Source organism: Amycolatopsis sp. NPDC043885 (assembly GCF_056435685.1).
Genome location: NZ_JBWKEA010000001.1, coordinates 1,405,439 through 1,460,306, shown reverse-complemented (window position 1 = coordinate 1,460,306; position 54,868 = coordinate 1,405,439). Strand labels below are relative to the sequence as shown.

The following is a 54,868-nucleotide window of genomic DNA, read 5'->3' as shown; positions in this document are numbered from 1 at the left end:
ACGACGGCGGCGTCGCGCTGGGCGCGCTCAAGCCGATGATGAGCAACGGCAAGGTGCTCGACCTTGAAGAGGCGGACCCGGACGAAGACACCTTCGGCGTCGGCAAGATCGAGGACTTCAGCTGGAAGGGCTGGCTGGACTTCTCCACCTGCACCGAATGCGGCCGCTGCCAGTCGCAGTGTCCCGCGTGGAACACCGGCAAGCCGCTTTCGCCGAAGCTGCTCATCACACAGCTTCGCGACCACGCCTACGCGAAGGCGCCGTACCTGCTCGCGGGCGGCAAGCGCGACATGGCCGGCGACGAGGTCGGCTTGTCCGGCGACAACATGTACGCCGGTATCGACGTCCTCGCGATCGCGGAGTCCCAGAAGGCCCTCATCGGCGACGACGGTGGCGTCATCGACCCCGAGGTGCTGTGGTCCTGCACTTCCTGTGGAGCGTGTGTCGAGCAGTGCCCGGTGGACATCGAGCACGTCGACCACATCGTCGACATGCGCCGCTACCAGGTGATGATCGAGTCCGCGTTCCCCAGCGAGCTCAACGGGATGTTCAAGAACCTGGAGAACAAGGGCAACCCGTGGGGCCAGAACGCCAAGGACCGGCTCGCCTGGACCGAGGACCTGGACTTCGAGGTGCCGGTGTTCGACGGCGACCTCGGCGACACCGAGTACCTCTTCTGGGTCGGCTGCGCCGGCGCGTTCGAGGACCGCGCGAAAAAGACCACGCGCGCCGTCGCGGAGCTGCTGCACATCGCCGGCGTCAAGTACACCGTGCTCGGCTCAGAGGAGTCCTGCACCGGTGACCCGGCCCGCCGCGCGGGCAACGAGTTCCTGTTCCAGATGCTGGCGCAGCAGAACGTCGAGATCCTGAACTCGGTGTTCGAGGGCCGCGAACGCAAGGCGCGCAAGGTGGTCGTCACCTGTGCCCACTGCTTCAACACCCTCGCGAACGAGTACCCGGAGCTGGGCGGCCAGTTCGACGTCGTGCACCACACGCAGCTGCTCAACCGCCTGGTGCGGGAGAAGCACCTGACCCCGGTGGCCCCGGTCGCCGAGGACGTCACCTACCACGACCCGTGCTACCTGGGCCGCCACAACAAGGTCTACGACGCTCCTCGTGAGCTCGTCGGCGCTTCGGGCGCGCAGCTGCGCGAGATGCCGCGGCACGGCGACCGCTCGATGTGCTGTGGTGCCGGTGGCGCGCGGATGTGGATGGAAGAGAAGATCGGCAAGCGGATCAACGTCGAGCGCGTCGACGAAGCGCTCGGCACCGCCCCCTCGAAGATCGCGACCGGTTGCCCGTTCTGCCGCGTGATGCTCACCGACGGCGTCACGGCGCGCCAGAGCGACGGACAGGCTAGCGAGAAGGTCGAGGTCGTCGACGTCGCCCAGTTGCTGCTGACCGCCGTCAAGCGGAAGCCGGAGCCGCAACTGGTCCCGGCGGGAGCGCCCTCTTTGGACGCCGTCTCGGACGCCGAACTCGACGGAAAGGCCGACGTGCCCACCGACGAAACGGCCACCGGAACCCCGCTGCCGGAGGAAGACAAGTAGAACGTCACAACCGGAGGGGGCATTCTCTCGCACATAATGCGAGAGAATGTCCCCTTTTGTTTTATGGCGTACGGACCATTCGGTCCCGTTACCCGTTCGGCGGTACACCGTGGCGATAGGCTGCAACGGATCCGAAAAAAAAGGGGGGCGAGGAAATCGATGGGCAACCGGCACGAACTCCGCTCGATCAAGGAACACCGGCTCGCGATGCCGGGATCGCCGACCGTTCGCCCGCCCGCCCGCGTCCCTTCGTCCGCGGCATTCGCCAGGATAGCCCAGGAAGCGACCATCCCCAGCATCCCGGCCGCCCGGCGGCCGCCGCGGCAGGAACGTCGTCGCACGCGCGTCCGCCCGTACGTCCGCACGGGCGGACGCACCCAGTCCAAACGGAACTTCGCGATCGAAGCGATGATTTCCATCCGGAACGACGCGCCGTGGAACGCGCCGGGGTTCAGCATCGAATTCCATTCCGTGAGATCGCTCTGCCGACGTCCTACTTCGGTCGCCGAAGTAGCCGCGTCACTAAGCGTTCCACTCGGCGTTGCAAAGGTCCTTTTGGGTGATATGGCCGAACTCGGTTTGGTCACCGTTCATGAAACGCAAGCTGAATTCGACGGTCATCCGGCACTCGCCTTGATGGAACGCGTCCTGCAGGGATTGCGTCGCCTGTGAGATCACCGCACTCGCACTACGCTACGCGAGGTGAGTGAAGAATCCGGTGACGAAAGCACCCTGACCGTGGTGCTGGCGGGTGCGGTCAACCTCGCCATCGCCGTGCTGAAACTGATCGCCGGGATCATCACCGGCTCCGGCGCGATGCTGTCGGAAGCCGCGCACTCGGTGGCCGACACGATCACCGAAGTCCTCTTGCTGACCGCGCTGAAACGGTCGGACCGGCCCGCCGACCGCGTCCACCCGTTCGGCTACGGCAAGGAACGGTACTTCTGGTCGCTGCTCGCGGCGGTGTCGATCTTCGCCTCAGGCGCGATGTTCGCGCTCTACGAAGGCTTCTCGACGGTCTTCGGCGAAGCGACCGAGCAGACAGATCCGGTCGTCGGCTACGTCGTCCTCGCGATCGCGTTCGCCCTCGAGTCCGTCTCGTGGTTCCAGGCCGTGCGGCAGGTGCGGCGCGACGCCGCGGAGTCGGGCCAGAAGGTCTCGGTCTATCTGCGGATGATCGACGATCCGGCCCCGAAGACCGTCCTGTTCGAGGACTCGGCCGCGCTGATCGGCTTGCTGCTCGCGTTCGCCGGGATCGGGCTGCACCAGCTCACCGGCTCGCATGTCTGGGACGGCGCGGCGTCGATCGCGATCGGTGTCCTGCTCGCGCTGGTCGCCTACATGCTCGGGCGCACCAACCGCGGCCTGCTGATCGGCAGGCAGGCGAATCCGAGGCTGGTGCGCGGGGTCCGGGATCACCTGATGGGCGCACCCGAGATCGAGGCCGTCGTCGACCTGCAGACCATGCTGATGGGCACCGACCAGGTGCTCGTCTGCGCCCGCGTCGACTTCGACGATTCACTCGGCGCCGCGGAGGTCGAACGCGCCTGCGTCCGGATGGCGGCCGAACTGGCGGAGGCCTTCGGCGACGTCACCGAGGTGTTCATCGAACCCGTCCCGCGCACGGACGCCGAGCTGCGCGCGGCCGTGCTCGCCCGCTACGGCGACTGGGGCAAGGGTCAGTAGCCGAAGTTCTGCGTCCAGTACATGCCCTTGGTGTTGACGCCGACGCCGATCTTCTTCAGCTTGCAATTGAGGATGTTCGCGCGGTGGCCCTCGGAGTTCATCCAGGCGTCCATCACCTTGGCGGCGTTCGATTGGCCCTTGGCGATGTTCTCGGCACCGGGCTTGTCGTACCCGGCGGCACGGATGCGCTGGTCGAACGTGACGCCTTCCGGTGTCGTGTGCGAGAAGTAGTTGCGGGCCGACATGTCGTCGCTGTGGCCCTGCGCGGCGGCGGCGAGATGCGACTCGTTGCCCACCGGCGAGCAGCCGGCGTCGGCGCGCTCGGCGTTGACGAGGTCGATGACCTGCCCGGCGAGCGAGCTGGCCTGCGAACGAGGCGGCTCCTGAGCCTTGCTCGGAGTGGGCTTGGGAGCCTCGGAGGTCTGAGCGGGCGGCTCGGCCGCGGCGGAGGACGAACTCGGCGGCGCGGAGGAAGACGTGGGGGCGGCCGAAGACGACGTCGGGGCAGGCGAGCCGGACGCGGGGCCGCCAGGGGCCGGAGCGGACGTCTGGCCGAAGTAGGCGGGAGGCTTGGCGAGCGCGTCACCGGGCCTGCCCTTGGTGTCGGGCACGCTCAACGAGAGGTTGCTCAGCGCGGTGCCCTGGAACCGATCGGTCACCATCAGGTAGCTCGCACTGGCGATCACCCCGCCCAGCAGGACACTGAGCGTGACAAGCAGTAACCGGCTTCGTGTTCTATTGGGGGACACGGGGCCGAAAACTATCACGAACTGGTTACGGCAATACCCCCGAAAGTAGTAATACCGGTCAGCGGCCGAGACGGCCCGTGGAGTCGCGCGTGATCGCCGCCGCGTCGGCGAGGAACCGGATCACGGTCTCGAGCTCACCGTCCGTGTAGTTCTCGCAGGCCTCACGGACCGACTTCACCAGGTGGTCCCACAGCGGCGCGGCCGAGGCCATCATCGCCCCGTCGATCTCGATGAGGACCTTTCGCCGGTCCTCGGGATGCGGTTTCCGGGTGACGATCCGCTTGCTCTCGAGCCTGTCGATGAGCGCGGTGATCGAGGCCGGCGCGAGCCCCGAGAGTCGCGAAAGCGCCTTCGGCGTCTGGGGCCCGAAGCGGGCGAGGTAGTCGGTCACCTTGCTTTCGACGGCCGAAAGACCGCGCTGCTCGGCTATCGCGGCGTGGAACATGACCGTCTCCGTCGACAGCGCTCGCGCTCCACCGAGGACTCGTTCGATCAGTTCCGCCCGCTCGCTTGACACGTCGGCCAGCCTAGCGGAGTCTTTAGTTCGACAGAACGAATTAGTTTCTAAGATATTCGATGGGGTGAACGACATGGCGATGGTACTGATCGCCGGCGGGGGTATCGCGGGCACGATCACGGCGATCGCACTGCACGAGACGGGCCACGAGCCGGTGATCCACGAGGCGTACGGCCGGACCGCCGAGGGCGTCGGCGCGTTCCTGACCCTCGCGGTGAACGGACTCGACGCGTTGGGCCCACTGGGCTTGAAAGGACTGGTCAAGGGCCTGGGATTCGACACGCCACGGATCAGGATGCGGCTGGGCGACGGCCGCGAACTGGCCGACCTCGCCCTCGGTGGACAGCTCGAGGACGGCACCGTGAGCCAAACCGTGCTGCGCTCCGCCCTGTACATCGGGCTTCGCGACGAAGCCGTCAGACGCGGCATCGAGATCCGCTACGGCAAGCGTCTGGCCGACGCGCGCGAGACCGCTTCGGGTGTACTCGCGACCTTCGAGGACGGCTCGACGGCCGAGGGCGACCTGCTGATCGGCGCGGACGGGCTCCGCTCGCGGGTGCGGACGATCATCGACCCACGGGCGCCGTCACCGCGCTACGTGCCGCTGCTGAACACCGGCGGGGTGGCCGAGAGCCTGCGGCTGGACGACGAACCCGGCGTCATGCACATGACGTTCGGCAAGCGGCTGTTCTTCACCCACATCGTCCACCCGGACGGCGGCGTCTGGTGGTTCGCGAACGTGCCCCGGAAGCATGAGCCGTCTCCGGCCGACCTCGCCGTGCCGACCACCTGGCGAGAGGACCTGATCCGGCAATTGGCGGTGGACCGCACCCCGGCCGTCGAGATCGTGCGCGCGACGCGGGAGATCTACCGGCCGTGGGCGACGTACGACTTCCCGAGCGTGCCGGCCTGGCGGACGGACCGGATGGTCATCCTCGGCGACGCCGCCCACGCGACCTCACCGGCGGCGGGGCAAGGCGCCGCGATGGCCATCGAGGACGCCGTCACGCTGGCGCGATGCCTGCGCGACGTGCCCGCGATCCCGAAGGCGCTCGCCGTCTACGAAGGACTGCGACGCGAGCGCGTCGAAGCGGTCGTCGAGCGCGGCAAGCGCAACGGCGACTCGAAAGCGGCAGGGCCCATCGGACGGGTTATCCGGGACTTCTTCCTCACGCGGGCGTTCAAGAACCTGCCGGAGGAGGATCCGAACGCCTTCATGTGGCGGCATCGGATCGACTGGGAAGCCCCGGTCGCTTAGCGCCAGGTGTCGACGCGGTGGAAGTTCTTGTACGCGCGGCTCGGGGTCGGACCCCGCTGCCCCTGGTAGCGCGAACCGGCCTCGTTCGAGCCGTACGGGAACTCCGCCGCGCTGGACAGGCGGAAGATGCAGAGCTGACCGATCTTCATCCCCGGCCAGAGCGTGATCGGCAGGTTCGCCACGTTAGACAGCTCGAGGGTGATGTGGCCGGAGAAGCCCGGGTCGATGAAGCCCGCGGTGGAATGCGTGAGCAGCCCGAGGCGGCCGAGGGAGGACTTGCCCTCCAGACGGCCGGCGAGGTCGTCGGCGAGCGTGACGGTCTCGTAGGTGGAGCCGAGGACGAACTCGCCGGGGTGGAGGACGAAGGGGTCTTCGCCCTCCTTCTCGACCAGCGAGGTCAGCTCGTCCTGCTGGAGCTGCGGGTCGATATGCGTGTACTTGCTGTTGTCGAACACGCGGAAGTAGCGGTCGAGTCGCACGTCGATGCTCGACGGCTGGACCATCGTCGGGTCGAACGGGTCGACGCCGAGACGGCCGGCGTCGAGCTCTTTACGGAGGTCACGGTCGCTGAGGAGCACGCGGCCAGCGTAGTCAAGCGGCCTTCATGTGCCTGCCGTAGGTCGGGTCGAGCCCGAACACCTTGGTGACCTGCCGGAGATAATGGCGCCGTCCGGCGGCCCCGATCAGCTCCTGGAGCGCCGTCGCGCCCGGCACCACCCGCCGGACCGTCTCGGCGGCGAAGTTGACGCCCGCCACCGCGACCACGGTCGCCTGCGCGAGCGGATCGTCGGGCAGCTCCAGGAAGTCGGCGTTGGTCTTGCCCAGCAGGAGCCTGCTGATCGCCCCGTGCCCGGCGACCGAAACGTGCGAAAGGACCTTGCCGACCGCGCCCCGGCCCTCGCCGATCGCGGCATGGGACTTCATGAGCGCCGCGGCGAGCCGTTTGGAATCGTCGTCGGGGATGAACTCGGTGGTGGCGAGCAGCCACAGCAGACGCCAGGCGTCGTCCTCGCCGGCGGGCAGGAGTTCCTCGTCGACGCCCATCAGCCAGCCGACGTAACGCCAAAGGTGCAGGATGTCGGCGCGCTCGCGGGCGCTGTAGCGGAGCCCGAGTAGTTGCGTGCCGAAGACGTAGACGAGCGAGAAGAGCAGGAGCGTGCCCGCGGTCTGGACCTGGTTGACCGGCTTGTCCCAAGCGGCGTAATCCCAGTCCTTGCGGCGGTTCATGGCCGCGCGGACGTGCGCGTGCACGATCCGCACCCGCAACGCGGACTCGTACCCGCGCCCGCCGGGCACCAGCGCGCCGGGCGTCGTCACGTGGATCCACCACGTCGCCGTCTCGACGAGGCGCCGCGCCGCCTTGTACTCGATCTCGCCGGTGCCGACGAGCGCCTTCGTGGCGCGCGACGCGAGGTAGCCGCCCATCAGCGAAACGTCGCCGAGCGGGAACAGACCGAGCAACCCGGCGCGCGTGATCGCACGGGCTCCGCGATCCAACCGGTCCGAATCGACCCAGTACGGCGTCGCCTCGACGTCGCGGAAGAAGGCTTCGAGCTCCTCCGGCGGACTCTCGACGCTGTCGATGCCTTGCCGCAGCGCCTGTTCGAACTGGCCTTGAGCACCCTCGCGCAACAGCGGCACCAGCACGTCGGCCGCCGGATCCTCCCGCTGCGCGAACCGCCGCAACCGGGCCACCTGGCGCTCGTCGCCCCTGATGTCGCCCTCGATGAACAACCTCGACGCGACCCGGAACCCGCCTTGACGGAACAGTTCGGGATCAGGCAGCCGCTCGCCCATCCGGATCACCTCCGAGGTCGACAACAAGTGTTGTCACTTTCGCGGGCGACGTCAAGGATGGGGTGGGGCTTGGCAAGGGGAGATCCGGACCATGTATGCTGACCACGCACTGCGGATGTAGTTCAATGGTAGAACATCAGCTTCCCAAGCTGAATACGCGGGTTCGATTCCCGTCATCCGCTCTCCCGCGAAAGCCCCAGGTCAGTGGATGTCCACTTTAGACCTGGGGCCTTCGCTTTGGTAGATCATTTTCCGAGCTGGGCCATTAATGGGCCATTAGCCGACCGGAACCGGCTGACCGCTCAGGCCGTCGTCATCGTCGTCCGTGCCGCCAGTACGGTGCTTGTCGACGAGCTTCGACAGCCTGTCGGCGATCCGTTCGTCAGCGTCGCTGGTCGCCCGCTGATAGATGAGCGCCGCCCGCATGTCGTCATGCCCCATCCGCGCCATGAGGTCCTTGGTCGACGTGCCCGCCTTCGACGCCCAGATGTTCCCCGCGTGCCGGAGGTCATGGAAGTGCAGACCCTTGAGCCCCATCTTCGTCACGACCTCCGTCCACTTGGTCCGCTGACTGAAGTTCGGCCGACGCACCGGGTTACCTGCACGCTCACCGGTGAACAGGAACGCATCGTGATCCGGCTTCACGAACGCGTCGAGGTGCTTCACGACGTCCCGCCGGATCGCCGCCGGAACGATCAGCGTCCGCATTCCTGCCCGCGACTTCGGTGGACCGACGATCAGCCCCCGCCCCGGAACCTCGACCAGCGCTCGCGAGATCCGGACCCAGCTCCCATCCTCCGCGACGTCGCAGCGCCGCAGCGCCGACACCTCACCCCAACGGAGCGACGCGAACGCGGCCAGCAGCACGAGCGCCCGGAACCGCTCCGGCATCCGCCCGGCCAGATCGAACACCTGCGGAACGGTCAGGATCGGCCGCTCTGCCGGGTTCTCCTTGTCGGCACCCCGCACGCGGCAAGGATTCCGCTGCAAGATCTTGTCTTCGTCCACCGCCGTAGTCAGGATCGCCCGAAGCAGCCTGTATGCCTTGGCAGTGACCGACTCCGACACTCCGGCCGCCAGCCGATCCGCGCGCCATTGCCGAACGATCGCCGTCGACAACTTGCCCAGCTCGACGCCGCCGAGATCCGCTTCGATGTGCTTCCTCAGAAGCCAGCGGTACAACTCGACCGTACGAGGACGCAAGCCGGGTCGCTGTGTAATCCATTGGTCCGCGTAGTGCCCAAGCGTGATCTTCGCCTTCTCAGGGTCGATCCACTCGCCCTGGATGATCTGCGTTTCCGTCACCGACAACCACTGTTCGGCCGCGCGCTTGCTGGCGAACATGGTGGGAGCGTTCCGCATCTGGCCGTCCGGCCCCGGATAACGCGCCTGCCACTTACCCGACGCGCGCTGCCGGACGTTGCCGAAACCGCGCCGCCCGCGCTTCTTCGCCATGTCAGGCCGCCCTTCCGAGGTCCCGGACCACCGAAGCCCGAGTGATCGGCTCGACCCGACCGGCCTGGATGAACTCCTCAAGATCAGCGACGGCGAACCGCACATGTACGCCGACCTTGTGGAACGCCACGCGCCGCTCAGCGATCAAGCGCCGCACGAACCGGACGCGCGTGTTCAGATACGCCGCCGCTTCTTCGACGGTCAGGTAGTTCTTTTCCACGTTCGCCTCCCCAGTTCCTAGGCCGCCAGCGGAGTTGCCGAAAGATCGGGCGGGCTCTGTGCGGCAAGCAATGCCTTGTCGTACTCGGCTTTCCAGGTGATCCGTTCCGAGATCGCGTGCATCACCAGGTGGTCCCGAGGTGGCACGGACGGGTCGCCGGAGTCGACCTTGCGCCAGACCAGCCGAGCCGGGTCCGGTGCTGGTTTCTCGATCCCGACCGCCGCCAGCGCCTCCAGGACGAACGCCTTCCGGTCCGCCTTGTGGTCGACGAGCGTCTTGCCGGACCACTTCCGCGACACCAGCACTCGCCGCCCCGGCAGGCCGAGCGTGGTCCGCCGATGCGCCCGTCCTTTGCAGTGCCCTGGCGTGGTCTTTCCGTTGGCGCCCTTGGGATTGATCCCGTAGAGCAACCACACCGCGCACCGAGGCGAGCACGGTGTCACCGACAGCTCCGCGTGCAACCGGTCGTGGTGATCCTTCTGCCGCGCGGTGTCAGCTTCGACGACCTCACCCGTGGATTTGGTGAGGTACTTCGTGAGATAGCCGATGTGCCGCCCGGCTTCCTCCGTCCCTCCGAGGATGCCCTTCGAGTGGACCTGTCGCCCGAAGGTGACCACGTGGGCCGGGTCTTCCACGGCTTCTATCGCGTCGTCCCAGTCGGTCAGTGGTGCGCGGGTGTCCGGGTCGACGAACACCCGGCGGTCGCCGTCCCAGAGCGGCATCCGATCGACGTAGACGACATGGTCATGGTTGGGCCACCAGACCTGGTGATAGGTCGCTTCGGTGACTTGGCGGATCACGTCGTGCGGCACTGAACCTCGAATTGCCGCGTGGAGGTGCGGAGCCGCCCGGCGTTGAGGCTCCACGGTCGCGAAGTACTGCGCGTCCCAGCCGACGACCCGCCGGAGGTTCTGCCACCACCGGTCCACCAGCGCGGAGAAGTGCACCGCGTCCCGAGCCGCCCGCCGGTAGTCATAAGTCGACGGATCGACCGGGGAACCGTCCGACCGAACCGGACCGTAGGTGTCGCAGGTGAGCGTGACGAACATCGACGGCCGAAACCGTCCCGCGTACTCCCGGCCCACGGTGGTCTTGGCGACCTTGCGTCGAGGCAGGTTCGGCGCGTCCTGCCGCCGCTTGGTCGAGCGCTTCACCGCCCGCTTCGTCGGCAGGTCGATCGACGGAAGACGGCCCCGCATCCCGAGTTGCCGAAGTTCGTCGTCGACTCCTTGGATCTCCTCCCGCAGCTCATCGGCCTCGGCCTGGTCGCTCACTTCACGGTAGGCCGCCACCAGATCAGCCCGGAACGCCAACAGCTCCGTCTGTGTCTCGGTTGGTTGCTCTGCGGTGAAGTCGGGTTCTTCGGTCATGTGCCAGCCTTCGCGGCACTGGACCTGTCGCAGTGCTTTCGCCTTGCGGGCGCACGGCAGGCAGACCGATTCGATGGTCGAGCCGCAAGGAACGGGGACGTAGCGGAGTTCGCCGGTGTCGGTGTCGCCGACTTCCATCGTGAACGGCCGGACGCACACGCCGTGCTTCTCAGCGGTCGCCTTGACCACGTCGGAGGCGAGGGGTTCGCGCATCCGAGCGGCCCGCGTTTTGGCCGGCATGGTCACCGCGGATTCGGTGGTGCTCATCAGGCGGCCACCTCCCCAGGCGTGCTCCACTGCCGCAGCACGAACACCGGCATCTCCTGCCGTATCCCCGCAGGCAGGTCCGGGAAGGTCACTTCGTCGAACCGGACTCCGCCGTAGACCACGACCGGGATGCCGCAGGGAGTCCGGCCCTGTACTTCCAGGTGCACACGGCCGCCATGGGGAACCCGCCAGATCGAGGCGGTCACGTTCTCTAGCGAATCCGCCCAGAAAACCAGGCCCCGCGCCACGTCCGTCAGACGGTCGGTGTCGAGCTGGACAGACACCGGGTCCGGACCAATCCCAACGCGCACGGACGCAACCGGCGGAAAGGCGTAGGAGTCGAGGTGATCGCGGATCGCATCGAGGAACACCAAAACGCGATTCACGCCGCCACCCCCTCGGGACCGCGACGGGTGGCCAGGTCGACGACATGAGCACCGCCGTTGGTCACGTAGGTCTCCAGTGCCTTGACCGTCTCGTCCGGGACCCAGCCCGCGCGGACCCGCAGCGGTTCGCGGATGCCTTCACCCCAGATGTAGCCGACACCCGCAGCCGACTCCTCGATCCGGTTAGCCCACGCCCCGCGTTCGTAAGCGCCGTCGCCCAGGACCATCCCGACGTGCGTTTTCGAGGTGACGCGCAGGCACACCCGCCGGGGGAACAGCTCTCGAACCGGAACGGTGTCCTTCGTCGGCTCTTGGACGTATCCGCGCACCGTGTAGCCCAGCGCCCGGCCCTGTGTGGTCAGGATCGCGACCCGTTCGACGATGGCTTCGCGGGTCTTGCGGTCGGTGTACTTGGTGAGCGCGCCGATCTCGTCGAACTCCAAGATCTCCAAGGGGTGATCGGTGGAGATCGGGACGTTGCGGGTGTGCCCGGCAAAGTCGCGCTTGCGGGACTCAAGGCCGTCGAGCAGGTCGTCCAGGACCTCGATCGCTTCCTTGCCCGCAACCCCGTAGCGGGCGAAGACTCCACGCCCGTAAGCGAGTTCCATCCCCTTCGGGTCGATCCCCGAGACCCGCACGGTCCCGGCCCGGATCGCCGAGGCGGCCGACACCAGTGGGGACCACATCACGGAGTTCTTCCCGGCTCCTGTCGCCCCGGCGACGAGCATGTGAGCGCCCGGACCGGTCAGCGGTAGCCGCCAGTCCTTCCCGTACTCGGTCCGTCCGGCGAACACCCGCCGCAGATCCACGCCGTCGACTACCGCCAGCTCGGGCAGCTCCGCACAGTCCACAGGTGCTTTGAGCAGGTCACGGCGCTGGAAGTCCAGCGAGACGACCTTGGGTTCCAGCTCGCGCACCTGGCACCGCGTGACCTTGCGAGCCACAGCCAAAGCGCGGGCAGCGTCGTCGAAGTCCTCCGGCTTCTGTCCCGGCACGAGCCGGACACGCACCTCATCCCACGACGGACCCGACTTCACCCCCAGCACCTTCGGCACCTGCACCGCAGCACCAACAGTAGCGCGAGAGACCGCCTTCCGGCGACGGCCGACCAAGTTGACCGTCACTTCCACGGGCACCGTGCCGTCGGAGATGGACAGGCCGCAGGCGTGCAGCCAGCCGGGCAGTTTCCGGGCGTAGGTGAACCAGCGCAGCCACCACGCCCGCAGGAACCGGCCACAGCACCGGTCGAACGACACCACGTCGAGCAGCCGCCACACCACCAGCACCACGCCGACCGAACCGACGGTGATGGCGAGTGAGAGCCAGCCTAGCCACTGCCACCAGGCCACCGCACCGATCACGGCGAGGCTGGTCCTCCAGTGCGTGAAGACCTGCTTTCCCAGCCACACTAACAATTTCACGGCTGGCCACAGGGCGATGAAGACCACCGCTGCGGCGGCGAGGACTTCCGCGATCGTGGCCAAGGCGCGGCCGAGCTTGTGCAGCAGCCACACCACCACACCCAGCACCCCGCCGCCGACCAAGAGAAGACCGACCCCGTTCGCGTTCATCGACGACCACCGCCAGTCAGGTCCAGCGGCAGCATTCCCCGGCAGGGAGCGCATTCCGTCTCGCCGGGCAGGAGCTTGGCGAACCGCTTACAGACTGTGCAGCGCGTTCGGGTGACCCCGTCTAGCGGACGCTTATTGCCATCGTTTAGCGTTGTCATTGTTCACTTCCAGAGGTTGTGGACAGCGCAGAACCGGCGAGGTTCCTAGGCCAGTTACCGGTTCTGCGCCTTACGAGACAAGGGAAGCGTGTGAGGACGTGTTTGTACGCCGCACGTCCCCGCGTGCGTTTTTCGCTCTGTCATTCAGTTTCTAGCTGACTTGCGACTTGCCCTTTTGGATCTGCGCGGCCACCTCCTCGGCCTTCCGCTCCTCATAGCCCACCCAGTAACGAAGTTCGTGGTGATGTCCTCGGTCCACATCAGACACAGCGCGGTACATGCGCGCGTTGGTCTGGTGGAACTTCAGCCACGTCTCCAGGTTCGACCCCGGCTTCGGCCTGCGGGCCGAGGCGACCGCGTGCGCGTCTCGGAGGGTTTGGGGTTCATTCCGGCCGGGTGTCGTCATCGCGCACCGTCGTGTGTTTGCCGAGGAACACGGCCAGTTCGTCCGCGCTGTCGCGGATTTGGCGAAGGAGCCGGATGAACTCCGGCCACGCGGCCGGATCGGACGGCGGCAGGATCGCCAGGCTGTCCGGATCCAGGTAGATCACCAGCGCCGGGTTCGCCGAACCAAACCCCTGCATCCCCGCGACCGCCTGCCGTCCCGGCTTCCACATCGCGTTGAACGCCACGGACCTGCCCTTCCTCGCTGTATGCACGGATCTCCCAGGACCGCGCGTTCTCCTCGAACCCCTCGGCCGCCGCCGACACCGCAGCCAGCACCCACCACGGCAACTGACCCTGAGCCGCCAGCTCCCGCCACGCAGTTGCCACCGCGAAGGAAGCGACGGCCATGTCATGCGCCGCCAAGGCATCCCCACCTTGTGCGGTCCGTTGCGTCATCGCGCTGTAGTGGCGATACGCCGTCTCCCAGCTCTGGACCAGGTGCGGTGGAACCACGGCCACGCCCTGACTGCCAGGCACCCGGCCCGTCATCACGCCGCCTTGGGCGTGGACTCGGCAGTGTTGGAGGCACGGCCCGACTTGGATGCACCACCCGATGCCGCAGCCTTGAAACCGGTCGCGCGGAATACGTAGGACTGGTACTTGAACTCGCCCTGACCAGCCACCTTCGGCTCAGCCGTCAGGCCCTCCAGCTCGATCGGCCGCATACCCGGCAGCACCTCCGACGTGGTCGGCACTGGCTGCACATCGGCCAGGAACGTAACGTCGTAGGACGCGCGCTTGGAGTTGGTCTCGCTCGGGTCGGTGACCGTGGCCTTCCACTGCCGCTTGCCCGTCACTTCGTCGACCCGCTGACGAACAGGTCGGCCTGCGGAGCGGTCTTCCCGCGACTGGTACTCGTTGTCCGGCGCGACCTCTCCGACCATCACCAGCCCCAGCGGGAACGCGGCATCAAAGTCGATCTCGAAACGGTGTCCCTTGGCGATCGCCATGTCGTCTGTCTCCTGTCGTCTCTGGAGCCCTACCGGGCTTGCACCTGTTAGAGGTAGTTCTATTAAGCGCTTCGCCGTGCCAGTTGTCAATAGAACTATCTCTATCGGGCTCCGTAGACCATGATGGGGTGATACCGCTAGCGTTATCGACCGACGAAGGAGGACCAGGTGGGCACTGGCTACCGCGAGCTGGCCGCGATCCTGCGAGACGCGATCCAGCGGGGCGACTACGCCCCGGACACCACGCTGCCCAAGCAAGACGAACTTGCCGACGAGTACGACGTCAACGTCAACACCGTTCGCAAGGCCGTTGGGGTCCTCGAAGCCGAAGGACTGGTCACGCCGATCAGACGACGCGGGACAGTCGTTCGTGCACGCCCGCCCATGAAGCGCCTGGGCAGGGATCGGTACGCGAAGAGCAAGTGGAAGTACGGCGATACCGTCGCCTTCGTCGCAGACCGTGAAGCGTCCGGCCGAGACTGGAAGCCGACCGACCAGACGCAGACCGTCGCCAAGATCGAAGCTGACCGAGAGGTCGCCGACGCCCTCGGTGTCATCGTCGGATCACCCGTCTACGAGCGGGCACGACTGGTCAAGGACGCCGGCCAGCCCACCCACGTACTCACCAGCTACTACCGGCCCGCCGACGTCGAAGGCACCCCCATCGTCGACCCAACCCCCGGCCCAGCCGGACGAGGCGGCGGGTTTCTGGTCCTCACCCTGCAAGGTCTTGAGCCGGACACCATGACCGAGACCTTCTACGCGCGGATGCCGACGCCCGACGAGGCGGAACAGCTCGAACTGCCCGCAGGCGAACCCGTCATGGTCCTGCAACGCCGCACGTACACCGAGGACGGCCGCGTGGTCGAGTTCGCACGAGGCGTGCACGCCGCAAGCCGGTTCTCCTGGACCTACACTTTCAAGATCCCCGACTGACCCGGAGACCCAGATGCCCGAGCGTTCGACCACCCTGCCGGACGACCTCCGCGCCGACGTCCAGACGCTCTGGGACTACCACGACATGCACCACGAACTCCGGCCCGCCGACGTCGGGATCGGACTCGGAAGCCACGATCTCGGGGTCGCGACCTTCACCGCGGAACTGTTCCACGCTGCAATGTTCCCGCTCATCGTCTTCACCGGGGCCAACGCCCCGACCACCGTCGAACGCTTCCCGCGCGGCGAGGCGGTGCACTACCGCGAACATGCGCTTGAGCTGGGCGTACCCGATGACGCCATCCTGGTCGAGCCCGAGGCACGGAACACCGGGGACAACATCACGCTCACTCGCGCCCTACTGGAGTCACGCGACATCGAGGTCAAGTCTGTCGTCCTCATCTCGCGGCCGTACCAGCAGCGACGCGCCTACGCGACCTGCAAGAAGCTCTGGCCCGAAGTGGACGTCATCTGCGCTTCGCGGCCGCTGCCTTTGGACGAATACATCGAGAGCATTGGCGACGTGCACCGCGTCATCAACATGCTGGTCGGCGACACCCAGCGCATCACGGTCTACGCCGAACGCGGCTTCGCAGTCCCACAAGAGATTCCAAGTAAAATCTTGGCCGCATACGATCGCTTAACCCGAGCGGGCTTCATAGAGCGCCTTATATAGCCAAGGTGAACAAGATCCTCCTACCAGCACCCAGGGCCATGGACTAAAATGGAGGTTCATCCGACCGAGGTCGCTCTCGCAATTCGCCAAGAAGCTGGTCTACAACACGGTCAACGCCGACCGCATTCCTTCTAGCCGCGTTATGCAGCGGCCCCAGCAGTAGATTGAGCCTGCGTTCCTCAGCTGTCGCCTTAAACTGATCAATTATTTCACCGGTCGACGCAAAGATAGTCAGTTCAAATGGCGCCTCTCCGTCATCGTCAACCGTTGCAACCATTACATTGTAGTTAGCTAAGTCGACGACATATGCAGACGGCCTATCGGTTAAACCCCATGACAGACTGCCAGATTCCGTCCCATACGCGAGTCGGTCCACCAGCTCTTTGAACTTCTGATCAAAGTCCATAAATTTCACTTCCCAGCCTGTGTCGACGCAACTTCTAACGGCTTTAGGTTCGTTTTAATTTGTGATGCCAAGGTTACCACCAGGCCGGTAACCTCAGAGGCGGACTCTCTCAGTTTCTCCGTATTCTTCAGAAGCTCACCTGCCTCTGACGCCATAATGCGTTTCTTGGCGGCCGTTATCAGAACTGCCGCTTCCTGGAGACCTGCAATCAAAGGAGCGTGCTGGCCATTAGATTCACTCAACAATCCCAATATTTCCGCAGACAACCTTCGCCATTCTCTAATGCCATTCAAGACCAGTTCTTTATCATCGCCCATCGCAGCAGCCTCCAGCTGAGATTCACATCGTTCAAAGCTTGGAGCCAAAAGTAAAAGCTGATATATTATTGCTCGCATGGACGCTGACTCAACTGCGTCTTTTGCGGTTTGCGCAATTGACGCCGCACGACGAATTTGCCAGATTGTTATAATGAACGCCACAAAGCTGACGAGGTCGGCTATGTTAAGACTCCACATGTCACCCCCCTTCCCGTTAAAGAATTCTCGGGCTTCCATCAGCGCACGTAAGTATGCCCGCCGGATCCCGGTTTGCAACAGGAGCTCACGCAAGTCTCAGTGACGAGACCCTTTTCGAGACGTCACAGGCTGAACAAGAAGCGACCGGCCAGATGAACCAAGCCAAGCAGGTTTCCAGTTCGCCGCCTCCGGCCTGTCGCTTTGTGAGCATGGTAGCGATCACGCTCGCGGAGACAGCCACCGAGAACTCACTAAGGGCGTTCCACCTACATACCGAATGTTCCTTGCCGAACTTGGCTCTATGGGATCAAGGCGCCGCCACCGGCGGCGCGCACGTCACCGCCCGTACGGCGGGCTTCGCCCCATGGCGGACGCCGGCCTCCCGCTCCGCTCCGGCAGGCGCCGCCGGGCGAGCCCGCCGAAGATGCAGCACCGCGCTGCGCGCCGCCGCCAATGGAGACCCACGGAGCAAGACAGCCAGATCACCCGACCCACCTGGCCGCGTGGCAGTGGTCACCGGGTGTCCCTCGCTGCTCAGCGTCTAACACCGTGCCGGTCGCATCAAGGCGGGAAAGCGTGCCTTGACACGACCGACCCGGCGCTAGAGGCGGCAGGGGCGAGGGAAGCGGAGCGAACAGGCACAAAGACGCAGGTAGAGGCGGGGCGCGTTGGGCCATTAACGGGCCATTCAGAGGGGTCAACCACGGTCAATCGCGGCCACCCCCAGCAAGCGCCGCCCGCAGGTCAGGGGCACTTTCCAGCATGATCACCCTGGTTCCCAAGCTGAATACGCGGGTTCGATTCCCGTCATCCGCTCAGATGCGAAAGCCCCAGGTCAGTGGATGTCCACTGTAGACCTGGGGCTTTCGCTTTGCCTCGGAGTACTCGATGACCGAGACCTTGCCGGACGATCTTCGCGCCGACGTCCAGACGCTCTGGGACTACCACGACATGCACCACGAACTCCGGCCCGCCGACGTCGAGATCGGACTCGGCAGCCACGACCTCGGCGTCGCCACCTACGTCGCGGAACTGTTCCACGCCGGGATGTTCCCGCTCATGGTCTTCACCGGGGCGAACGCGCCGACCACTGTCGAACGGTTCCCTCGCGGCGAGGCAGTGCACTACCGCGAACACGCACTTGAGCTGGGCGTGCCGGACGACGCCATCCTGGTCGAGCCCGAGGCACGGAACACGGGGGACAACATCGCGCTCACGCGTCGGCTGTTGGAGTCTCGTGAGGTCGGGTCGGTCGTTCTCATCTCGCGGCCGTACCAGCAGCGGCGCGCTTACGCGACCTGCAAGAAGCTCTGGCCAGAGGTCGACGTCATCTGCGCTTCCCGACCGTTGCCGCTGGATGACTACGTCGCGAGCATCGGCGACGTGGACCGCGTCATCACCATGCTCGTCGGTGACACGCAACGGATCACCGTCTATGCCGAGCGCGGTTTCGCTGTCCAGCAGGACATCCCGAACAACGTCGCCGAGGCTTACGATCGTTTGGTCCAGGTTGGCTTCAGAGAACGCCTTTTGCCTCAGGACTGGTGACTGTGTGGATTTCGGGACGTCAGATGTCCCAAAATCCACACAGTCCCGCGTCACCGGCCCTGTCGCGACCTGAGCCGAAGCCGGGGACCGTCCCTCGCTGAGCGGCTAGCTTCTGGCGCGTGCGGAAAATGTCGAGCGACAGTACGGCGGCCTTGCTGACCGTGCTGGCCGGGTCGCTGTTCCTTCCGCTCCTCCTGGTCGGCGGGATCTTCCTCATCGTCGGCTTGAACACGGGCAGCACCCCTGGGCCGTACACCGTCGTTTTCGCCAAGGCGGGTGACGAATGCGGGGCGACAGGGCAATATCTCGACGCGTCCACAGGGAACCGCTGAGATGTATGGGTCCGGGAGTGCTCCGGGACGCCTCGATGGAATTCCCCGGTTTCTCCCGCGAGCAGAACGACGAGGTTCGCCGCTTGCTGGCCACGTTGGCGGAAGACGGCGATCTGAGCGTTTTCGACCATCGTTCTGTCCAGGCCAAGATCGACGGGATCGCGGCCGGATTGCCGCCGGGGATCCGCGTCGAGCGGGAATCCGGCTCGACGCGGATCTGGATCGGCTCGGGTTTGACGGTCGCCGGCCTGCTCTTGCTTTCCGACTTCGTCTGGCGATGGCGGCAGAACCGCCGGACCGGTTGTTGATTTCCCAGCGTTGTTACCTTGCCGGGTATGGAGATCCGGGAATTCACCGAAGAGGACTGGGTGCAGGTCTGGCCGATCGTGCGCGAAGTCGTGCGGGCCGCGGACACGTACACCTACGACCCGAACCTCACCGAGGACGCCGCGCGCGCGAGCTGGATCCAGACGCCGCCGGGCCGGACGGTGGTCGCGGTCGAGGGCGGCCGCGTGTTCGGGACGGCCAAGATGGGGCCGAACCGCGGCGGACCCGGGTCGCATGTGGCGACGGCCAGTTTCATGGTGGACAAGGAAGTTCGCGGCAAGGGCATCGGCGGTGCGCTGTGCGCGAACGCTCTGCGGTGGGCCAGGGAGCAGGGTTTCGCGGGGATGCAGTTCAACGCGGTCGCCGAATCGAACGTGGCCGGGGTCCGGATCTACGAACGGCTCGGGTTCGAGATCGTCGGCACGGTGCCGGGCGCGTTCGAGCACCCGACGCTGGGGCGCATCGGGCTGCACGTCATGTACTGCGACTTCGGCTGAGGGTCAGCCTTCGACGAGTTCCCAGGGGGCGCCGGCGCTCGGCCGGTCGTACACCTGGCCGGGCGCGGCGCTCAGCACCAGGGCGACGTCCGGGTACAGGGTGACGGCGTGCTCCATTTCGAGGGCTTCGACCTCGAAGTCCTCGTTCTCCGGCACCTGGAAGCCGACGAGCAGCCAGCTGCCGTCGGCCTCGCGGACGACCTGGCGCACGGCGCGGGCCGGGGCGGCGGGGTCGGTGGAGATCTCGGCGAGTTCGGTGCTCACGTGGACTTCTTCCAGCGGCGAGCCCGGATGCGTCCACGCGGCGAGGCGGGCGGCGCGCACCAGGAGGTCTTCCTCGTCGTCGTCCGAGTCGGCGACCGAGCTCAGCAGCCACGTGCGCCGTTCCGGATCCCAGTCGGCGGCCATGCCGGTGGGGAGGCCGGCCAGCGCGGCGATCTCCGGGATGAGCTCCACCGCGTCCCGCAGGGGCAGCGCGCCGAACGCGTCCTTGTTCTCCTCCATGTCCTCGGAGAACTCGTTGCCGTCGCTGATGAACCAGTCACCGTCGTCGTCGAGGACGACGAACGCGAGGTTCGACGGGTCCTCCACCAGCGACCGGGAGATGATCACCGGCGACTCGGGATCCTGACTCAGCGGCCAGTTCTCGCTCGACATGCTGGGCTCCCAACGGGGTTGTCCGGCTGTGGGGCACCATCCCACCATCTTCGGCGTTCCCGCCGCGCACCGGACCGGCGGAAGGTCATTCGCTGAGGTCGTACTCGTCGACGTCGAGCGCGGCGGCGGCTTCGGTGAGGAACGCGATGACGGCGGGCGAGAGATGCCAGCCGAATTCCTCGCCGCCGTCCCGGTGATGGAAGTAGCGCACCACTTGCAGCACCGCGCTCGCGCCTTCGTCCACCAGCCTCCGGATTTCCGGGCGGACGGGGGCGAGCCTGCCGATCACGCTCTCGATCTGGTCGTCGACCGGTTCCGGACCGCGATGCGTCACCTTCCAGGCGTGCATCCGCGGCAACCGGTGTTCGGCGGACCGCGAACCCAGTACCAGGACCTCGTCGGGCTCCATGCCGAGCCGCGCGGTGATCTCCCCGGCGGACACGGTTTCGCTCTTCAAGGCGAAGTAGCAGTACTGGTGGACCTTCATACGCCCGGCACCCTAGCTTTCGGGCAGGCTGACCAGGTGAAACGTGACCAATCGCTTATCGAACGTCTCGCGCGGGAGCGCAACGCCTGGTTGTGCACGCTCCGGGCGGACGGATCGCCGCACGTCACGCCGGTGTGGTTCGTGTACCTCGACGACGTCTTCTGGATCGGCAGCGGCGAGCGGAACGTGAAGGTGCGCAACGTCGGCAACGATCCGCGCGTCAGTCTCGCGCTGGAAGACGGTGACGCGCCGGTTGTCGCCGAAGGCCTGGTACGAGTCCATCGCGGAACGCTGCGCGCGGACGTTCTCGAGGCGCTGGCGGCGAAGTACGACGGCTGGGCGGCAGGCGAGGAGATCGAGCCGTTCGGCGCCAGGGTGCTGCTGGAAGTCCCCGTTAAGCGGTGGCTGCTCGCGGGTGTCGCCCAATAGTCTGGAAAGTCCGATACCGATCTTTGGGATGGACGATGCTGACCGGTGAACTGATCCGCTTGCGCCCACTGGAACCCGAGGACGCGGACACGCTGTGGCGCTGGCACAACGACCCGGAGGTCACGCGCTGGCTGACCGCGGACCACCCGGAATCCCTCGCCCAGATCCGCGAGCGCTTCGCCCACCGGAAGCCCAACAGCTTCAGCCAGGTGAACTTCGCGATCGAGAGCCTGGCCGTCGGCACGTTGATCGGCACCTGCACCCTGCGCGACGCCACGCCGGAAGGAGGCCGCGCGGAACTCGACATCTACCTCGGCGAGAAGGACCACTGGGGCGGCGGCTACGGCACCGATGCCATGCGCACGCTCTGCCGCTACGGCTTCGACATGATGCGGCTGCACATGATCGCGCTGTGGGTCGTGGTCGACAACGAGGCCGCGATCCACGTCTACAAGAAGCTCGGATTCCAGGTGGACGGCAGGCATCGGCAGTCGTTCCGCGGCCAGAACGGCCAGTGGCACGACGAGTACCTCATGAGCCTGCTCGAAGGGGAACTCCGCTAGTCGTTCAGTCCTTTCGTGAGCCTGGCGGGCGCCTTCATCCGCCAGGCCTCCTCGATGAGTTCGCGCAGCTGCGTCTTCTCGACCTTCTCCAGGTCGACGAGGATCGCGCCGTAGCCGTCGTAATGCGGCGTGGTGAAGTACGCGGGTTCGCCGGAGGCCAGCAGGGCCTCCTTCTCCGCGTGCTCGCACAGCAGCATCAGCCCGCCCTCGGCCTCGGTGCGCAGCCGGGCGAAGCTCTTGCCCGCGACCTTGAGCGACGGCGTGCGGTACGACGTGGACTCCTCGACCTCAGGCAGCCTGCCCGCCAGTTCCACGACTTCTTCCCAGGTCGTCATGGCGGCCATTGTGCCCTGGGTCACTGACAAAACCACCCCGTAGACGCCATGAAAGGTCCCTTCCTCGCAAATTTCGCAAGGAAGGGACCTTTCATGGCACTCGCGAGGGCTACGGCAGGACGGTGATCCGGTCCGCGGCGGGCGGAGCGATACCCGGGTGCGCACCGAAGTACGCGATCAGCGCGTCCAGGTCCACTGGACCACCCGACAGGTTGGTCCCCTTCGTGAACTCGGTGAAGCCGTCCCCGCCGGCGGCGAGGAAGTTGTTCACCGAAACGCGGTACGACGCCGCCGGGTCGATCGGCGTGCCGTCGAGCGTCAGGTTCGAGACGCGTGACCCCTGTGCCGCAGACGCCGAGTACGAGTACTTCAGTGACTTCGAGATCTGCAGGATCCGCACGACCCCGTTGGCCTGCCACTGCTGTTCGAGCACGTTCTTCAAGTCCGCCCCGGTGAGCGTGATCGTCTGCATGATGTTCGCGAACGGCTGCACGGCGAACGCCTCGCCGTAGGTCACGACACCGTCGCCTTCGCCGGCGGGTGACGACGCGTAGGTGAAGTCCGTGCGGATTCCGCCCGGGTTCGTCATGGCGATCTGCGCGCCGTTCGACTTCGTGGCTTCGAGCTGGGCGTCCGCGATGACGTCGCCGAGCGGCGACTCGCCGGAGGCGGCGCCCTTGGCGCTCAGGTCCGCGGTGATGGTGCCGACCGCCTTGTTCGCGATCGGCGCGGCCTTGGTCTTGGCCTCGTCGATCAGGTCCTGCACGTCGCGATCCGGCTTGACGTCGTGGGTGACGATCTGGTTGTGCGCCTTGGTTTCGCCCCGGACGACGTCCAGGGTGCGGCGGTCGATCTTCAGGTCGACGACCGAGAGCAGGCGCCCGAACGACGCGCCCTGGATCACCGGGCGCGGATTGCCGGCAGGGTCGTTGATCACGCAGTTGTACTGCTGGTGGCTGTGCCCGGTGAAGATGGCGTCCACTGTGGACGTCACCTTCTGTGCGATCGCGGTCGCCGCGCCCGGTTTGACCTTGCATTCGTCCGGACCGGCGGTCTCGGAGTTGTCGCCCTGGTGCAGCAGCACGACCTGTGCCTTGACCCCGACCAGGTCGAGCAGCTTGGCGGTGCGGTCGATGGCTTGGACCTCTTCGCCGAACTTCAGGCCCTTGATCGCCTCCGGGGTGACGACCTGCGGCAGATCCTTCAGCGTCGCGCCGATGACGCCGATCGGGACGCCGCCGGAGAACTCGATGCTGAACGGCAGCAACACCGGGAAGCCGTTCTCGTAGTACACATTGGACCCGAGGAAGGGGAAGTTCGCGCCCTTGAAGGACTCGCGGAACTGGCAACCGTCGGTCGGGTGGCAGCCGCCGTGCTGCATCCGGCGGAGTTCCTCGAGACCCTCGTCGAATTCGTGATTGCCCACCACGGAAGCTTCGACACCGAGCTGGTTCAGCAGTGCGACGGTCGGCTCGTCGTGGAACAGCGCCGAGATCACCGGCGATGCGCCGATGCTGTCACCTGCCGACAGGACGACAGAGTTGCGCGCCTCGCCGCGAAGCTTCTTCAGGTGCGTCGCGAGGTAGGCGGCGCCGCCCGCGTTGACGGTCGTGCCGTCGGGCAGCGTGACACGGCCGCTCGAACCGGACGGCGGTTCGAGGTTGCCGTGCAGGTCGTTGAAGGTGATCAGCCGGACGTCGGTGGTCGCCGACGTGGCGGACGCGGGCGCGGCGACGGCGGCCAGCGCGGTCAGCGCGGCGCCGGCGACCACGGCCAGCCGGGCAGAGAGTTTCATGCTTCCTCCGATTCGCACGGCGGAGGAGTCTGCCTTGCGGATTTGACCTTCACCAGGGCAGAAAGCAGGACGATAGGCAAACGTCACACGGCGACAGGCAGATAAAGACGTTCGCGCCGCCGGGTGACGTCGTTCGGCATCGGCTCCAGTTCCCCCGTCGCGATGAATCCCAGCCGCAGGTACAGCCGCCGCGCGTGGTCGTTGTCCTCCGCGACGTGCAGCCACACCTCGCGCGCACCGCCTTCCTCGGCGGCCGACCGCACTTCACCCATCAGCTTGGTGCCCACCCCCCGGCGACGGGCTTCGGGCGCGACCCACATCGAGTAGAGGATCCAGCCGTCGTCCCGCGCCCGACCGGCGACGAGACCCACCGGACGCCCGTCGTCGAAGGCGGCGAACCAGACGTCCCCGGTCAGTTTCGCGAGCCACTCCTCGTCGGATTGCGCGCGTTCGGCCGCGGCGATCGAGCCGTAGTTCTCGGGCGTGTCCGTCAGGGCACGCAGGCGGACCTCACGGAAGACGTCGAGGTCCGCGGGGATGAGCCGTCGAACGAGCACCATCCGGGCAGAATCCCACGTCCACCGGCGGATCAGGGAACGAATATCGCCGATCGGCCAAGATCGGGGTCGGCCACTCGGCCGATCCGCCACCGGCAGCGGCGGCCCTTCGACCGAAGTGGCCGCACCCGCATGATCCATAACGTCGTGGTCATGACGAACGCACAGGTCACCGCCCTGCAGTACGGCTTGATCGGCTTCTTCGCGCTCTGGGCGACGGTACTGATCCCGCAGCTGATCGTCCTGCACGCGCGGTACGGCCGGGTGCGGCTTCGTCCCGTCCTGACCATGGCCGCCGTGCTGCTCTACACCACCATGACCCTGGCGGTGACCTTCCTGCCGCTGCCCGGCCCCGGCGTCAAACGGCTGAGTCAGACCGTGCAGCCGCACCCGTTCCAGTGGGTCACCGACATCCACACCGAACTGCTCAAGCACGGGCTGCCGATGGCCGACTGGTTCACCACCCAGACCTTCCAGCAGGCCACCATGAACGTGCTGCTGTTCGTCCCGCTCGGCTTCTTCACCAGTACGCTCTGGAAGCGCGGCCTCATCGGCACGACGCTGATCGGGCTCGCCGTGTCGCTGCTGATCGAGATCACGCAGCTGACCGCGAACTTCGGCACCGCGCCCTACGTCTACCGGATCTTCGACGTCGACGACCTGCTCAACAACACCGGTGGCGCGATGCTCGGCTGGATCGCCGGGACACTGCTGCTCAGCCTCGTGCGGAAGCCCGTTCCCTCAACGATCGAGATGCAGCCGCTGCGTGGCGAGCGGGTCGACCTCGCCCAGGTCCGCTAGCCTCGCCTGCCGTCGCTGGGCCGCGCGCCGCGCGGCCCGCCGGTCTTCCGCGATCACCAGCACGGTGGCCACCACGAAGATCAACGCGACCAGGCCGAGGATGAGCGAGAGCTGCAAAACGCCTCCTCGAAGACGACCTTGTGTGCGAGATCACAAACAGTACGCATATCGTGGTGACTTGACCACCCCTTGAGACGAATGCGGGTGTCCCAGGTCACGCCGGGGTCGCCGAGAACCAGGTCCGGTCGCCGGTACACCAGCGCTCAAAGGTCAGGTCTGCCCTGGCCAGGGCGGTAGCCGGCGTCTCCGAGTCCAGCCAGCCTCGACCTCGCCGAGCCTGCCGCCCTGGGCGTCACGGACGGACTCGAACCACTCCCGCGGATGCCACTCGACGCGCACCCCGGCCACCGGGCGCGACATGCGCGCGACCACCGGATGTCCGGGATCACAGCCGTCGGCCGTGAACGCCCCCTGCTCCATACCCGCCAGCGTGCCGGAAACTGGCGGGGTGAGGACCAAGCCGACCAAGGACGAGCTTGCCGCCGCCTACGGCAAGACCATCGAAGACGTCATCGCGCCCGATCTGGACGTGCTGTTCTGCGGGATCAACCCGGGCCTCTACTCGGGCGCGCTCGGCCTGCACTTCGCCAGGCCGGGGAACCGGTTCTGGCCCGCCTTGTACCGCGGCGGCTTCACCCCGCGCCTGCTCGACCCCAGCGAGCAGCACGAGCTGCTCGGCCTCGGCCTGGGCATCACGAACGTCGTCGCGCGGACGACGGCGCGGGCCGACGAGCTGACCCCGGACGAATTCCGTGAAGGCGGGCGCCTCCTCGCGGCGAGGGTCACCGAATACCGGCCACGCTGGCTCGCCGTGGTCGGGATCACGGCCTTCCGGACGGCGTTCGGACTGCCGAAGGCGAAGATCGGCCCGCAGGACGGCGAGATCGGCGAGGCACGGGTCTGGGTCCTTCCCAATCCCAGCGGGCTGAACGCGCATTGGACGCCCGCGGCACTCGGAGACGAATTCGGCCGCCTTCGCACCGAAGTCCACTCTGAGTAGCGAACATGTCAAGTTCCGCCCTCGGCGGGCTCATTTGAGCAAGAGATCCACAACCAGCTGATACGCAGAGTTTGCCGCGACGGGGCGATACATCTATGAGGGGGATATCGCGTCACGTGCTCCGACCTACTGACTCGTAATAGTTACGAGGTGTCATCTCTGTCCGGTCCCGCAGGGGGGACCGGTTGACGAGGGTGACCACGCCGGGGGGCGGTGGTCACCGAATGGGCTTTCGAGTCCTCTCGTCCGGAGATGGCGGGGCAGGAAAACGGAGGGGTCCGTGATGCGAACCATCGAGCCGAACCGAACACAGGCCGGCAGGCCTGGCGGACTGTCACCAGGCGGCCGCGGACTCGGCGTGGCCGCCGTCGATCCGATCCCGATCTTCTGCGAGGGCCTGAGCTCGCTGGTCCACCGCACGCCGGGCCTGCAGTGGCTCGGGCACGCGACCAGCCATCACGCGGCGCTCCAACTGTGCGAACAGCTCAAACCGGACGTCATCGTGCTGGATTCGGCGCTCGACCCGAACTGCCACCTGTCCCGCCTGCTCAGCGGCGGCGACCCGGCCCTGGTCATCATCACGATGATCAGAGACACCAACCGCACCCAGCAGTACCTCGCCGCGGCGATCGCGGCGGGCGTGCACGCGATCGTGCCGCGGGCGACCGACGGGCGGCACCTGACCGAGGCGATCCGGCGCGCGCACAGCGACCGCCGCTACATCGACCCGACGCTGGCGGCGCTGACCGCGCGGCCGAAACGCCAGCCCGTGCTCCCGAAGCCGGGCGACGCCCCCAAACCGGCGACCGCGCGCGGCCTGATGCCGCTGTCCCGCCGCGAGTACCAGGTCCTGCAACTGGTGGCGGAAGGGCTGGAGAACTCCGGGATCGCGAAGATCCTGTTCCTGTCCGTGGAAACCGTGCGGACGCACGTCAAGAGCATCCTGCGCAAGCTTTCGGCCCGCGACCGGACACACGCGGTGACGATCGCGTTCCGCTCCGGCATCCTGGTCACGAACCCGGACGACGCGCACACGCCGGTCGAGCCGCCCACGACCACTTCGATCGCGCCGTCCTCCCGCTGAGCCCCCCCGTATTGCTGATTTACACATCACAACAGTGGCCATTCACTTGCCGCCGGTTACCCACAGGTAATATCCTGAAGTTACCGGCGAGTAGGGGACGTGTGCCCGGCCGGGGAGCCGAACACATTGGAGTGACGAAATGGGCCACTACAAGAGCAACGTCCGAGACCTGGAGTTCAACCTCTTCGAGGTACTCGGCGTGCAGGACCGCCTCGGCAAGGGCGTCCTCGCGGAATCCGACGAGGAGACCGCCCGCGGCGTGCTGACCGAGCTGAACAAGCTCGCTTCCGGTCCCCTCGCCGACTCGTACGCCGACGCGGACCGCAACCCGCCGGTGTACGACCCGAAGACCTTCTCGGTGAAGATCCCCGAGTCGTTCAAGAAGAGCTACCAGGCGCTGATGGACGGCGAATGGTGGCGGCTGGGCCTGCCGAACGAGCTGGGCGGCTTCGGCCTGCCCCCGACCGTGCAGTGGGCCGCGGCCGAGCTGATCCTCGGCGCCAACGCGCCGCTGTTCATGTACATGGCGGGCCCGAACTTCGCCGGCATCGTCGACAAGAACGGCACCGACGAGCAGAAGCGCTGGGCGCAGATCATGATCGACCGCGGCTGGGGCGCCACCATGGTGCTCACCGAGCCCGACGCCGGTTCCGACGTCGGCGCCGGCCGCGCCAAGGCCGTCAAGCAGGAGGACGGCTCCTGGCACATCGACGGCGTGAAGCGGTTCATCACCTCGGCCGAGAACGACATGGTCGAGAACATCATGCACCTGGTGCTGGCCCGCCCCGAGGGCCCCGGCATCGAGACCAGGCCCGGCACCAAGGGCCTTTCGCTCTTCCTCGTGCCGAAGTTCCACTTCGACGGCGAGACCGGTGAGCTGGGCGAGCGCAACGGCGCCTTCGTCACCAACGTCGAGCACAAGATGGGCATCAAGGCCTCCACCACCTGCGAGCTGACCTTCGGCCAGCACGGCACGCCCGCCAAGGGCTGGCTGCTCGGCGAGGTGCACGACGGCATCGCGCAGATGTTCCAGGTCATCGAGTACGCCCGCATGATGGTCGGCACGAAGGCCATCGCGACGCTGTCGACCGGTTACCTCAACGCGCTCGAGTACGCCAAGGAGCGCGTCCAGGGCGCCGACCTGCCGAACATGCTGAACAAGGCGGCGCCGCGCGTCACCATCACCCACCACCCGGACGTCCGCCGCTCGCTGATGCTGCAGAAGGCGTACGCCGAGGGCCTGCGCGCGGTGTACCTCTACACCGCGACCTTCCAGGACCAGGTGTGGACCGGCGAGGGCGACGAGGCCTCGCAGAAGGTCGCGCACGGCGTCAACGACCTGCTGCTGCCGATCGTCAAGGGCGTCGGTTCCGAGCGCGCGACCGAGCAGCTCGTGCAGTCGCTGCAGACCCTCGGCGGGTCGGGCTTCCTGCAGGACTACCCGATCGAGCAGTACATCCGTGACGCGAAGATCGACTCGCTGTACGAAGGCACCACGGCCATCCAGTCGCTGGACTTCTTCTTCCGCAAGATCGTCCGCGACAAGGGCGCTTCGCTGGCCTACGTCGCCGGCGAGATCACGAAGACCATCGAGTCGGAGATCGGCAACGGGCGGCTCAAGAACGAGCGCGCCCTGCTCAAGCAGGCGCTGGAAGACACCCAGGGCATGCTCGGCTCGCTGATCGGCTACCTGACCTCGTCGCAGGAAGACCCGCAGAACATCAACAAGGTCGGCCAGCACACGGTCCGCCTGCTGATGTCGGTCGGCGACCTGCTCATCGGCTGGCAGCTCATCAAGCACGCCGAGGTCGCCATCGGCAAGCTCGACGCCGGCGCGTCCGCGAAGGACGTCCCGTTCTACGAGGGCAAACTCGCCGTGGCGTCGTTCTTCGCGAAGAACGTGCTGCCGGAGCTGACGTCGCGCCGCGCGATCGTCGAAGCCGCGGACAACAGCCTCATGGAGATCCCCGAAGCCGCGTTCTAAACGGTTTAGTGACGAAGAGCCCTCTCCGGTCCGGAGGGGGCTCTTCGTGGTTTCGAGGCGGTTTTCCGGGGGCATTTCCGTGCTGAGTCCGCCCGCGGGCGGAGACCTCGGCAAAGGAGTCTTCAATGACAGTCACCGGCATCATCACGGCGATCGTGGTCGGTTTGATCCTCGGGGTGCTCGGCAGGTTCTTCGCCCCCGGCAAGCAGTCCATCCCGATCTGGCTGACCATCATCGTCGGTATCGTCGCCGCCTTCATCGGTACGGCGATCGCCCGTGGACTCGGCTACGCGGACACGAAGGGCTTCGACTGGCTCGAACTCATCACCCAGATCGTCATCGCCGGTATCGGGGTGACCCTGGCCGCGAACCTCTACGGACGCCGCGGTGTCACCCGGTAAGGGGTCTTGAGGCGCGATGAGCCCGAATCGGTGTCACCGTGGGCTCATCGATCTCCAGCGAAGGAGGAACCATGTTGGGTGGCCTTTGGGGCATCATCACCACGATCGTGGTCGGGCTGATTCTCGGTGTCATCGGCCGGATGCTGGCGTCCGGCGATCAGAAGATCCCGATGTGGCTGACGATCGTGGTCGGCATCATCGCCGCTTTCATCGGCAACTGGCTGGCCGGTGTGTTCGGTGTCCGTGACACCCCGGGCATCGACTGGATCCGGCACGCCTTCCAGGTCGGCGCGGCCGTCGTCGGCGTCATCGCCGCGGCCGCCATCTACGCGAAGGTCAAGGGCGGCGGGCACCGCGCCGTGACCTGACCGGGGCTACGGTCGGCCCCTGTGACCACTCGACTCGATCTCAGTGGCCAGGGGCTGACTTCCCTGCGCGACCTCCCTCTCCCTGCCTCGCTGGAGTACCTGGACCTGTACGACAACCGGCTGACGTCCGTTCCCGACGAGCTGTGGTCCCTGTCCGGGCTCCGTGTGCTGAATCTGGCCGCCAACCGGCTGACCACCGTCTCGCCCTCGATCGGCGCCCTGCGGAACCTGCACACCCTGGATCTGGGGCACAACGAGCTTTCGACCCTGCCGGACGAACTCGGCGAGCTGTCCGGGCTGACGGAATACCTTTACGTGAGCGACAACCGGCTCACCGAGTTCCCCGCCGCGCTCTGCTCGCTCGGACGGCTGAAATACCTGGGCTGCACGGACAATCGCATCTCCACACTTCCGGAAGACCTCTCCGGGCTGGCCTCGTTGCGCGAATTCCGCTTGTACGGCAACGGGTTGACCGAACTACCGGAATCGATCGGGACGCTTTCCGCGTTACGCGAACTACACCTGCGGAAGAACCTGCTGACTTCCCTGCCGTCCTCTCTCGGGGAGCTGAACGAGCTGCGTCAGCTGGACCTGCGCGAGAACAAGCTCACTTCGCTGCCGTCGTCCATCGCCCGGCTGTCCAAATTGGACAAACTGGACCTGCGCTGGAACAAGGAGTTGCGGGAGCCGTCGTGGCTCGCGGACTTCGAGGCTCGCGGCTGCATGGTGCTGCGGTGAGCCTCAGAGCCTGATGGCGGAGCTGAAGATGTACTCCGAAAAGTGGCCGAACGCGTGAACCCGCCCTGCCGACGTCGATCGCGGACGCGGGTTCACCAACAGGAACTCAGGTGCAGATGATCGCGGCCCGCGGCGAGTAGGTCGCGTTGCGGGTCTCCCGGCGGACCTCCGTCCCGGTGACGACGTCGACGAGCACGCGGGTGTCCGAGGTGCTGAACCCGGCCGCGCCGGGATCGGGTACGCACCCGGGGCCAGAGCCCATCTGCACGGGCTGGGGGACGTGGGAGTGCCTCTCCCCGCCGACGCTCTGCACCGAAAACCGTTTGGTGCCCCAGATCCGCACGGTCACCGAACCGTTGGCGGGGATCACCTGGATCGCGATCCCGGTCGGGGCGTCGTTGACGATCTGCAGCTCGACCGGCGAGCCGTCGTCGTTGATCGCCTTCACGTCGCGCGCGACCGGATAGCGGTCGAGGTAGTGGTCGTGTTCCAGATGCCCGCCATCGGCCAGCCCCGCCAGGTACGCGGCGTTGTAGAGCGTCGTCGCGAGCTGGGAGACACCGCCGCCGACCACGACCGGCCCGGTGCCGTCTTCGTTCACCGGAGCGGGGACGTAACCCGCGTCCGCCGTCCTCGCTCCGGACCGCGCGCCGAGGCTGAACGTCTCGTTCGGCTTCACGATGGCGCCCGAGACCCTGCTCGCCAGTGCCTGCACGTTCGTCATCGCCGGCCCGCTCAGGCCCGACGTGGTGAATTCGCCGATGATCTCGTTGATGCCGAGGACGTTCGCCGCGTCGGTGCTGACGGCCGGGCTGCTGGCGTCGTAGACCGCCTTCAGCTCCCGCTCTTCGCTCTTCGCGAGCACCGAGGTCAGCGTCGAGAACGTGTGGTCCCAGTTGATCTTCCGCGCGTCCTTCGACGGCTGCACCGCCGGCCTGTCGCCGACGAAGACGATCTGCGCGTCCGCCCCGTCGGTCTCGGTCTCCTTGAGCTGAGGCTGCGCGGCGGCGCGCAGTTTGCCCTGGTCAATGCGGACTTCGAGGTTGCCGTCGTCGCGCGCGGCGAACTGGAAGGACTCCGCGATCGTGGCGGGTTTCAGTGTCGCATCCTTGCCCTCGCCGCGGATGACGAGCGGTTTCGCGACCGCGGGGACGACGATCTTGACGAGCGCGGCGTGCACACCGGGCGAAGTCGCCTTAACGGGCGCGACGTTCACCTTCAGCTCGACACCTTCGTCGCCCAGCCAGCGGTCGATGACCGCGGTGACCGCCTCCTTGACGTCGGCGAGCGTCTGCCCGTTCCGCGGCTCGACCGCGGTGGCGACGACGCCGCCGTCGCTGCCCGCGACGGGCTGGAACGTGATGTTCCCCTCGACCGGCGGGCGGTTCAGCTGCGCGGCGGCGAGGTCCGAGACGGCCTTTTCGAGCTTCGGCGCGTCGGTCCAGGTGACGACACCGACCTCTCGGCTGCTGAAGAACGACATCAGCCGCGTGTACGGGCTCAGCGGCTGATGACCGGCGCGCCCCAGCGTCTGCGGCCAGTCCAGACCGAGACCGGACGACGTCGGGTACAGCACCGTCCGGACGTCGCCGGCCCGCACCCGCACCGGCTCGATCAGCCTGGGCTCCAGCTCACGGCGGAGCTTCGACTCCGCCTCCTTGTGCGTGAGGCCGCCGACGTCGATCCCCGCGACCGTGACGCCGCGCGGGACGTCCCCGGCGCTGACGATCAGATCGACCGCGTACGCGACCACGAACAGGCCCATGAGCACCCCGGTGCCCATGAGGGCCTTGCCGAGTCCCCGGCGGAACTTCGACGCGGGCGTGGGCGGCGGATGCACCACCCTGTCACCCTCGAAGAGCTCGTCCACCAGGCCCTGGTCGGAGTCCGGGAGGAGATCGTCGGTGAACAGGCCGGCACCCGGCTCGTCACGGTCTTCGCGCACCGCCCCTCCCGTGGCTCGAGTTACAGGTACAACCCCGTGCCGTGTTCGGTCCGTTCGGTCGCCACGGCGTGGATGTCGCGTTCCCGCATCACCAGGTGCCCCTCACCCTGGATCTCGACCTCGTGCTGGTCATCCGGGTTGAACAGCACGCGGTCGCCGGTCTTGACGTTCCGCACACTGTTGCCCACGCCCAGTACATCACCCCACGCGAGCCGCCGCGCGACCTGCGCGGTGGCGGGGATGACGATGCCGCCGGAACTTCGGCGCTCCCCGTCCTCGGGGGACAGCTTCACGAGCACCCTGTCCTGCAGCATCTGAATCTCGAGTTTCGGCCGATCTGACACGAGTACGACTCTACTTACCCGGATCGCCCGCCATGACCAGGCTCAGCACGCTTTCTCCGCCCTTTTCGAACCGCACCGGGACGCCCCAGTCCTGCCGGGTGATGCGGCACGCGGGGTGCTCGCCTCCGTCGTCACAGCTGGCGGCCTGCGCGACGACCTGAAGGACCCCGCCGGTGACGCCCTCGGCGAAGCGGAGCTTGCGGAACAGATCCGTGCCCACCCCGGCGCCGTCGGCGAGCAGTTCCGGCGGCGACGCGCTGATCTCCAGCCGCGTCGACGGGCCGAACCGGTCGTCGAGCTTCTCACCCGGTGGCGGGGTGAAGACGACGGAGAACTCCAGCTCACCCGGTGCCAGCACGGTCGGCGGACGGCGGACCGCGTGCGCGTCCCCGGCCACCGCCTGCTCACCGAGCGGCACCGGACCGACGCGGCTTCCCGCCGACTCGACGACCAGAAGTTCGCCGTCGTGCACGAGCAGTCCGGACGGCTCCGCGAGACCGGTCGCGAGCGTGGTCACCCGGCGGGTGAGCGGGTCGTAGCGGCGGATGGCGCCGTTGTAGGTGTCGGCGATCGCGATGGTGTCGCCGGGCAGCACGGCGAGGCCGAGCGGATGTTGCAGGAGCGCCTTGTCCGCGGGCCCGTCGACGTGCCCGAAGGAGAACAGGTCGACGCCGACCGCCGTGTGCACGGTGAACGTCTCGCCCTCGGGCTGGATCCAGCGCAGCGCCGACGTCTCCGCGTCCGCGAGCCACAGCTTCCGTCCGTCGGGCGTGAGACCGGACGTCTGCGCGAAGAACGCTTCGTGGACGTCACCGTCACGCAGGCCTTCGACGGTCGTGCCGGCGAAGCGGCGGATGGTGCCCGAGACGGGCTCGAACACGCTCAGCGTGTGGTTGCCCGCCATGGCGACCACGACACCGCCCGCGGGTCCCCACCAGGCGACGTCCCAGGGGCTGGTCAGGTCGATGTCGAGCGCCTTGCCGGTGTCGACGCCGTCGCGCCACTGACGGCCGGTGCCGGCGACAGTGGAGACCTCACCGGTGATCAGGTCGATACCGCGCAGCCGGTGACCGGCCGTGTCGGCGACGACGGCGTGGTACCCCGCGCGCTCGGCGACCTCGTACGGCAACAGGGTGATCCCGGACGGCTCGGTGAAGCTCGCCAGGTCGAACGGCCCGTCCTGCGCGCCGCGCTCTCCGCTGCCGAAGCGGCGGATGATCGTCTCGCCGTCGGACGCGAACTCGACGATGGAGTGATTGCCGGTGTCGGCGACCAGGATGCGGCCTTCGGCGGTGGTGACGGCCTTGCTCGGGAAGCGCAGCTCGGTGCGCTTCTCCTCGGCCGGGACGTACGGGCTGCCGCCGCGGCGCAGCGTGCCCTTGGCCTCGTGGGTGGCGACGAGGTCGGCGATCACCCGGCGCAGCGCCTCGGCGTGCCCTTCACCGGCGGCGACGTGGACGACGTAACCCTCGGGGTCGACGACGACCAGCGTCGGCCACGCCTTGACCGCGTACTGCGACCAGGTGGCCATCTTCGGGTCGTTGAGCACCGGGTGGTGCACTTCGTAGCGCCGCACGGCGGCCTCGATCGCGGCCGCCTCGCCCTCGTGCAGGAACTTGGGCGAATGCACGCCGATGGTCACCAGGACGTCGGCGAACTCGGCCTCCAGCGGGCGCAGCTCGTCCAGCACGTGCAGGCAGTTGACGCAGCCACTGGTCCAGAAGTCCAGCAGGACGACGCGGCCGCGCAGCCCGGCGAGCGTGATCCGCTCACCGCCGGTGTTGAGCCACCCGTCGCCGTCGAGCTCGGGCGCCCGGACGCGGGACTGCGTTCGTGGAGAAGTCACGACATGAGTGAACTACACGCGCGGCCGTGCTGTTCCGAGGTCCAGGCGTTGAGAGGGCGAGCTCACCCCGAGGGAGGAGCCCCATGTGGGTGACGAGGGAGTGGTGTTAAAAGAGAAGGCGCCTTCGCGTTGGGCAATTTAGGCTCGAACACATGTCCACTGTTGAGCACGCCTTCACCATCGAGGAGGCACACGATCTCCAGGCGAGCTTGGCCGAACCCGTGCGTCCCGGGTTGAGCGAGGCCGAGCTCGACGACGTCGAAGCCCGCTTCGGCTTCCGGTTCGCCGCCGACCACCGCACCTTCCTCTCGGCCGGGGTGCCGATCGGCGACCGCTGGCCCGACTGGCGCTGCGGCAACCCCGACCAGCTGCGGAAACGCCTGGACTGGCCGGTCGACGGAGTGCTGTACGACGTCGAACACAACGGCTTCTGGCTGCCGGACTGGGGCATGCGCCCGCATCACCTCGCCGACGCGCTTTCGCGGGCCCGCTCGCATCTGGCGCTCGCCCCGCAGCTGGTTCCCGTCTGCGGGCACCGGTATCTGCCGGGAATCGCCGGGAGCACGGGATATCCGGTGCTGTCGGTGTATCAGACCGACATCGTCTACTACGGCTACGACCTGCGGGGGTACCTGCGGCACGATTTCTGTGGCGAGCCCTTGGGCCCGCCGCCGTCCGGCGGGCCGCGTCAGGTCGAGTTCTGGTCGCGGTTCGTGGAGTGAACGGACTCGGCGGCGGCCTTCAGCCGGGCCAGCGTCGCGGCGATGTTCGCCCGGTTGGCGTCGTCCCGCTTCCAGACCCCGGTGAACAGCGACGTCGGCCCGCGCAGCCAGCCCGGCCGCCGGTCCCACGTGCTTTCGACGGCCACGCAGCCGTCGCCCGAGGGCTCGATGTCGTACTGCCAGCGCGCGACGGGAAGACCGGCGACGGTGGTCACCTCGAACGCGAACCGCTTGCCCTCGTCGGCGTCGGTGATCGTCGAGAGAGTGCTCCAGCGGCGGAACCCCTGGCGGTTGCGGCCGCGGAACTTGGCGCCGACGGCGGGCTCCTTCGCCGCACCGACCCAGCGGTGCCCTTCGTACTCCTCGGCCATGTCCGCGAGGGCGCCCAGGTCGCTGACCAGGGCGTACACCTTCTCTGGCGGGGCGGCGATCGCGATCTTGCCGGTGGCGCTGGGCTGCGTCATCACATACCTCCGTACTGAGGGTATGTGAAATACCCTCAGTTGTCGCGGCGGAGCATCCGGCTTATGCCGGCCGCCACCGTCGTCGCCAGCACCCAGCCCGAGGCGGTGAACCCGGCCGCGACCCAGTTGTCCATGCCGTGCATGTACCAGCGCGACTTGTTGCCGAAGTCGACGATCGGGACCAGGAGGTCGATCGTGTACAGCACCGGGTTCCACTGCAGCCCGGTGTCGTCCTGGTTGACCAGGCACCGCGGCCCGCTCACCGTGAGCTTGGGGTTCGTGATGCAGTCGTCGACGCCGAGCCCGAACCACAGGCTCCCCAGCACGAGCAGCGTCAGCAGCCAGCCGAGCGCGCGCACCGGACGGAAGCCGTAGCCGACCATCGACCGCTGCAACCAGCTCCACACGTGCACGCCGGGTCCGAAGAACTTGAAGCCCTTCGCGAGTGCCTCGTACCGGAACTGCTGTTTCTTCAGCAACACCGTGGACGCGTGCTCTTCATTACCGGACGCGCGCAGCGTCGCCGCCAGCTGGTCGTAGGGCCCCGGGCGGTAACCGTCCATCGCCTTGCGCAGCAACGCGATCCGATGGTCGATCGCCCGGTCGTCGTCGAGCGCGATGTCCTCTTGCAGTGCGTCGTAACGGAAATCCTCCAGCTCGATCCCGCTCGCCGACGCCCAGAACGCCTCGTTGTCGCCCAGCGTCCCGCAATGCGCGCGCCGCAGCACGATCCGGCCGTCCGGCGGAGCGCCGGGCGTGAGCAGGAATTCGTCGGCCGAGACATCACTGCCGTCGAGCGCGATCCCGTGCTGTGGCAGGGAACCCAGTCGCGCGCCGCGGAAGTCGACGCGCCGCGCGACCTGTGCGCCGTCGAGGTTGACCCCGCCCTGCGCGACGAACGGGCGTTCCTTGTTCTCGGTGAGGATCAGGTCCCGGCCGATCCGCGCGGTGCGGACGTCCAGCGAGTAACTGGTGCGCGTGCGCGCGCCTGGCTCGGTCAGGCTCGTGCCGAAGAGGTTCACGCTGCCGCCGATCTCGGCGCCCTGCAGCCGCAGGGTGCCCTGAACGGTCGCGTCGGTGAGCTGGAAGTTGCCCGCGACCTTCGCGCGTCGCGCGGAAAAGACGTCGCGGCGCGGGTGGAGGAACATCGAGTTCCACGCCAGCACGTTGCCGCCGACGGTGATGTCGGCCATACGCAACTGCCCGGACGGCACCCGCAGGCTCGTCGCCTCCAGATCGCCGCCGATGGTGGTCCCGTCGAGGTGGATCGCGCGGTCGTAGTAGGGAATGGTCTGCCCGCGGACGACCTGGACCTCGGCGCCGGCCAGCCGCAGCGACCCGCCGATCCGGGCGTTGACCATCCGCAGCGTCCCGGTCGCCTGCATCCCGTCGCTCAGCTCGAGGTTCCCCTTGACCGTCGAGCGATCCGCGACCAGCGCCGGCCGCGGATCGATGTACGGATCGTTCGACTTCCACGCGTCGACGACGATCGGCCCGGCCTGGTTCACCGAAAGCCTTGCCTCGCGCAAAATGATGTCACTGTCCACAGTGGCGCTCGGCAGGAACATGATCCCACTGGCGGAGAAGCGTTTCCGCTGCGCGGCGGGCCCGTAGTTGTCCACCTCGCACAACAGGCTGCCGCCGATGTGGATCCCGTTCCCGTTGAGCGCGAACCCGTCCCGGTTGTTCAGCGTCGCGCCGGAGAAGTTGACGTTACCGCCGGCGCGCATCCCCGGGATGCGGACTTCTCCGTTGGCCACCAACCGATACGCCAGCAACGCGCCGACGATGTTGACCCGGTCGGCCTGGATCGCCTTGCCGCGCGGATGCGTGATCACCGTGCGGGTCAGCACGACGGAGCCCTCGATGACCGCGTCGGTCAGGTTGACCGCCGCGTTCGGCATCCCGCGCTCACGATCGTCGCCGCGCTGGACCGTGGTCTCCTCGATCTCGTGCTCGGCGTCGACGTGCACGACACTGCGGATGAGGCGGACGTCGTTGCGGGTGCGGAGGTTGCGCGCCTTGAGCCCGGGCAGCCAGCATTTGCGGAACACGAGCCCGAGCAGATGCGCCTCGCGGACGTCCGGCGGATGCTCGAACCGGCACCGCTCGAACCGGAACAGATACTTGATGTCGGCCGCGCGCAGATCGAGCGTCCCGGTGATGTACGCGTCCTCGACCTGCACGATCGGCGCGTTGGTCGCCTGGCGACGCCAGCGGAGCAGCCCCGTCGTGCCCGGCTTCATCAGCTCGGACGCCGGGACCTCGTACCGCTTGTCGGGGTTCGGATCGAACGGGTCGAGCGGCGGCAGCGACGTGTCGCCGTTCTGGTCGCCTTCCCCCGGATCACGCGGCCCGTTGTTGCGCCGAAAACCCGGCATCGTTTCGTTCCCTCCCCCGTCGTTCCTCGGGCACCAGCGAAGCCGATCACGCATGGGATTCGCAAGTGGCCCAGGGCAGTAGACCGGAAGCTGCCACGTGCCTACGACGGCAGAACGGCCGACTCGGGTGCTGGAACAGGTCTTTCGCGTCCGCGGTGGCGATCTTGACCGGTTTCGCCGTCGTAGCGGCGGTTCGCTGCTCCGGTCACTCAGCGGAGTCGGTGTTGGACTACGGGTAGGTCGCGCCCTTCGCGGCCCGTGCGGGGAGGCACGACAGTGCTGGGCCGCACTCGCCCGCGCAGCACCGGTAGCACTTCGCTCCACAGCCGAACCATGGCGAGCTCGGTTCCAGACAAGCGAGAGCAGGAAAGGCCCCGAATGCGACGGCTCATCATCGCCTCGACGATCACCTGCACGACTTCGCTGCTTGCGACGGCTTGCAACGGTGACAAGACCTCGGGGAGCCCCACCTCTGCACCGGCGTCGTCCTCGGGCCTACCGCGAGCAGGTGCCCCTGCCGTGCGAAGTCCACTGAAGACCGACCTGCTGACCACGGATCCCTGCGGCGCTGCTACCAAAACCGAGGTCGAAGGCGTGGGAGGAGCCCTCAAAAGCACAGCGGCCGAAGACATCGCGAGCGGACGCGGTTGTGCCTGGATCTTCGCCGACTCCGCAGGGAACGTCAGCGGCGCATTGAACGTCAGCCAGCCCGACGGCCTCAGTCACCTATACGCGCTCAAAGCTCAAGGTAGCGGCGTAACGACGTTCAAACCACTGCCGGACATCGCCGGGTATCCGGCAGTCGAGTACGCGAATGGTGGCGAAGGTCAAGGCGCTTGTCAGCTCGCAGTAGGCCTCCGCGACGACGTGACATACGTCCTGGTCACGCAACTGCGGCGTGGTAGCCCCTACCTGGACGACCCGTGCGGCTTGAGCGTGAAGATCGCAGAGTTCACGATCCAGCATCTGAAGGCGGTCCAATGACCTTCCGGCGATGCGAGAGCTCATCGCCGTCCCTGGCTGGCCGCTGGCAGCGGAGCGCACCCGCCAGTCGATGTACGGACCAGAACGCCTCCTGCACCACACGCACGGCACGTCCGCCGAGTCGGGAAGGACGAGCCGAGGGCGGCGGCCTGGGCTTTCTTGATCAGACAAAACCGTCTTTCAGGCCAGACCACGCTGATCGTCCCATCTTTCGATGGTGATCTTCCGCGAAGGGGCTGATCAACGGTTTACCTGCTGCTATCGTCACCGATTGGAGTCAGCAGAGAACTACGGGTAGGTCGCGCCCCATGCGGCCCGTGCGGGGAGGCACGTCATGACAGGACCGGGAAGCGGCCCACAGAGGGCCAACGACCAGGCCAACGGACCGGGGTCGCAGGCGACGCCCGACTACCGCGATCTGGGCACCGGGCAGGCCAAGGCCGACTTCGCCGCCGCCTCGGCGAACGGCGGCTGGGAGTTCGATGCCGAGGCCATGGACAAGGTGATCAAGTCTCTTGAGGATTGCCTTCAAGGTGACTTCGCGATCGCCCAGAACGAAGCGACGTGGCTGACCCAGATCAAGCCGCCGGGTGCAGAGGTCGGCAGCGAGGGTTACACGCAAGCCGCTGTCACTTCTGGTCGGTCCTATCAAGACTTTCTCCGAGGCGCCCGCGCCTACACGGACGCCTACGTGAGCACTCTGATCGAGATCAAAACGGCCTATCAGAATCAAGACCAAGCGGCGATCGACGCGCTTCGCCAGATCGGAAAAGTCGACTGATGCGACCTCGAGCCATTCCCATGATCGCCGCAACCATCGCCGTGGTCGCACTGTCCGGCGGTTGCAGCGACAAGAATCCGGGAACCGCCGAAACTCCGGCGCCCACCGCGCCGTCCTCCTCGACACTGCCTTCTGATGGCGCACCGAGCGTGACTGATCCGATCACTGACACCTCCGTGGTCGAGGCAGACCCTTGCCGCGCGATCCCGACTGCTCAAGTGGAAGAGGTCGGCGGCAAGGTCGAAAGTTCCCGTCTGGACAAGATGGCCTTGGGCAACGGTTGCACCTGGTTGTTCGCCGGGAGCCCCAGCAACGTCAACGCCGGGCTCGTGACCGGCAACAAGGACGGCCTCAGTTCTCTCTACGCGCAGCACAAGTCCGGTGGTCTCACCACTTTCAAGCCGGTCGAACCCATCGAGGGCTATCCGGCGGTCATCTACGCCAACGGCGGTGAGGACGAAGGCACCTGCACGTTGGCGGTCGGTGTTCGGAACGACCTTGTGTACACCGTGATTCCGCGCCTGTCGATGAGGCATCCCGGTTTTTCCGACGCGTGCGGAATGGCGACCAAGGTCGCGGCCGCCGCGATCAAGAACTTCAAAGGGGCGTAGGTCATGACCTACAGCGGTTGGGAGATCTTCACCAAGCTCAACACCTACCCCGAAACCACAGCGACTCTGGACAGGGCACAGCAGGCCTCTCACACCTTGATGGACATCCATCACAGAATGAGCAGGACGCTGGAGTCCAGCCAGACGGCGCTGAGTTCCTTCTGGAAGGGCAAGGCCGCCGACAGCGGTACAGCGGGCCTCGCCCCGCTCATCGCGACCTCCAAGATCGCGGGCGAGAACATGGACCGCGCCCGTCAGTCGATGTTCGACCAGAACGCCTCTTTCCATTACACGCGCGGCAATGTCCGCCCGGTCGAGAAGGAACGCGCGGGGGACAGCGGGCCCGAGGACGTCTTGTCCATCGGGGCGAGTGACGACGAGATCGCGGCGGCGAAGTTCGACGCGGACACGAAGCACAACGTCGAGATCTACGAGCCGTACTACCAGAGCACCCAGCCGCGGCAGCAGTCGCTCGCGCCGGCGTATCCGGCCGCGCATGATCCGAACGTTTCGTCGGGGCCGATCACGCCGGATCCGATCGATCCCGGTCAGACCAAGGTCAGCGGGTTCAGTGGCGGGCCCGGCGACTCCGGGCGGCACAGTGGTCCCAGCGGGTACACCGGCGGTCCGAGTTCGTACAGCGCGCCTCCGGGAGCCGAGGGGTATCAGGCGCCGAAGCCGCCGCAGGTCCCGCCGACGCCGAGGGTTCCGCAGATGCCGAGGCCGCTGCCTTCGCCGCAGCCGAACGATCGGACCGAACTGTCCCAGTGGGACCGTGGGACGCAGGTGCGGCCGGGCGACCACCGCCCGCCCGGCTTCGGCCCCGGTCCTGGCGGCGGTCCTGGAGGTGGCGGCAGTGGATTCGGCCCGGGAACGGGCGGGTTCAGCGGCGGCTTCGGGCCCGGTGGCGGGTTCGGGCCGGGTGGCTCGACGGGCGGGCCGGGGAGCATGGGGCCCGGCCGCGGCGTCGGCGCCGGCATGCCCGGTGAAGGCGCGATGCGCGGCACACCGGCGGGTGGCCCCGCGGCCACGGGACGGCCCGGCGCGCCTGGCATGGGCGGCGGCGGGATGGGCGCCGGTGCCGGCAAGGGCAAGGGCGGCGAGGACGAAGAGCACCAGCGCAAGATCACGCTGCAGGAAGAGGACGGCGACTCCCTCTTCGGCGGTTACGACGGGGACAAGCCGGTTCCGCCGGTGATCGGCGCGTAATCGTGCTGCGGAAACCCGTCGAGCTCACACTCCAGACCTACGAAACCCTGCTGGACCAACACAATCTCGGCGACATCCACCCAACCCTCGTCCGCGGCGCGCAGTGGTATCTGCCCGAGGAACGCCGCGAGCTCGCGGCCACCGCAAAGTCCGAATTGGACAGACAAGGACTGCTCACCCGTGGCCGGATCGACGACGAATTCCTCGACACGCTGCGATTTCTGCAGCGGCCGGCAGTGGAGTACTACTCGTGGGTGAAGTCCGAAGGGCGTGAGCGGACCGTTCGCGCCGCGGGAAGTGGCCGGGAAGCGGGCACGGTGGTCTTGGTCGACAAAGTCGTCTACCTGACGCCGACGCGGCCGGACACACTGGCGCAGGATTTCACCGGCCTGCTCCCCGAGGCTCCCGCCGCGCGCACGCCGTCCTTGAACTGTTCGGAAGACGATCTGCAGGTCCTGATGAAGGGCGAAATGCTGACCGGCACCGGCCCGAGCATCCGTGACGCGAAGAAGATCCTCCAGTGGATCCGGTCGCCGCACACCTTCTTCGGCAGGCTTTACGTCGCCATCCGTGATGGTGGCGGCAACCGGAAACGCGTCGAAAGACCACCGGGCTGGATGGACACCGAACAGGGCCGCGTCGTGTTCGGCCCGGACGCCAAGGGCTGGGTGAGCCTCATGGGCGCCGGGCCGCACGAAATCGTCGCGAAGGTCGTCCAACTGGAGTCGCAGCTGCGGGGACGCTAGCCCTGGTGGTTCGGATTCAGGACCCGCGAGAGGAACGTCTTCGTGCGTTCCTCCTGCGGGTCCCCGATCACCTGGTCCGGCGAACCCTGCTCGACGACCACACCGCCGTCCATGAACAGCACGATGTCGGCCACCTCGCGGGCGAACTGCATCTCGTGCGTGACGACGAGCATCGTCATGCCCTCCTGCGCGAGCTGCCGCATGACCGCGAGGACGTCACCGACCAGTTCGGGGTCGAGCGCGGACGTCGGTTCGTCGAACAGCATGACGTCCGGGTTCATCGACAGCGCCCTGGCGATCGCGACGCGCTGCTGTTGCCCGCCGGAAAGCTGCGTCGGCAGCGAAGACTCCTTCTCCGCCAGCCCGACCTTCGCGAGGTTTTCCCGCGCGATGCGCTCCGCCTCGTCTTTGCCACGCTTCAGCACCTTGCGCTGCGCGACGGTGAGGTTTTCGAGCACGCTCAGATGCGAGAAGAGGTTGAACGACTGGAAGACCATGCCGATCTTCGTGCGGGCGCCGTCGATGTCGACGTCCGGATCGGTGATCTCGCTGCCGTTGACCACGATCTTGCCCTGCTGCGGTTCCTCGAGGAGGTTGACGCAGCGCAGCAGCGTCGACTTGCCCGAACCCGACGGGCCGATGATGCAGACGACCTGGCCGCGCTCGACGTGCAGGTCGATGCCCTTGAGCACTTCGAGTTCGCCGAACGCCTTGTGCAGTCCCGAAACCTCGACGATCGTCTGGGTGCTCATACCGTTCCTCCGCCGGGCACTCCGGCTCCGTATTTCTTCTCTAGCCGCTGCTGCAGGATCGACAGCGGGATGGTGATGACCAGGTAGCACAGACCGGCGACGACGATCGGGGTCAGGCCCTTGGCCTCCAGCAGCGCCTGACGGCTGAACTGCGCGAGTTCCTGCTGCGCCGGGGTGGTGCCGAGCAGGAACGCCAGCGACGAGTCCTTCGTCAGCATGATCAGCTCGTTGGCCAGCGGCGGCAGGATGATCCGGAACGCCTGCGGGATCACGACGGTGATCATCGTGCGGGCCGGCGACATGCCGAGCGAACGCGCGGCCTCGACCTGCCCGCGCGGCACCGCCTGGATACCGGCGCGGATGGTTTCCGCCATGTAGGCGGACGACACGATACCCAGCGCCAGCATGATCGCGACGTTGCGCGGCAGGGTCGTGTCGAACGCGGTCGGCACGCCGATGCCGACCGCGAGGAAGATCAGCAGTGCGGGCAGACCGCGGAAGAACTCGATGTACCCGCGCGCGAACCAGCGGTACGGGCCGACCGAGGAAAGTCTCATCAGGGCGAGCAGCAGGCCCATCCCGAGGCCGAGCGCGAAGCCCAGCGCGGTGAAGACGATGGTGTTCTTCAGTGCGACGGTGATGACGTCCGGGAACTGCTTGGCGGCGACTTCGAGATCGAAGAACGCCTTGCCGATCCGGCTCCAGTCGGCCAGCAGCGCGAGCACGATGACGATCACCAGCAGCAGGACGTACTGCCCGGTCCGGAAGGCCGAACGTCGCTGGCGGCGGCTCAGAGCCATTTCTCTCCTCAAACAGGTGGCGACAAGCCTGTGGCCGGTGCGCTGGCACCGGCCACAGGGCGGCTTCAAACTAGTGCTAGGCGGCACCGCCCGGCTGCCAGGTCGGCGCCTTGCCGAACCACTTCTGGTAGATCTGCGCGTAGGAGCCGTCCGCCGCGGCGGCCTTGAGCACCTCGTTGATCTGGCCAAGGAGGGCGCTGTTGCCCTTTTTCACGCCGATGCCGTAGAACTCGTTCGTCTTGAACTCGGTGACGACCGTCGTGTCCGGGTTCGTCTTCGCGAAGTCGTAGAGCACGCCGTTGTCGTTGACGCCCGCGTCGACCGTGCCGTTCTTGACGGCCTGCTCCAGCAGCGCGAGGTCGTCGAAGGTGACGATCTCGGCGCCGGCGGCCTTCTCCTTGGCGTAGTCGGCGCCGGTGGTGGCCGACTGGACACCGATCTTCTTGCCCGCGACGTTGGACAGGTCCTTGATCGGCGAACCGGTCTTGACCAGCAACGCCTGGGTCGCCTCGAAGTACGGGTCGGAGAAGTCGAACTTCTCCTTGCGCTTGTCGGTGATCGTCATGCCCGCGGCGGCGAGGTCGCACTGTCCGGTGTTCATCGCTTCGCCGGACTCGATGGTCTCGAAGGCGATGTCGACGATGCTCTGCTCGACACCCAGCTTCTTGCCGACCAGGTCGACCAGGTCGACGTCGAAACCGACGATCTTGTCACCCTGCTTGACCTGGAAGGGCTGGTAGGGCAGGTGCGTGCAGGTGGTGATCTTGCCGGACGCGACGAGCTGGACGCCGCCGGCCGCGGTTCCGCCTTCCTCGCCGCACGCGGACAGCGCACCCGCGGCCAGGGCGAGCGCCGGGATCAGGGCGAGCGCTTTGAATCGAGCCACGTCGTCACTCCTCGTAGTTCCCATGTGTCGAGAGCACGCATATTGCCACTCATCCGGCGGCAAGCACAGCACTGCGACGTTACAGCGCCGTTTCGGCCGTCACGGGCGTTGCATGAGGTATCGCGCCGGCATGGCAGGGTGAGCGAGTATGGCGACCATGAACAACAACCCGGCGCCGCGGCTCCCACCTGCGGGCCGCCGCCCACGGACGACGACGTCGGCGCGGCGCGCGGCGAGGCCCGGGGCGCAGTTCGACGGCTATCTCTCGCCGTCCCGGCCGCACGCGGGCGCGTACGACGAGATGTTCACGGCGGACGGGACGGTCCGCCAGCCGTACCGGGCGCTGTACGAATCGATCTCCGCGCTGACGTCGGCCGACCTCTCGTCCCGCTCGGCGGCGATCGACCGGGCCATGGTGGACCAGGGCATCACGTTCTCGCTGTCCGGCCAGGAACGCCCGTTCCCGCTCGACCTGGTGCCGCGCGTGATCACCTCCGCCGAATGGAGCAAACTCGAACGCGGTGTGGCACAACGGGTCCGCGCGCTCGAGGCCTTTCTCGCCGACGTGTACGGCGACCGGCAGATCCTGCGCGACGGCGTTCTCCCGCGACGGCTGATCACCTCGTGTGAGCATTTCCAGCGCGAGGCGTTCGGGATCAACCCGCCCAACGGCGTCCGCATCCACGTGTCCGGTGTGGACCTGGTGCGGGACGAGGACGGCACCTTCCGGGTGCTGGAAGACAATCTCCGCAACCCGTCCGGCGTGTCGTACGTCATGGAGAACCGCCGCACGATGGCGCGCGTGTTCCCGGACCTGTTCGCCCAGCACCGGGTCCGCCCGGTCGGCGACTACGCCTCGCATCTCCTGCGCGCGCTGCGGGCCGCGGCCGCGGCGAACGTCGCCGACCCGATGGTCGTCGTGCTCACGCCCGGCGTGCACAACTCCGCGTACTTCGAGCATTCGCTGCTGGCCCGGCTGATGGGGGTCGAGCTGGTCGAAGGCCGCGACATGTTCTGCCGGGACAACGTCGTCTACCTGCGCACCACCGAGGGCGAGCAGCAGGTCGACGTCATCTACCGGCGGATCGACGACGAATTCCTCGACCCGGTGCACTACCGGCCGGATTCCGTGCTCGGCGTGGCCGGGATCCTGAACGCGGCGCGCGCGGGCAACGTGGTGGTCGCGAACGCGGTCGGCAACGGCGTCGGCGACGACAAGCTCGTCTACACCTACGTGCCCGAGATGGTGAAGTACTACCTCAACGAGAAGCCGCTGCTGCCCAACGTGGACACCTTCCGGTGCTGGCTGCCGGACGAGTTCGACCACGTCATGCGGCACATGGACGAGCTGGTGATCAAACCGGTCGAGGGTTCGGGCGGGTACGGCATCGTGTTCGGCCCGGACGCGACACAGGCCGAGCTGACCGCGTTGAAGCGGAAGGTCCGGGCGAACAAACGCGGCTGGATCGCGCAACCGGTGGTCCAGCTGTCCACCGTTCCGTCCAAAGTGGACGACCGGCTGGCGCCGCGGCACGTCGACCTCCGCCCGTTCGCGGTCAACGACGGCAAGGACATCTTCGTGCTGCCGGGCGGGCTGACCAGGGTCGCGCTCCCGGAGGGCAGCCTGGTGGTCAACTCGTCGCAGGGCGGCGGCTCCAAGGACACCTGGGTGCTGGCGCCGCGATCCTCGACGGCGGAGCGGGAGTTGGAGCGCCCCGCACTCGGCGCACTGTCCCAAGTGGACGGACTGGTCGCCGAACAGGGTCCCGAGCTGACCACCACCCAGCAGCAACAGCAGCAACAGGCATAAAGGGAGGTTGATGTGCTCGCCCGCAACGCGGAATCGCTGTACTGGATCGGCCGGTACGTCGAACGCGCCGATGACACCTCCCGGATCCTCAACGTCTCCGTGCATCAGCTGCTCGAAGACGCGAGCGTCGACCCGGACCACGCGAGCCGCCAGCTGCTCGCCGTCCTCGGCATCACCCCGGAGGGCATGGACACCCTCGACGTGTGGAAGCTGACCGAACTGGTCGCCTACGCCAAGGACAATCCCGCGTCGATCGTCGGCTCGATCAACTCCGCCCGCGAGAACACGCGCGGCGCCCGCGAGGTCGTTTCGACCGAGCTGTGGGAATGCCTGAACGCGACGTGGAACGCGGTGCCGGACAGGCAGCGGTACGCGCGCCGGGCCGGGCCGCACGCGTTCCTGTCCTTCGTGGAGGAACGGGCGGCGATGTTCGCCGGGCTCGCGGATTCGACGATGAGCCGCGACGACGGCTGGTTGTTCATGGTGCTCGGGCGGTCGGTCGAACGCGCGGACATGGTCGTACGGCTGCTGCTTTCGCGGGTCCAGGACAGCGCGTCGTCACCCGGCTGGATCACCGTGCTCCGTTCGGCGGGCGCGCAGGACACCTACCTGCGGACCTATCGCGGCGCGCTCGACGCCGGCCGGGTCGTGCAGTTCCTGTTGCGGGACACGCTCTTCCCGCGTTCGGTGTTCCACGCGCTGCGGCAGGCCGAGGAATGCCTGGAGCGGCTGGACCCCGGCGTCAACTCGCGGGCCAACGAGAAGTCCGAGGCCTTGCGGCAGCTCGGCCGCGCGCGCAGCGAGCTGGAGTTCCTGCGGCCATCGGATCTGCTGGAGGACCTGCCGAAACGGCTCGGCGCCCTGCAGACTTCGATCAAGGACATCGGCGACGCGGTTTCGGTGCAGTACTTCCATTCGTCGCCTTGGGTGGCCTGGAGCGGTGCGGAGGTTTCGCTGTGACCTGGCAGCTTCGGGTGGCCCACCGGACCGGATACCGGTACGCGACACCGGCCACGCAGTCGTACAACGAGGCGCGGCTGACCCCGCGCTCCGACCGGCGGCAGACCACGGTCGTGAACCGCGTCGAGACGACGCCGGCGACCCGCGCCTACCGGTACACGGACTACTGGGGCACCGTCGTGACCTCGTTCGACCTGCACGCGCCGCACACCGAGTTCACCGTGCTCGCGACGTCGGTGGTCGAGACGGCCGACGAAGGCGAGCCGGTCCGCTCGGCGACGTGGAAGGACCTTCGGAGCGACACCGTCGTCGACCACCGCACCGAGTACCTGACGCCGACGCCGTACACGCCGCGCGATCCGGAGCTGTCGAAGGTCGCGCGCGAACTGCGGAAGGGGCTCGACCCGGCGGAGGCCGTGCTCGCGGTCTGCGAATGGGTGAACCAGCAGCTCAAGTACCAGCCGGGGACGACCGGCGTGCACAGCACGGCGACCGACGCGTGGCGTGCGCGCGAAGGGGTCTGCCAGGACTTCGCGCATGTCACGCTGGTGATGCTGCGCGCGATCGGCGTCCCGGCGCGGTACGTCTCCGGCTACCTGCACACGAAACCGGAGGCGAAGCTCGGCGAGACGGTCGAAGGCGAGAGCCACGCCTGGGTCGACGTGTGGACCGGCGGCTGGTGGGCCTACGACCCGACGAACGCGATCCCGGTCGGGCCGCGGCATGTCTGGGTCGCGTACGGCCGCGACTACGCCGACGTGCCGCCGCTCAAGGGCATCTTCACCGGCGGCGGTCAGTCCACTTTGGACGTCTCAGTGCAGCTGACCCGGCTGACGTGAGCTGTCGTGAGTGATTTGGGTCGTCAGAACTTGAGATGGGGCGCTGCGCGCCCGCTCGCGGGTGGGATGAGAATGCCGGTTCTGACGCCGTGAAGGCCTCCTTCCCTACTGTGAGGGTAGGGAAGGAGGCCTTCACGGCATCCCAGGCACTGACCACGTGCACCACCGATCACACCAGCCTCACCTGCAATGATTCACATACCAACGACCCAAATCACTCACGACAACCCGGCGCTCAACTGCGCGCGTGCGCGTCCAGGATGTGCGCGACCGCTTCGGTGACCCGCTGAGCGAAGTCGATGTTCAGCCACTCGTCCGGCACGTGGATGTTCGAGTCCGGCCCGCAGGCGCCGGTGACCACGAACTGCGCGTCCGGGTACTTCTCGCCGAGCAGCCCCATGAACGGGATCGATCCGCCCATGCCGAAGCTCTTGTGCGGCGCGCCGAAGACCTCGCCGCTCACGTGGTGCAGGACGTCGTCGAGCCACGGCGCGGTGTCCGGCGCGTTCCAGCCGTTCTCGGCCTGGAAATCGCCGAGCTCCACCGAAGCGTCGTACGGCACGTCGGTGGTCAGCACGCGGCGGACCGCCTCCATCGCGGCCTTCGCGTCGGCCGTCGGCGGGAGGCGGAAGCTCAGGGTGAGCGTGGTGCTGTCGCGCAGCACGTTGCCCGCGTCGGCCGGAAGCGGGAAGCCCGCCGCACCGATCACCGAGAGCGTCGGCCGCCACGAGTTGTTGAGCAGCAGTTCCAGGTCGTCGTCCGAGACCGTCCGGCCGACCACCGGGAACAGCGTCTTCGCCGCGCCGGGCGCGATCTCGACGACACCGCGAGCCTCTTCGACGCGGTTCTCCGGGATGTCGACGCTCAGCTCGGCGAGCTTGATCTCGCCGGTCTCGACGTTCTCGATCCGGTCGATCAGGGCACGCAGGACGCGGAACGAACTCGCCACGATGCCACTGGCCATGCCGGAGTGCTGTGCGGACTCGAGCACCTTCACGGTGACGTTGACGTGCAGCATGCCGCGCAGGCTGGTGGTCAGCCACAGCCGCTTGTAGTCGGTGCCGCCGGCGTCGAGGCAGACGACCAGCGAGACCGCGCCGAGCTTCTCCTTCAGGTGCTCGACGTAGGCGGGCAGATCCGGGCTGCCGGACTCCTCACCGGTCTCCAGCAGCACGACCGCGCGGGAGTGCTCGCCACCGGCGGCGCGCACGGCCTCGATCGCCGTCGTCGCCGCGTAGCCGGAGTAGCCGTCGTCGACCGCGCCACGGCCGTACAGGCGCCCGTCGCGGATCACCGGCGTCCACGGGTCGAGCCCCTCGGACCAGCCACCGACCGGCGGCTGCTTGTCGAGGTGCCCGTACATGAGCACGGTGCCCTTTTCGGCCGCTTCGGACGTCGCCGGGATGTCGACGACCAGCAACGGGCTGCGGCCTTCGAGCTCCACGACCTCGAGCGTCGCGCCGGGGATCTCCCGTGCGGCGATCCAGGAACGGACATGCTCGACGGCGGCGGCCAGATGGCCGGTCTTCGCCCACTCGGAGTCGAACGCCGGCGACAAGGCGGGGATCGCCACCAGGCCGGACAGGCTGGGAAGGACGTCGTTCGTCCAGTTCGAAACCACGGTTTCGCGTACGGATTTCTGCTCCACGTCCGCCATCCTGCCACGGGTCGCGGAGGGTGTGATGGATCACAGCGGCGGGCACGGATCGTCATCGGCCAAGCCGGGCAGGACACCCGTCCGGACGAGTCGTCCGCTGGTCGGCCCGCGGGTGAATTCCCTACTTTCGGCGGCCCCACACTCGGGCTTCCTAGCATTTTCCCTGATCAGGCACCCTTTCTCAGCAACAAATCAGCATCCGCCACTGACCAAAACCGCGTCCGGCATGCCAGGATGTCCGCACGAACCGTCAACGCCGATGGTGACCCAGCGCTTCAGATCCGACGCGCTGGTCCCCGCCGGCGCAGTCACTGTGGCCGCCACAAGTGGCCGCCAGAGGCGCCGACATCAAGGAGAGCAGCGCATGCCGTCCGAACACTGGACGCACCCGGAGCCTGGAGATGGTCCCGCCGCCGTAGCGGCGCAGCCTTCCCCCGAACAGGTGATCGCCGGTTTGCGAGCAACGAGCGAAGGTGGCGCTGAGCTGACTCAGCTGCTCACCCCCGAAGGCGAACGGATCTCTTCGCCGCGATTCGACCGCTACGTCGACGACATCGACACAGAAGCCCTCAAGGGCCTGTACCGCGACATGGTCCTGGTCCGCCGCGCGGACCGCGAGGCCAACGCGATGCAGCGCCAGGGCCAGCTCGGCATCTGGGTGCCGCTGCTCGGGCAGGAGGCCGCGCAGATCGGCTCCGGCCGCGCGCTGCGGAAGGGGGACATGGCGTTCCCCAGCTACCGCGAGCACGGTGTCGCGTACACCCGCGGCGTCGACCTCAAAGAGGTGCTCGGCATCTTCCGCTGCACCGATCACAGCGGCTGGGACTACAAGGCCCACGGCTTCCACCCGTACACCATCGTGATCGGCAACCAGGTGCTCAACGCCGCCGGTTACGCGATGGGCCAGAAGTTCGAAGGCAAGGTCGGCGACGACGACAGCGAAGCGACCATCTGTTACTTCGGTGACGGAGCGACTTCGCAGGGCGACGTGCACGAAGGCTTCGTCTGGGCAGCCGTCTACGACGCGCCGCTCGTGTTCTTCTGCCAGAACAACCAGTGGGCGATCTCGGAGCCCACCGAACGCCAGTCGCGCCTGCCGCTGTACCAGCGCGCCCGCGGCTACGGCTTCCCCGGCATCCGCGTGGACGGCAACGACGTCCTCGCCTGCCTCGCGGTCTCCCGCTGGGCGCTGGAGGAGTGCCGCCACGGCAACGGCCCGGTGCTGATCGAGGCGTTCACCTACCGGATGGACGCGCACACCACCACCGACGACCCCACCCGCTACCGGCTCTCCGACGAGCTGGAGGAGTGGAAGCTGAAGGACCCGATCGAGCGCGTCCGGGCGTACCTCGCCCGCGGTGGCGGCGCCGACCAGGCGTTCTTCGACCAGGTGCAGGCCGATTCGGACGCGTTCGCGGCCGAGCTGCGCGACTACTGCTTCAACATGCCCGAGCCACCACCGGACCGGATCTTCTCCAACGTGTACGCGGAATCCACGCCGCTGCTGGACGCGCAGCGCGAAGAGTACTTGTCCTACTTGGACGGTTTCGTCGGGGCGGGTGAGCACTGAAATGGCCGACCTCCAGAAACTCACCATCGGCAAGGCGATCAACCTCGGCCTCCGGCGCGCCATGGAAGAGGACCCGAAGGTCCTGATCATGGGTGAAGACGTCGGCAAGCTCGGCGGCGTCTTCCGCATCACCGACGGCCTGCAGAAGGACTTCGGCGAGCAGCGCGTCCTGGACACGCCGCTGGCCGAATCGGGCATTATCGGCACCGCGGTCGGCCTCGCCGTCCGCGGTTTCCGCCCGGTGTGCGAGATCCAGTTCGAAGGCTTCATCTTCCCGGGCTTCGACCAGATCTCCAGCCAGGTCGCGAAGCTGCACTACCGGACGCAGGGCAAGATCAAGATGCCCATCGTGATCCGGGTGCCGTTCGGTGGTGGCATCGGCGCGGTCGAGCACCACTCGGAGTCGCCGGAGTCGCTGTTCGCGCACATCCCCGGCCTGAAGGTCGTGTCGGTTTCGAACGCCGTCGACGCCTACTGGGGCATCCAGCAGGCGATCAAGTCCGACGACCCGATCCTGTTCTTCGAGCCGAAGAAGCTGTACCACTCGGGCGCGATGAAGTCCGAGGTCGACACGGAGGCCACCCCGGACGAGCTGTTCAAGTCCCGCGTCGTCCGCGAGGGCACCACGGCCACCGTCGTCGCGTACGGCCCGTCGGTGAAGGTCGCGCTCGACGCGGCGGCCGCCGCCGAGGACGAGGGCAAATCGCTCGAGGTCATCGACCTGCGGACGCTGTCCCCGCTCGACCTGGAGCCGGTGTTCGAGTCGGTGCGCAAGACCGGGCGGCTCATCGCGCTGAGCGAGGCTCCGTCGGAATCGTCGCTGACCTCGGAGATCGCCGCGCGCGTGCAGCAGGAATGCTTCTACTCGCTGGAAGCCCCCGTGCTGCGGGTGACCGGATTCGACACGCCGTACCCGCCTGCCAAGCTCGAGGAGCACTACCTCCCCGACCTGGACCGGGTGCTGCACACCGTCGACCGTTCACTCGCCTGGTAAGGGGGAAGTTCCTGAAATGCCCGAGTACAAACAATTCCCCCTCGCCGACACGGCCGAAGGGCTGACCGAGGCCGACATCATCGCCTGGCAGGTCAAGCCGGGTGACAAGGTCACGGTGAACCAGATCGTCGTCGAGGTCGAGACCGCGAAGGCCGCCGTCGAACTGCCCATCCCGTGGGCGGGCGTGATCACCGAACTGCTCGTCGAACCGGGCCAGACGGTGGAGGTCGGCGCGCCGATCCTCACCATCGACGTCGACCCGGACGGCAAGGCGGCCCCCGCACCCACCGCCGCCCCCGTGGCGGAAGAGCCGGCGGAAGAGGAGATGAAGCCGCTGGTCGGCTACGGCTCCAAGGCCGTCGTCACGCAACGGCGTGCGCGCAAGGGCGCGGCTCCGGCCGCTCCGGCCGCCGCCCCGGTGGCTGTGGTGCCCGAACCCGCCGCCCCTTCGAAACCGAAGGGCGGATACGTGCCGCTGGCGAAACCGCCGGTGCGCAAGCTCGCCAAGGACCTCGGCGTCGACCTGCACGCGCTCACCGGCACCGCCGAGGGCGGCGTCATCACCCGTGACGACGTGCGGGCGGCCGCCAACGGTTCCGCCGCTCCGGCCGCCGCTGTGTCCAGTGTGGACAGTGGCTACGACCCCGCGACGCGGGAACGCCGGGTGCCGATCAAGGGTGTCCGCAAGGCCACCGCCGCCGCGATGGTGCAGAGCGCCTACACCGCCCCGCACGTCACGGAATTCCTCACCATCGACGTGACGCCGATGATGGAATTCCGGGAGAAGCTCAAGAAGTCGCGCGAGTTCGCCGGGGTCAAGGTCACCCCGCTGACCTTCGCGGCGAAGGCCGTCTGCCTGGCGGCCAAGCGCACTCCGGACGTCAACGCGGTGTGGGACGAGGCCGCGCAGGAGATCGTCTACAAGGACTACGTGCACCTCGGGATCGCCGCGGCCACCCCGCGCGGGCTCGTCGTGCCCAAGGTCCGCGACGCGGATTCGATGTCCCTCAAGGAACTCGCGATCGCGCTCACCGAGCTGACCGACGTCGCCCGCGAGGGCAAGACCACCCCGGCGGCCATGCTCGGCGGCACGATCACCATCACCAACGTCGGCGTCTTCGGCGTCGACACCGGGACGCCGATCATCAACCCCGGCGAGTCCGCGATCCTGTGCCTCGGCGCGATCAAGGACACCCCGTGGGTGGTCGACGGCGAGATCAAGGTGCGCAAGGTGCTCCAGCTTTCGCTGAGCTTCGACCACCGCGTGGTCGACGGGCAGCAGGGCTCGGAGTTCCTGGCCGACGTCGGCGCTCTGCTGGCCGACCCCGCGGTCGCGATCACCTACTGACCCAAAAGTCCGTGAAGGCCTCCTTCCCTACTCTCAGGGTAGGGAAGGAGGCCTTCACGGACTTCAGCCGTAATCGCTTGACGGAGTGAGCGCTCACTCCGCAGACTGGAGCCATGACAGAAACCACCTCCCGGCGGAGAGCGCCGGGGATGAGTGCCGACGAGCGGCGCCGGATGATCGTCCAGTCCGTGCTGCCCCTGCTGGTGGAGCACGGCGCCGGTGTCACGTCGAGCCAGATCGCGCGTGCCGCGGGCATCGGCGAGGGCACGGTCTTCCGCGTGTTCAAGGACAAGGACGAACTGTTCGCCACCTGCTTCGCCGAAGCGCTGAAACCCGACCAGA

Annotated in this window: 61 protein-coding genes and 1 tRNA gene (2 of these 62 cut by a window edge); 33 read left to right on the top strand and 29 right to left on the bottom strand. The window is 67.2% G+C overall.

Features of this window, described 5'->3' with window-relative positions; translation table 11 throughout:
- The 3 genes from AC069I_RS07310 to AC069I_RS07300 all read left to right on the top strand — a co-directional run.
- Positions 1-1,550, top strand: the 3' portion of a protein-coding gene (locus AC069I_RS07310; protein WP_478265010.1) for a (Fe-S)-binding protein. It extends 745 nt beyond the left edge of the window; only the last 1,550 of its 2,295 coding nucleotides appear in the window; the start codon falls outside the window, past its left edge; it ends in the stop codon at positions 1,548-1,550.
- Positions 1,551-1,709: 159 nt separating this feature from the next.
- Positions 1,710-2,222 carry a DUF742 domain-containing protein gene (locus tag AC069I_RS07305; protein WP_478224122.1) on the top strand — a complete coding sequence of 171 codons (513 nt, stop codon included), beginning with the start codon at positions 1,710-1,712 and terminating at the stop codon, positions 2,220-2,222.
- 30 nt (positions 2,223-2,252) lie between these two features.
- Positions 2,253-3,236: a cation diffusion facilitator family transporter gene (locus tag AC069I_RS07300; protein WP_478265009.1), complete on the top strand. Its 984-nt coding sequence runs from the start codon at positions 2,253-2,255 to the stop codon at positions 3,234-3,236.
- On the opposite strand, the gene AC069I_RS07295 is transcribed toward AC069I_RS07300, so the two are convergent.
- Together AC069I_RS07295 and AC069I_RS07290 are read right to left on the bottom strand one after the other, a co-directional pair.
- On the bottom strand, positions 3,230-3,922 hold the full coding sequence (locus tag AC069I_RS07295) for a CAP domain-containing protein (protein ID WP_478265168.1): 693 nt from the start codon (positions 3,920-3,922) through the stop codon (positions 3,230-3,232). The genes AC069I_RS07300 and AC069I_RS07295 overlap by 7 nt on opposite strands.
- A 121-nt stretch (positions 3,923-4,043) precedes the next feature.
- A complete protein-coding gene (locus AC069I_RS07290) occupies positions 4,044-4,502 on the bottom strand; it encodes a MarR family winged helix-turn-helix transcriptional regulator (RefSeq protein WP_478265008.1) in 459 nt (152 codons plus the stop codon).
- 73 nt (positions 4,503-4,575) lie between these two features.
- Here AC069I_RS07290 and AC069I_RS07285 point away from each other — a divergent pair, with 73 nt between their 5' ends.
- Positions 4,576-5,760: an FAD-dependent oxidoreductase gene (locus AC069I_RS07285; protein WP_478265007.1), complete on the top strand. Its 1,185-nt coding sequence runs from the start codon at positions 4,576-4,578 to the stop codon at positions 5,758-5,760.
- Here AC069I_RS07285 and dcd read toward each other — a convergent pair.
- A complete protein-coding gene (gene dcd / locus AC069I_RS07280; protein ID WP_125679521.1) occupies positions 5,757-6,338 on the bottom strand; it encodes a dCTP deaminase in 582 nt (193 codons plus the stop codon). The two genes, AC069I_RS07285 and dcd, sit on opposite strands and share 4 nt — an antisense overlap.
- Before the next feature lie 13 nt (positions 6,339-6,351).
- Positions 6,352-7,557, bottom strand: coding sequence for an oxygenase MpaB family protein (locus AC069I_RS07275; RefSeq protein WP_478224116.1), 1,206 nt, complete (start codon positions 7,555-7,557; stop codon positions 6,352-6,354).
- Between the two features lie 111 nt (positions 7,558-7,668).
- On the opposite strand from AC069I_RS07275, the gene AC069I_RS07270 reads away from it, so the two are divergent.
- Positions 7,669-7,739: transfer RNA gene (locus AC069I_RS07270), tRNA-Gly, on the top strand.
- Positions 7,740-7,833: 94 nt separating this feature from the next.
- Here AC069I_RS07270 and AC069I_RS07265 read toward each other — a convergent pair.
- The 8 genes from AC069I_RS07265 to AC069I_RS07230 form a co-directional block, all read right to left on the bottom strand.
- Positions 7,834-9,012 (bottom strand): tyrosine-type recombinase/integrase, encoded by a 1,179-nt coding sequence (locus tag AC069I_RS07265; protein WP_478265006.1) that lies wholly within the window; start codon positions 9,010-9,012, stop codon positions 7,834-7,836.
- Position 9,013: 1 nt separating this feature from the next.
- Complete coding sequence (locus tag AC069I_RS07260) at positions 9,014-9,232, bottom strand: helix-turn-helix domain-containing protein (RefSeq protein ID WP_276365246.1); 219 nt, start codon at positions 9,230-9,232, stop codon at positions 9,014-9,016.
- Between the two features lie 17 nt (positions 9,233-9,249).
- A complete protein-coding gene (locus tag AC069I_RS07255; protein ID WP_478265005.1) occupies positions 9,250-10,869 on the bottom strand; it encodes a replication initiator in 1,620 nt (539 codons plus the stop codon).
- A complete protein-coding gene (locus AC069I_RS07250) occupies positions 10,869-11,255 on the bottom strand; it encodes a hypothetical protein (protein WP_478265004.1) in 387 nt (128 codons plus the stop codon). Before AC069I_RS07250 ends, AC069I_RS07255 begins: the two co-directional genes overlap by 1 nt.
- Positions 11,252-12,826, bottom strand: coding sequence for an FtsK/SpoIIIE domain-containing protein (locus AC069I_RS07245; RefSeq protein WP_478265003.1), 1,575 nt, complete (start codon positions 12,824-12,826; stop codon positions 11,252-11,254). The genes AC069I_RS07250 and AC069I_RS07245 overlap by 4 nt, the downstream gene beginning before the upstream one ends.
- A gap of 309 nt (positions 12,827-13,135) precedes the next feature.
- Positions 13,136-13,390 carry an AMED_5909 family protein gene (locus AC069I_RS07240; protein ID WP_276365249.1) on the bottom strand — a complete coding sequence of 85 codons (255 nt, stop codon included), beginning with the start codon at positions 13,388-13,390 and terminating at the stop codon, positions 13,136-13,138.
- Complete coding sequence (locus tag AC069I_RS07235) at positions 13,368-13,616, bottom strand: hypothetical protein (RefSeq protein WP_478265002.1); 249 nt, start codon at positions 13,614-13,616, stop codon at positions 13,368-13,370. The genes AC069I_RS07240 and AC069I_RS07235 overlap by 23 nt, the downstream gene beginning before the upstream one ends.
- Positions 13,617-13,919: 303 nt before the next feature.
- Complete coding sequence (locus tag AC069I_RS07230; RefSeq protein ID WP_101611406.1) at positions 13,920-14,381, bottom strand: hypothetical protein; 462 nt, start codon at positions 14,379-14,381, stop codon at positions 13,920-13,922.
- A gap of 168 nt (positions 14,382-14,549) precedes the next feature.
- Between AC069I_RS07230 and AC069I_RS07225 the strand changes: the two genes are divergently transcribed.
- Positions 14,550-15,317 (top strand): GntR family transcriptional regulator, encoded by a 768-nt coding sequence (locus AC069I_RS07225; RefSeq protein WP_478265001.1) that lies wholly within the window; start codon positions 14,550-14,552, stop codon positions 15,315-15,317.
- Between the two features lie 13 nt (positions 15,318-15,330).
- Positions 15,331-15,993 carry a YdcF family protein gene (locus AC069I_RS07220; protein WP_478265000.1) on the top strand — a complete coding sequence of 221 codons (663 nt, stop codon included), beginning with the start codon at positions 15,331-15,333 and terminating at the stop codon, positions 15,991-15,993.
- A gap of 411 nt (positions 15,994-16,404) precedes the next feature.
- On the opposite strand, the gene AC069I_RS07215 is transcribed toward AC069I_RS07220, so the two are convergent.
- A complete protein-coding gene (locus AC069I_RS07215; protein ID WP_478264999.1) occupies positions 16,405-16,953 on the bottom strand; it encodes a hypothetical protein in 549 nt (182 codons plus the stop codon).
- Between the two features lie 849 nt (positions 16,954-17,802).
- Between AC069I_RS07215 and AC069I_RS07210 the strand changes: the two genes are divergently transcribed.
- From AC069I_RS07210 to AC069I_RS07195, 4 genes are all read left to right on the top strand, one after another.
- The gene (locus tag AC069I_RS07210; RefSeq protein WP_478264998.1) at positions 17,803-18,462 is read left to right on the top strand and encodes a YdcF family protein; all 660 of its coding nucleotides are present in this window, start codon (positions 17,803-17,805) and stop codon (positions 18,460-18,462) included.
- 119 nt (positions 18,463-18,581) lie between these two features.
- The gene (locus AC069I_RS07205; RefSeq protein WP_478224086.1) at positions 18,582-18,794 is read left to right on the top strand and encodes a hypothetical protein; all 213 of its coding nucleotides are present in this window, start codon (positions 18,582-18,584) and stop codon (positions 18,792-18,794) included.
- Between the two features lie 35 nt (positions 18,795-18,829).
- The gene (locus AC069I_RS07200) at positions 18,830-19,102 is read left to right on the top strand and encodes a hypothetical protein (RefSeq protein ID WP_478224084.1); all 273 of its coding nucleotides are present in this window, start codon (positions 18,830-18,832) and stop codon (positions 19,100-19,102) included.
- A gap of 27 nt (positions 19,103-19,129) precedes the next feature.
- Positions 19,130-19,618, top strand: coding sequence for an N-acetyltransferase family protein (locus tag AC069I_RS07195; RefSeq protein ID WP_478230973.1), 489 nt, complete (start codon positions 19,130-19,132; stop codon positions 19,616-19,618).
- 3 nt (positions 19,619-19,621) lie between these two features.
- Here AC069I_RS07195 and AC069I_RS07190 read toward each other — a convergent pair whose 3' ends face one another.
- Positions 19,622-20,275, bottom strand: coding sequence for a hypothetical protein (locus AC069I_RS07190; protein WP_478224080.1), 654 nt, complete (start codon positions 20,273-20,275; stop codon positions 19,622-19,624).
- Between the two features lie 85 nt (positions 20,276-20,360).
- Complete coding sequence (locus tag AC069I_RS07185) at positions 20,361-20,762, bottom strand: DUF4279 domain-containing protein (RefSeq protein WP_478224078.1); 402 nt, start codon at positions 20,760-20,762, stop codon at positions 20,361-20,363.
- Between the two features lie 36 nt (positions 20,763-20,798).
- Here AC069I_RS07185 and AC069I_RS07180 point away from each other — a divergent pair, with 36 nt between their 5' ends.
- Complete coding sequence (locus tag AC069I_RS07180; RefSeq protein ID WP_478224076.1) at positions 20,799-21,191, top strand: pyridoxamine 5'-phosphate oxidase family protein; 393 nt, start codon at positions 20,799-20,801, stop codon at positions 21,189-21,191.
- A gap of 35 nt (positions 21,192-21,226) precedes the next feature.
- Entirely contained in the window at positions 21,227-21,754 is a 528-nt protein-coding gene (locus AC069I_RS07175; protein WP_478224074.1) for a GNAT family N-acetyltransferase, read from the top strand.
- On the opposite strand, the gene AC069I_RS07170 is transcribed toward AC069I_RS07175, so the two are convergent.
- From AC069I_RS07170 to AC069I_RS07160, 3 genes are all read right to left on the bottom strand, one after another.
- Positions 21,751-22,089, bottom strand: a complete 339-nt coding sequence (locus tag AC069I_RS07170) for an MmcQ/YjbR family DNA-binding protein (protein WP_478264997.1) — start codon at positions 22,087-22,089, stop codon at positions 21,751-21,753. The genes AC069I_RS07175 and AC069I_RS07170 overlap by 4 nt on opposite strands.
- A gap of 109 nt (positions 22,090-22,198) precedes the next feature.
- The gene (locus AC069I_RS07165) at positions 22,199-23,884 is read right to left on the bottom strand and encodes a bifunctional metallophosphatase/5'-nucleotidase (protein WP_478264996.1); all 1,686 of its coding nucleotides are present in this window, start codon (positions 23,882-23,884) and stop codon (positions 22,199-22,201) included.
- Between the two features lie 83 nt (positions 23,885-23,967).
- Complete coding sequence (locus AC069I_RS07160; protein WP_478224070.1) at positions 23,968-24,444, bottom strand: GNAT family N-acetyltransferase; 477 nt, start codon at positions 24,442-24,444, stop codon at positions 23,968-23,970.
- 150 nt (positions 24,445-24,594) lie between these two features.
- Here AC069I_RS07160 and AC069I_RS07155 point away from each other — a divergent pair, with 150 nt between their 5' ends.
- Positions 24,595-25,242 (top strand): VanZ family protein, encoded by a 648-nt coding sequence (locus tag AC069I_RS07155; protein WP_478264995.1) that lies wholly within the window; start codon positions 24,595-24,597, stop codon positions 25,240-25,242.
- Here the strand turns inward: AC069I_RS07155 and AC069I_RS07150 are convergent.
- Both AC069I_RS07150 and AC069I_RS07145 read right to left on the bottom strand, forming a co-directional pair.
- Positions 25,183-25,359, bottom strand: a complete 177-nt coding sequence (locus AC069I_RS07150) for a hypothetical protein (protein WP_192747174.1) — start codon at positions 25,357-25,359, stop codon at positions 25,183-25,185. The two genes, AC069I_RS07155 and AC069I_RS07150, sit on opposite strands and share 60 nt — an antisense overlap.
- A 153-nt stretch (positions 25,360-25,512) precedes the next feature.
- Complete coding sequence (locus tag AC069I_RS07145) at positions 25,513-25,722, bottom strand: hypothetical protein (RefSeq protein WP_478264994.1); 210 nt, start codon at positions 25,720-25,722, stop codon at positions 25,513-25,515.
- A 28-nt stretch (positions 25,723-25,750) separates the two neighbouring features.
- Between AC069I_RS07145 and mug the strand changes: the two genes are divergently transcribed.
- The 6 genes from mug (at position 25,751) to AC069I_RS07115 (ending at position 30,877) form a co-directional block, all read left to right on the top strand.
- Complete coding sequence (gene mug / locus AC069I_RS07140) at positions 25,751-26,302, top strand: G/U mismatch-specific DNA glycosylase (RefSeq protein ID WP_478264993.1); 552 nt, start codon at positions 25,751-25,753, stop codon at positions 26,300-26,302.
- A 283-nt stretch (positions 26,303-26,585) separates the two neighbouring features.
- A complete protein-coding gene (locus AC069I_RS07135; RefSeq protein ID WP_478224455.1) occupies positions 26,586-27,386 on the top strand; it encodes a response regulator transcription factor in 801 nt (266 codons plus the stop codon).
- A gap of 139 nt (positions 27,387-27,525) precedes the next feature.
- Positions 27,526-29,370 carry an acyl-CoA dehydrogenase gene (locus AC069I_RS07130; protein WP_478224066.1) on the top strand — a complete coding sequence of 615 codons (1,845 nt, stop codon included), beginning with the start codon at positions 27,526-27,528 and terminating at the stop codon, positions 29,368-29,370.
- Positions 29,371-29,495: 125 nt separating this feature from the next.
- The gene (locus tag AC069I_RS07125) at positions 29,496-29,771 is read left to right on the top strand and encodes a GlsB/YeaQ/YmgE family stress response membrane protein (RefSeq protein WP_340686134.1); all 276 of its coding nucleotides are present in this window, start codon (positions 29,496-29,498) and stop codon (positions 29,769-29,771) included.
- A gap of 71 nt (positions 29,772-29,842) precedes the next feature.
- A complete protein-coding gene (locus tag AC069I_RS07120) occupies positions 29,843-30,139 on the top strand; it encodes a GlsB/YeaQ/YmgE family stress response membrane protein (protein ID WP_037307283.1) in 297 nt (98 codons plus the stop codon).
- Positions 30,140-30,160: 21 nt separating this feature from the next.
- Entirely contained in the window at positions 30,161-30,877 is a 717-nt protein-coding gene (locus AC069I_RS07115; RefSeq protein ID WP_478230981.1) for a leucine-rich repeat domain-containing protein, read from the top strand.
- Positions 30,878-30,983: 106 nt separating this feature from the next.
- On the opposite strand, the gene AC069I_RS07110 is transcribed toward AC069I_RS07115, so the two are convergent.
- Genes AC069I_RS07110 through AC069I_RS07100 form a run of 3 tightly spaced genes read right to left on the bottom strand, consistent with a single transcriptional unit; the run spans position 30,984 to position 35,012 of the window.
- Positions 30,984-32,822: a VanW family protein gene (locus tag AC069I_RS07110; RefSeq protein ID WP_478264992.1), complete on the bottom strand. Its 1,839-nt coding sequence runs from the start codon at positions 32,820-32,822 to the stop codon at positions 30,984-30,986.
- Positions 32,823-32,842: 20 nt separating this feature from the next.
- Entirely contained in the window at positions 32,843-33,136 is a 294-nt protein-coding gene (locus tag AC069I_RS07105; RefSeq protein WP_007032412.1) for a GroES family chaperonin, read from the bottom strand.
- A 40-nt stretch (positions 33,137-33,176) separates the two neighbouring features.
- Positions 33,177-35,012: an NHL domain-containing thioredoxin family protein gene (locus AC069I_RS07100; protein ID WP_478224061.1), complete on the bottom strand. Its 1,836-nt coding sequence runs from the start codon at positions 35,010-35,012 to the stop codon at positions 33,177-33,179.
- A 152-nt stretch (positions 35,013-35,164) separates the two neighbouring features.
- On the opposite strand from AC069I_RS07100, the gene AC069I_RS07095 reads away from it, so the two are divergent.
- Positions 35,165-35,734 carry a hypothetical protein gene (locus AC069I_RS07095; protein WP_478224060.1) on the top strand — a complete coding sequence of 190 codons (570 nt, stop codon included), beginning with the start codon at positions 35,165-35,167 and terminating at the stop codon, positions 35,732-35,734.
- Here the strand turns inward: AC069I_RS07095 and AC069I_RS07090 are convergent.
- Both AC069I_RS07090 and AC069I_RS07085 read right to left on the bottom strand, forming a co-directional pair.
- Entirely contained in the window at positions 35,701-36,198 is a 498-nt protein-coding gene (locus AC069I_RS07090) for an SRPBCC family protein (protein WP_478264991.1), read from the bottom strand. The genes AC069I_RS07095 and AC069I_RS07090 overlap by 34 nt on opposite strands.
- Before the next feature lie 35 nt (positions 36,199-36,233).
- Complete coding sequence (locus AC069I_RS07085; protein WP_478224057.1) at positions 36,234-38,579, bottom strand: oxidoreductase; 2,346 nt, start codon at positions 38,577-38,579, stop codon at positions 36,234-36,236.
- A gap of 333 nt (positions 38,580-38,912) precedes the next feature.
- Between AC069I_RS07085 and AC069I_RS07080 the strand changes: the two genes are divergently transcribed.
- The 5 genes from AC069I_RS07080 to AC069I_RS07060 all read left to right on the top strand — a co-directional run bounded on the left by AC069I_RS07080 (position 38,913) and on the right by AC069I_RS07060 (position 42,910).
- Positions 38,913-39,563 (top strand): DUF3558 domain-containing protein, encoded by a 651-nt coding sequence (locus AC069I_RS07080; protein ID WP_478264990.1) that lies wholly within the window; start codon positions 38,913-38,915, stop codon positions 39,561-39,563.
- A gap of 334 nt (positions 39,564-39,897) precedes the next feature.
- Positions 39,898-40,344, top strand: coding sequence for a hypothetical protein (locus AC069I_RS07075; RefSeq protein WP_478224053.1), 447 nt, complete (start codon positions 39,898-39,900; stop codon positions 40,342-40,344).
- Between the two features lie 20 nt (positions 40,345-40,364).
- A complete protein-coding gene (locus AC069I_RS07070; RefSeq protein WP_478224051.1) occupies positions 40,365-40,955 on the top strand; it encodes a DUF3558 domain-containing protein in 591 nt (196 codons plus the stop codon).
- Positions 40,956-40,958: 3 nt separating this feature from the next.
- Positions 40,959-42,164 carry a hypothetical protein gene (locus AC069I_RS07065; RefSeq protein WP_478264989.1) on the top strand — a complete coding sequence of 402 codons (1,206 nt, stop codon included), beginning with the start codon at positions 40,959-40,961 and terminating at the stop codon, positions 42,162-42,164.
- 2 nt (positions 42,165-42,166) lie between these two features.
- Positions 42,167-42,910, top strand: coding sequence for an ESX secretion-associated protein EspG (locus AC069I_RS07060; RefSeq protein WP_478264988.1), 744 nt, complete (start codon positions 42,167-42,169; stop codon positions 42,908-42,910).
- On the opposite strand, the gene AC069I_RS07055 is transcribed toward AC069I_RS07060, so the two are convergent.
- From AC069I_RS07055 to AC069I_RS07045, 3 genes are all read right to left on the bottom strand, one after another.
- Positions 42,907-43,662 (bottom strand): amino acid ABC transporter ATP-binding protein, encoded by a 756-nt coding sequence (locus tag AC069I_RS07055; protein ID WP_340686123.1) that lies wholly within the window; start codon positions 43,660-43,662, stop codon positions 42,907-42,909. The two genes, AC069I_RS07060 and AC069I_RS07055, sit on opposite strands and share 4 nt — an antisense overlap.
- Positions 43,659-44,462 (bottom strand): amino acid ABC transporter permease, encoded by an 804-nt coding sequence (locus tag AC069I_RS07050; RefSeq protein ID WP_125679484.1) that lies wholly within the window; start codon positions 44,460-44,462, stop codon positions 43,659-43,661. The genes AC069I_RS07055 and AC069I_RS07050 overlap by 4 nt, the downstream gene beginning before the upstream one ends.
- A 76-nt stretch (positions 44,463-44,538) precedes the next feature.
- Positions 44,539-45,348 (bottom strand): basic amino acid ABC transporter substrate-binding protein, encoded by an 810-nt coding sequence (locus AC069I_RS07045; RefSeq protein WP_478224046.1) that lies wholly within the window; start codon positions 45,346-45,348, stop codon positions 44,539-44,541.
- 148 nt (positions 45,349-45,496) lie between these two features.
- On the opposite strand from AC069I_RS07045, the gene AC069I_RS07040 reads away from it, so the two are divergent.
- The 3 genes from AC069I_RS07040 to AC069I_RS07030 are packed head-to-tail and all read left to right on the top strand — an operon-like array spanning position 45,497 to position 48,957.
- Positions 45,497-47,158, top strand: coding sequence for a circularly permuted type 2 ATP-grasp protein (locus AC069I_RS07040; protein ID WP_478224044.1), 1,662 nt, complete (start codon positions 45,497-45,499; stop codon positions 47,156-47,158).
- A 12-nt stretch (positions 47,159-47,170) separates the two neighbouring features.
- Entirely contained in the window at positions 47,171-48,118 is a 948-nt protein-coding gene (locus AC069I_RS07035; protein WP_378366479.1) for an alpha-E domain-containing protein, read from the top strand.
- A complete protein-coding gene (locus AC069I_RS07030) occupies positions 48,115-48,957 on the top strand; it encodes a transglutaminase family protein (RefSeq protein ID WP_340686119.1) in 843 nt (280 codons plus the stop codon). The genes AC069I_RS07035 and AC069I_RS07030 overlap by 4 nt, the downstream gene beginning before the upstream one ends.
- Positions 48,958-49,192: 235 nt before the next feature.
- On the opposite strand, the gene AC069I_RS07025 is transcribed toward AC069I_RS07030, so the two are convergent.
- The gene (locus AC069I_RS07025; RefSeq protein ID WP_478224042.1) at positions 49,193-50,605 is read right to left on the bottom strand and encodes a M20/M25/M40 family metallo-hydrolase; all 1,413 of its coding nucleotides are present in this window, start codon (positions 50,603-50,605) and stop codon (positions 49,193-49,195) included.
- 373 nt (positions 50,606-50,978) lie between these two features.
- On the opposite strand from AC069I_RS07025, the gene pdhA reads away from it, so the two are divergent.
- The 4 genes from pdhA to AC069I_RS07005 all read left to right on the top strand — a co-directional run.
- The gene (pdhA, locus tag AC069I_RS07020) at positions 50,979-52,184 is read left to right on the top strand and encodes a pyruvate dehydrogenase (acetyl-transferring) E1 component subunit alpha (protein WP_478264987.1); all 1,206 of its coding nucleotides are present in this window, start codon (positions 50,979-50,981) and stop codon (positions 52,182-52,184) included.
- 1 nt (position 52,185) lies between these two features.
- Positions 52,186-53,178, top strand: a complete 993-nt coding sequence (locus AC069I_RS07015) for an alpha-ketoacid dehydrogenase subunit beta (RefSeq protein WP_340688517.1) — start codon at positions 52,186-52,188, stop codon at positions 53,176-53,178.
- Between the two features lie 16 nt (positions 53,179-53,194).
- Positions 53,195-54,526: a dihydrolipoamide acetyltransferase family protein gene (locus AC069I_RS07010; protein WP_478224039.1), complete on the top strand. Its 1,332-nt coding sequence runs from the start codon at positions 53,195-53,197 to the stop codon at positions 54,524-54,526.
- 149 nt (positions 54,527-54,675) lie between these two features.
- On the top strand, positions 54,676-54,868 hold the 5' end (the start) of the coding sequence (locus AC069I_RS07005) for a TetR/AcrR family transcriptional regulator (protein ID WP_478265167.1). The gene runs 377 nt beyond the window's last position; only the first 193 of its 570 coding nucleotides appear in the window; its start codon is at positions 54,676-54,678; the stop codon falls past the right edge of the window.

Excerpts from the sequence above, each read along its gene's own strand:
- AC069I_RS07305 (WP_478224122.1), top strand. The coding sequence starts at position 1,710 with ATGGGCAACCGGCACGAACTCCGCTCGATCAAGGAACACCGGCTCGCG.
- AC069I_RS07285 (WP_478265007.1), top strand. The coding sequence starts at position 4,576 with ATGGCGATGGTACTGATCGCCGGCGGGGGTATCGCGGGCACGATCACG.
- AC069I_RS07275 (WP_478224116.1), bottom strand. The coding sequence starts at position 7,557 with ATGGGCGAGCGGCTGCCTGATCCCGAACTGTTCCGTCAAGGCGGGTTC.
- AC069I_RS07265 (WP_478265006.1), bottom strand. The coding sequence starts at position 9,012 with ATGGCGAAGAAGCGCGGGCGGCGCGGTTTCGGCAACGTCCGGCAGCGC.
- AC069I_RS07255 (WP_478265005.1), bottom strand. The coding sequence starts at position 10,869 with ATGAGCACCACCGAATCCGCGGTGACCATGCCGGCCAAAACGCGGGCC.
- AC069I_RS07245 (WP_478265003.1), bottom strand. The coding sequence starts at position 12,826 with ATGAACGCGAACGGGGTCGGTCTTCTCTTGGTCGGCGGCGGGGTGCTG.
- AC069I_RS07240 (WP_276365249.1), bottom strand. The coding sequence starts at position 13,390 with ATGACGACACCCGGCCGGAATGAACCCCAAACCCTCCGAGACGCGCAC.
- AC069I_RS07230 (WP_101611406.1), bottom strand. The coding sequence starts at position 14,381 with ATGGCGATCGCCAAGGGACACCGTTTCGAGATCGACTTTGATGCCGCG.
- AC069I_RS07220 (WP_478265000.1), top strand. The coding sequence starts at position 15,331 with ATGCCCGAGCGTTCGACCACCCTGCCGGACGACCTCCGCGCCGACGTC.
- AC069I_RS07215 (WP_478264999.1), bottom strand. The coding sequence starts at position 16,953 with ATGGAAGCCCGAGAATTCTTTAACGGGAAGGGGGGTGACATGTGGAGT.
- AC069I_RS07210 (WP_478264998.1), top strand. The coding sequence starts at position 17,803 with ATGACCGAGACCTTGCCGGACGATCTTCGCGCCGACGTCCAGACGCTC.
- AC069I_RS07200 (WP_478224084.1), top strand. The coding sequence starts at position 18,830 with ATGGAATTCCCCGGTTTCTCCCGCGAGCAGAACGACGAGGTTCGCCGC.
- AC069I_RS07195 (WP_478230973.1), top strand. The coding sequence starts at position 19,130 with ATGGAGATCCGGGAATTCACCGAAGAGGACTGGGTGCAGGTCTGGCCG.
- AC069I_RS07190 (WP_478224080.1), bottom strand. The coding sequence starts at position 20,275 with ATGTCGAGCGAGAACTGGCCGCTGAGTCAGGATCCCGAGTCGCCGGTG.
- AC069I_RS07185 (WP_478224078.1), bottom strand. The coding sequence starts at position 20,762 with ATGAAGGTCCACCAGTACTGCTACTTCGCCTTGAAGAGCGAAACCGTG.
- AC069I_RS07175 (WP_478224074.1), top strand. The coding sequence starts at position 21,227 with ATGCTGACCGGTGAACTGATCCGCTTGCGCCCACTGGAACCCGAGGAC.
- AC069I_RS07170 (WP_478264997.1), bottom strand. The coding sequence starts at position 22,089 with ATGACGACCTGGGAAGAAGTCGTGGAACTGGCGGGCAGGCTGCCTGAG.
- AC069I_RS07165 (WP_478264996.1), bottom strand. The coding sequence starts at position 23,884 with ATGAAACTCTCTGCCCGGCTGGCCGTGGTCGCCGGCGCCGCGCTGACC.
- AC069I_RS07160 (WP_478224070.1), bottom strand. The coding sequence starts at position 24,444 with ATGGTGCTCGTTCGACGGCTCATCCCCGCGGACCTCGACGTCTTCCGT.
- AC069I_RS07155 (WP_478264995.1), top strand. The coding sequence starts at position 24,595 with ATGACGAACGCACAGGTCACCGCCCTGCAGTACGGCTTGATCGGCTTC.
- AC069I_RS07145 (WP_478264994.1), bottom strand. The coding sequence starts at position 25,722 with ATGGAGCAGGGGGCGTTCACGGCCGACGGCTGTGATCCCGGACATCCG.
- AC069I_RS07135 (WP_478224455.1), top strand. The coding sequence starts at position 26,586 with ATGCGAACCATCGAGCCGAACCGAACACAGGCCGGCAGGCCTGGCGGA.
- AC069I_RS07130 (WP_478224066.1), top strand. The coding sequence starts at position 27,526 with ATGGGCCACTACAAGAGCAACGTCCGAGACCTGGAGTTCAACCTCTTC.
- AC069I_RS07125 (WP_340686134.1), top strand. The coding sequence starts at position 29,496 with ATGACAGTCACCGGCATCATCACGGCGATCGTGGTCGGTTTGATCCTC.
- AC069I_RS07120 (WP_037307283.1), top strand. The coding sequence starts at position 29,843 with ATGTTGGGTGGCCTTTGGGGCATCATCACCACGATCGTGGTCGGGCTG.
- AC069I_RS07105 (WP_007032412.1), bottom strand. The coding sequence starts at position 33,136 with ATGCTGCAGGACAGGGTGCTCGTGAAGCTGTCCCCCGAGGACGGGGAG.
- AC069I_RS07095 (WP_478224060.1), top strand. The coding sequence starts at position 35,165 with ATGTCCACTGTTGAGCACGCCTTCACCATCGAGGAGGCACACGATCTC.
- AC069I_RS07090 (WP_478264991.1), bottom strand. The coding sequence starts at position 36,198 with ATGACGCAGCCCAGCGCCACCGGCAAGATCGCGATCGCCGCCCCGCCA.
- AC069I_RS07085 (WP_478224057.1), bottom strand. The coding sequence starts at position 38,579 with ATGCCGGGTTTTCGGCGCAACAACGGGCCGCGTGATCCGGGGGAAGGC.
- AC069I_RS07080 (WP_478264990.1), top strand. The coding sequence starts at position 38,913 with ATGGCGAGCTCGGTTCCAGACAAGCGAGAGCAGGAAAGGCCCCGAATG.
- AC069I_RS07075 (WP_478224053.1), top strand. The coding sequence starts at position 39,898 with ATGACAGGACCGGGAAGCGGCCCACAGAGGGCCAACGACCAGGCCAAC.
- AC069I_RS07070 (WP_478224051.1), top strand. The coding sequence starts at position 40,365 with ATGATCGCCGCAACCATCGCCGTGGTCGCACTGTCCGGCGGTTGCAGC.
- AC069I_RS07065 (WP_478264989.1), top strand. The coding sequence starts at position 40,959 with ATGACCTACAGCGGTTGGGAGATCTTCACCAAGCTCAACACCTACCCC.
- AC069I_RS07055 (WP_340686123.1), bottom strand. The coding sequence starts at position 43,662 with ATGAGCACCCAGACGATCGTCGAGGTTTCGGGACTGCACAAGGCGTTC.
- AC069I_RS07050 (WP_125679484.1), bottom strand. The coding sequence starts at position 44,462 with ATGGCTCTGAGCCGCCGCCAGCGACGTTCGGCCTTCCGGACCGGGCAG.
- AC069I_RS07040 (WP_478224044.1), top strand. The coding sequence starts at position 45,497 with ATGGCGACCATGAACAACAACCCGGCGCCGCGGCTCCCACCTGCGGGC.
- pdhA (WP_478264987.1), top strand. The coding sequence starts at position 50,979 with ATGCCGTCCGAACACTGGACGCACCCGGAGCCTGGAGATGGTCCCGCC.
- AC069I_RS07015 (WP_340688517.1), top strand. The coding sequence starts at position 52,186 with ATGGCCGACCTCCAGAAACTCACCATCGGCAAGGCGATCAACCTCGGC.
- AC069I_RS07010 (WP_478224039.1), top strand. The coding sequence starts at position 53,195 with ATGCCCGAGTACAAACAATTCCCCCTCGCCGACACGGCCGAAGGGCTG.